The organism is Reyranella sp., from assembly GCF_004296935.1.
GTDB lineage: Bacteria > Pseudomonadota > Alphaproteobacteria > Reyranellales > Reyranellaceae > Reyranella.
Window position 1 is genome coordinate 1 of record NZ_SCVH01000149.1, and the last position, 46,305, is coordinate 46,305.

Genomic DNA, 46,305 nt, shown 5'->3' on the forward strand with positions numbered 1-46,305 from the left:
TGCTTGCCAGTGCTCGCCTGCCTTCTTGCGAAGGCGCACGAAACTCATGTCTTGGTTAACCGCGTATGCCGCTTTAATGCGATTAAGCGTTCTCTTTGCTACAGCTGGCGGTCTTGTTACCGAAACTGCTTTCGGAAGCGCCGTCGCAAACGTTGTCTGGCTTTGGACGGTATAAAGATCTAATTGATTCTGCTGTGGCAAGGTCGAGCGGGTATATGGCGTTACTACTGCAATCGCCGCCTGTTGTAGAGCTGTAGTCCAAATAGAAGGGCTGTGGGCGCCTTCCGAACCATGGTGAGGAATTTTAAACATGCTCGCCGGAGTATTGCGGATCGGAGCCGCCAGCACTGACTTCCATCCTGATTGCGGATGATTGTTGTGCTCTAAATCACTACCCAGAAGCAAAACTTGATCGCCTATCTTGATGTATAGGACCACGCACTCTGTATTTTCTTTGATTGCGGCCGTTGGCGCAGCGCTGGGATCGTACAGATTTTGGAACTCCAGCTTCGATCGCGCCAGATCAGCAGGAGAGGGAGAAAGGGCCCAAATCTCGACATTCAATTCCGGCGCAAGCCGCTTGTTTAATCCCGCATGAATCGCCACCGGATGAAGTGGGTCCGCCTTAAATCGATTCACGATAGTGCGGAATACTTGTCTTATCTCCCGATGTGCACTCTTTAACACATCGGTGTTAACGATTGGCAATTGAAGGATTTGCTTGAACTCAGCAACCGTGACTGCTTCCGAGCAAACGAATTGAACGCCCGGACATGCTTCAACTATTTGGCTAAGACCATCGACATGATCAGCGTGCCAATGCGTAGCGACGATAAGTTTGATGCATTTTGCTGGGTCTAAACCGAGTTCGCTTAGATAAACTAAAGGCCAAGCCGTATGTTTGCTTTTGGCCGAATCAATGCAAAGCCATTGGCTATTGCCAATATGAACTAAGATAGATTCACCGATGCCCGGACCGTAGATACATACTTCAAGTTCATCTGCTTGAGGCGGGGTCGACCATTTTTTCATTGTCCCATCCGAACGTACGCCACATTTCGTCCACTTCCGCGATATCTTCGGGAGTTGGCGCTGCTGCTCTCCGGCCCCTCTTGAACCATAAGAGCGACGTACTTTCACGACGTGGCCCAACATCTTCGACGTAAATGTACCAATAGAATCGCGCACCTAGCTTTAGTGCGGATCTGTCATCAACACTTACCTCTGAATCAATCTCAAATTCCGCCACTTCCATTACGTTGGGGTACTTTGAGTCATAGAGATGAGCGGTGAAATTGCCGTCTGCAATTTTGACGACTTCGCCTTCCCATTTGCTAAGCAATTGAGCTGTTTCAGTTCTGGGCAAACGACGCGATGCCCACATTCGTCTCGCCGTTCGATTCTGAAGGGCAGGCACCCAAACTTCCTCAATTCGTGGCGTGGGCGCCGCCCTAAGTGCGGGCTTCTCAGAAATGTTGGGAGAGGTGACGACCTCACCGGACTCCAAGGCTGGCCCTCCAGCGTTCCAGTGACCAAACGTATGGTCGCGCCACTGCTCGGAATGCCCCATCCCCCAGGCGAGAAACTCCAGCGGAGGCCTTGATACACGGGGCGCGATACGGCCGTCTGACACTGCGGACTCTTGGATCGACACGTTAGCAGTCGGTCGAAATTCGTCGTCGGCAGGGCTTCCTGCGGTATTAGATTGATCGAAAGGGCTCATGCTCCAGCTTCAGCCTTTAACGAATTAATCAATCCATCCGCGAAAGAAATGCGTTCTTTCCATTGGTCGGACAGAACTTCTATTGCGGAAAGGGCAGCTTTGTCAGCATCAGGACGCAACGCGAAATGGTCGTTGATTGACATATATATGCCTTTCTCGACCTTTTTTGAGGGCTCGATTTTAATATCAATATAGCCGGGCAGACCATCTGTCCGTGTGTGTCGAACCACAACAGATTGTGTCGCGGCGCCTGATAGCCCCAATTTTTGGCTAAAATTCAATGCTTTCCCAGCAAGGTTTGTCAGGAACGCGGACCGGCGTTGGTCATCAAAGACCTGAAAATGAAAATCCGTGTTGATTCCCAGCGCTCGGTATTTCGGGTCGCGCATCTCAGAGAGCATTCCAACGGCGAAGTCTCGAACTGGTTCACCGAGCGGCTTTTTCACCCTTGTAACCAGTGCAATGCGCTCTTTCTCGGCTACTACCGCCATCCATGGCAAATCGAACGCTATCATATCGTCGAAGACAGCCGTCATATTGAGTTCAGCAAGGTCAGAAGCAACTAGCTGACCGCTCTCAATTAGCTTTGGAAGCCGAAACGCCGACAGATCGAAAGTTCCGACGAGAATAATCGATGTACCCTTAAGCTCTTCTTGGGGCCCGAGCATTATGTGCTCGTCTGCAGATAGCAGCAGTCGATCACGGTCAATTAATCTCTCCCTCAATCCGGCTGGCCATTTTGGCCATCTGAGCAGTGGCTCGGCAAGTGACAGTTCGCAATGCCGCCAAGTTCGTCATATGAAAAAATGCGGTAACGAGCTTCGATACCAAAGCAACATGGAATCGGCTCGCGCGTGTCCCCCCCGTGTCCCCACAGCGGAAAAGTATTTTGGCACGCGTGCCTAAAAGCTTGATTTTAATGGTGCCCCGAGACGGAATCGAACCGCCGACCCCATCATTACGAATGACGTGCTCTACCAGCTGAGCTATCGGGGCACGGCGGCGGGTTTAAGGGAAAGGCGGCGGCGGCGCAAGATGGCGTTTGGCCCCTGATTCACTGGCGCACTTCGGCCGCTGCCGAAGCATGTGCGGCGACGGTGGGCTATAGAAGCCCGCCATGACGACAACGCTTGCCCTCCTGCCCCTGTTCCTGGTGCTTGGCCTCCTCGCCTCGGGCCGCGCCAGCGCCCTGGCGGCAGGCCTCGCCGGCCTCTCGGCCACGCTTGCCGCTTCGGCAATTATCGTCACGCAGCAGCAGGGCGCCGCCGCCCTGGTCGGCCTCTTCCTGCACGAGACTTCGGCCGGGCTTTGGCTCTCCTGGCACGTCATCGCCATCATCGCCGCCGGCATGTTCTTCCACCGCTGCCAGCAGGCGCGCGGCGCGCACGCCAACGGCGGCATCCTCGAGGCCAATCCGCGGCGGCTGTGGTCGGTGTGCTTCCTGTTGGCGCCCTTCGCCGAATCGGTCACGGGTTTTGGCGTGGGCTACATCATCGCCCTGGCGGCGCTCCGCCGGCTGGGGCTGGGCGGCATGTCGGCCCTGCTGCTCGGCCTCTACAGCCAGTCGCTGGTGCCGTGGGGCGCGCTCGCCACCGGCACGACGGTGGGCGCCACCCTGGCCGGCCTCACGCCCAACCAGCTGGGCCTGAGTTCCGCCCTGCTGCAGATTCCCATCCACGTCCTCTATCTCGCACTCTACTGGCGCTTCGCCCGCGACGCGGGTTTTGCCACGTCGCTCGCCCAGAAGCTCGACGATGCGCTGTGGACCACGCTGCTGCTGGCACTGGTCTGGCTGTTCAATTTCTATAGCGACGTCGAGATCGCGGGCGCCGCGCCCACCGCGCTGCTGCTGGCCGTACGATTCTGGCGCGACGAGCGGCCGGACGCGGCGCGGCTCAGATCGGCGCTGCATGCCAACGCGCCCTATGTCGCGCTGACCCTGGCGCTTTGCGCCACGCGGCTGGTCCCGCCGCTGCGCGATTTCCTGAAACCCCTGTGGGCGATGCGGCCGTTCGACAACCAGCCGGCCTTCGCGCCGCTCTATGCCCCCGGTTTCTGGCTGGTCTCGATCGGCGTGGTCGTGGTGTTTCTCGCCCGCGCGTCGATTGGCCGGGTGCTGGCCGAGACCGGCCGCGGCGCCTGGCGCTCCTGCGCCGTCACGCTCGTGTTCGTGGTGATGGCCGAGTTTTACGTCGGCTCGGGCATGGCGACGCAGGTCGCCGAAGCGCTGCGCTCCGTGGCCGGCCGCGACGCGGCGGCCAGCGTACCGTTGTTCGCCGCCGTCGGCGGTTTCCTGACCGGCGGCGGCTCGGCCGCCAACGCCATGCTGATGCCCATGGTCACGGCGCTGGCGCAAGCCATCGCCGTCGACCCAGCCTGGATCGCCGCGGTCCAGAACAGCGTCTGCACCAACCTCACCATGCTGTCGCCAATCCGGGTGTCCATGGGGGCGGCCATCCTGGCGCTGCCGGTGTCCGATGCGGTGCTCTACCGCCGCGCCTGGCCGCTCGCCCTGCCGCCACTTCTTGCCGGCTTCGCCGCCATTCTGGTCCTGCTGGCGCGCGCCTGATTTGGCCGTATGATCCCGCCCGCAACGCAGGAATTGTGGGAGAGAACAATGGCCAAGGTGGCATTTCTGGGTCTGGGCGTGATGGGCTTTCCGATGGCGGGGCATCTCGCCGCCAAGGGTCATGACGTGACCGTGTACAACCGTACTTTCGCCAAGGCCGAAGCCTGGACCAAGAAGCACAAGGGCAAGGCCGCCAAGACTCCGAAAGAGGCGGCGGCCGGCCAGGAAATCGTGTTCTCCTGCGTGGGCGACGACAACCATCTCCGCGCGGTGATGCTGGGCGAAAGCGGTGCCCTTGCCGGCATGGCGAAGGGCGCGATCCTGTTCGACAACACCACGGCCTCGGCCGACATCGCCCGCGAACTCCACGCAGCGGCGAAGAAGATCGGCGTCGACTTCATCGATGCGCCTGTTTCGGGCGGCCAGGCGGGCGCGGAGAACGGCCAGCTCACCGTGATGTGCGGCGGCGAGCAGGCGCCGTTCGACAGGGCCAAGCCGGTGGCCGACGCCTTCTCCAAGGCGGTGACGCTGATCGGCCCCCCGGGCTCCGGCCAGATCACCAAGATGATGAACCAGATGTGCATTGCCGGCCTCGTCCAGGGCCTGGCCGAAGCGCTGAACCTCGGCCAGCGCGCCGGCCTCGACATGGACAAGGTGATGAGTGCCATCTCCAAAGGCGCGGCGCAAAGCTGGCAGATGGACAATCGCTGGCAGAACATGATCGCCGGCAAGTTCGACTACGGCTTCGCCGTCGACTGGATGCGCAAGGACCTCGGCATCGCCATGGCCGAAGGCAAGCGCTGGAAGGCGCAGATGCCGGTGGTGGCGCTGGTCGACCAGTTCTACCAGCGCGTCCAGGAGCGCGGCGGCGGACGTTGGGACACGTCGAGCCTGATCCAGCCGTTGCAGAAGCCGTGACGGTGACGCCATGAGCTACAAGCTCTACGGCCGCCCCGGCTGGGGCTCGGCGATCGTCGAGGCCCAGCTCGTCTGGTACGGGCTGCCCTACACCTACGAAGCGGTCGACGATCTCTTCAAGTCGCCGGACGCGCGCGCCAAGCTCGAGAAGGTCAATCCGCTGGCCCAGGTGCCGACCCTGGTGATGCCGGACGGCAGCATCATGAGCGAGAGTGCCGCCATCACGCTCCTGCTGGCCGACATCACGGGCAAGGACCAGCTGGTGCCGGCGGCGGGCGCGCCGGAACGCGCGAAATTCCTGCGCTGGCTGATCTACATCGTCGCCAACATCTACCCCACCTTCACCTATGCCGACGATCCGTCGCGCTTCGTCTCGGTCAATGCAGCGCGCGATCCGTTCCGCGCCGCCACCGACGCCTATGCCCAGAAACTGTGGCGCCAGATCGACGGTGAAGCCGGCAAGCCATGGTTCCTGGGTGAGCGCTTCTCGGCGCTCGACATCTACCTCGACGTCATGACCCGCTGGCGGCCCAAGCGCGGCTGGTTCGAGGGCGAGACGCCCCGCCTCTTCGCCATCGCCCACCGCACCGACCAGGCGCCGCAACTCGCTTCCGTGTGGGCGCGCAACTTTCCGTCGAGGTGACATGGCGTGCGTCGGAATCGTCGGCGGGTTGGGCGTCGGCGCCACCGTCCACTACTACGAAAAGATCGCGGCGGCCTGCAAAGCCCGCGGCACCGTGCCCGATCTGGTGATTGCCCACGCCGATGTCGACACCGGACAAGGCCTGGTGCGCGCCGGCAAGCTCGACGAGCTGGCCGATTATCTCAGCGGCTTCATCGAGCGCATGGCCCGCGCCGGCGCCGAGGTGGCGGTGATCCCGGCCGTCACGCCGCACATCTGCATCGCACAACTTCTGAAACGCACGCGCCTGCCCCTGATCAACATCGTCGATCCGATCGGTGCCGAACTCCGCGCCCGCAAGATCAAGCGCGTCGCGCTGTTCGGCACGGTGTTCACCGTCGAGGGTGGTCTGTGGGGTCAGCTCACGGGCGTCGAGATCGTGAAGCCGCGGCCCCACGAGATCGAGTTCATCGGCAAGGCCTATCAACGCATCCTGGACACGCAGGACGGCAACGAGGCCGACACCGCGGGATTGCGCCGTATCGCCGCCGAGCTGCAGCGGCGCGACGGTGTCGAGGCGATATTGCTGGCTGGCACCGATCTCGCTGTGATTTTCGACGAGGCAACGGCCGGCTTCCCTGCGATCGACGTTGCGCGCCTGCACATCGACGCCATCGTCGAACGCCTGGCCAGCTAGAATGTCTGCCTCACGCCCACGATCTGGCTGAGGCAGAGGCCGACATGCTCGGCGGTGTCGGGGGACAAGCCCTCGACCTCGATCTCGACCGAGAGCTGATCGTCGGCGGCTTGGGCGAAGACACGTGCCGGCACGAGGCCGCGCTTGGCCAGAAGCTCGAGTGCGCGCGGCAGCACACCCGGCTCGGCGTCGGCTTCAAAACAATATCGGACGGTGGAATTGCTACGCTTGAGGGCGAGAACGCCAAGGGACGTGGTGGACATCGGACGATTCCCTGGATGGATAGAGAGCGAACACAGCTACGCAGCGGTTTGCAGTGCAAACCGTGGTGCTAATTCGCCGTCCAAGGAGGTCCGTGCGGGCCATGTTGCCACTATAGCGCCGGGACAGGGCGGCGGGCTACCCTCCCGCCAACGGCTCACCGGGAAGGAAACAATAATGCGTTCGACGCCTATCTACGAGGTTCATGCTGTCAAATACGCCCACCTGCCGCGCAAGGCGTGGGAAGTGCAGATCACCCCCGACCCGCATGACGCCGATTTCCCGATGGACTATTTCGTCTGGGTGGCGATCCCGCTGGACGAGAGTGGCCACCGCACCATCGGCGGCAAGCCGATCGTGATCGACACCGGCTTCAACGCCACCATCGGCAAGCAGCGCGGCCGCGAGGTGAAGAAGAATCCCGCCGACCTGCTGACCGAAGTAGGCGTCGACGCCAAGACGGTCGAGGACGTCATCATCACCCACCTGCACTACGACCACGTCGGCAACTGGGACCGCTTTCCCAAGGCGCGGTTTCATCTGCAGGACAAGGAGATGAACTTCGCCACCGGCCGGCACATGTGCAAGGACCCGTTCCGACACGCCTACGAGGTCGAGGATGTCGTCGGCATGGTGCGAGCCGTCTACGGCAAGCGCGTGGTCTTCCATGACGGCGACGAGGAGATCCAGCCCGGCATCTCGGTGCACCTGATCGGCGGCCACACCGCCGGCATCCAGTCGGTGCGGGTCATGACGCGCAACGGCTGGCTCGTGCTGGCCTCCGACGCCAGCCACTATTTCTGGGGCATCAACAACGACAAGCTGTTCGCCATCGTCTACTCCGTGGCCGACATGCTGGCGGGCTACGACAAATTGAAGAAGCTGGCCGACGGCCGCGTCGAGATGGTGATCCCCGGCCATGACGCCGAGGTCATGAAGCGCTACCCGGCGTCGAGGAAAGGCCTCGAGGGCGTGAGCGTACGGCTGGACTGACCCCCTCCGGCCTGCGGCCACCTCCCCCGCGGAGCGGGGGAGGAGAATGATTTTGCCTCCTCCTCCCCCGTCATCGGGGGAGGTGCCCCGAAGGGGCGGAGGGGGTCAGAAGATCGCGGTCACTTCTTCTGGATGTTCCACAGCGCCAGCGACGGTGTCTGCAACAGGCCGTCGAGGTTGGTGCGGATCGCCGTCGGCGTCGTGAACTGGCCGAGCGGCACGTGCGTGGGATACTCCAGCACGCGCAGTTGCACGGCCTCGGCGATCTGCTTCTGCTTGGCCGGATCGGTCTCCTTGGCATAGGCGTCGCGCAGCTTCTCCAGCTCGGCATCGCACGGCCAGCCGAACGTCGCCTTGTCGCACGAGGCGTTGAGGAAGGCCGCCGACACCGGGTTCAACACGTCGGTGGCGCCCCATGAGGTGAAGAAGGCGCCCCAGCCGCCCTTGTCCGGCGCGTCCTTCTTGGCACGCCGCGTCACCAAGGTCTGCCAATCCATCGGCTGCAGGTCGATCTTGAGGCCGGTCTTCTCGAGCTCGGCCTTGGCGACGGTGGCGAGGTTGTTGTGTCCCGACGTGTCGGTCTGATGCAGGAACACCACCGGCGTGCCGTCGTAGCCCGCCTCGGCCAGCAGCGCCTTGGCCTTGGCGATGTTGCCCGAGATCTTGTCGTCCCAGCCCTTGGTCGATTCCAGCGGCGAGCCGCAGGGGAACAGCGACTTGCACTCCTTGTAGTAGGCCGGGTTGCCGACATTGGCCTCGAGGAACTCCTTCTGTGACAGCGCGTAGAGCACGGCCTGGCGCACCTTGGGATTGTCGAACGGCTTGAACATCACGTTGAAGCGCATGGCGTATTGCCGGCCCGCCGTGTTGACGACCATGACCTTGATGTTCTTGTCCTTGGCCAGGAGTGGCAGCAGGTCGGGCGGCACGATCTCGACCAGGTCGACCTCGCCGTTGATCAGGGCATTCACCTGGGTCTGGGTGTCGGGCAACGTCAGCCACTCGACCCGGTCGACCTTGGCGACCTTGCCGCCAGCGAGGCCCGAGGCCAGCTCGTTGCGCGGCTTGTACTTGGGGTTCCTGACGTAGACCGCCCTCTCACCCGCTCTCCACTCGTCCTTCTTGAAGATGAAGGGCCCGGAGCCGATCGAGTCGGTGATCTGCGCGTTGGGGTCGGTGGAGGCCACCGCCTTGGGCATCATGAAGGGCACGTTCGAGCTCGACTTGCCGAGCGATTGGAGCACCAGCCCATAGGGCTCCTTCAGCACCATCTTGATGGTCTTGGCGTCGGGCGCGCTGAGATCGGCCACAACCCCCATCAGCTTCTGGCCCATCGAATCCTTGGCGCCCCAGCGCTTGATCGAGGCGACGCAGTCCTCGGCGGTCACCGGCTTGCCGTCGTGCCATTCCAGGCCATCGCGCAAGGTGAAGGTCCAGGTGAGCTTGTCGTCAGAGACGGTCCACTTGTCGACCATCTGCGGCTTGACCTCGAGCTTGCCGTCGAGCGCGAACAGCGTGTCGTAGATCATGTAGCCGTGATGGGTGGAGATCAGCGCCGTCGTCCAGACCGGATCGACGATCTTGAGATCGGAGTGCAGCGCCACTTTGAGAGTGGTTTGCGCCGCGGCGGGCGCCGCGAACACGGCGACAGCGGCAAATGCGCAGACGACCCGACGACCGATCTTCAACATGGCAATCCCTCCTGGCTTCCCCGCCGGCAAGCAACATATGCAACAATAGGGCCGTCAGCCGCCCTGTGCGACGTCCAACAGCGCCTGCCACTCGGTCAACTTGACGCGAGGCCGGCCCTGGGCCGCGCCGGCCGCGGTCTCGGCCTTGTCGATGCGGTGCCAGCCGTCGGCGTCGATGCAGATGGGCAGCGGATCGGGACCGCTCTTCGGATCGCGCGGTTTCAGCCAGGCCGCGACCTGCTGTGCCACGGCATGGCTGTCGGCACGGTTGGTCGGGATCGTGCCGCTGGGACCGCGTTTTGCCCAACCGACCGCAAACACGCCCTCGGCCTTCGGATAGTCCTCGCCGCGATAGCCGATGCAGGTGATCGCCAGATCGACCGGCAGCTTGCCGGTCGTGAGCTCCAGCTCACCGGGACGAAAGGCCACTGGCGCGGCATTGAACAGGAAGTGCACGGTGACGGACTTGCTGCCCGCTTTGTTGCCGGCAAAGCCCTTCAGGATCTCAAGGTTCTTGGCCTTGCGCAGCCGTTCCGGCGTCGGATCCGAGGCCGGTGGATGGCCCTCGAGCGCCTTGGCGTCCGTGACGGCCACGGCACGGGCAAGACGGCCCATCTCGGCCAACTCGTTGCTGGTGAAGGAGGCATGCTCGGGTCCACGCCGGCCGATCACATAGATGTCGGTGAGCGGCGCGGCGGCGATCGCCGCCGCCGCCTCCGGCACGATGTCGCTCTTGGCCATTTCCTCGGCGCTCTTGGCCAATAGGCGGGCGACGTCGAGCGCCACGTTGCCGTTTCCGATCACCGCCACGCGCTTCACCCGGGAAAGATCAGGCCCCTGGCGGAAGTCGGGATGGCCGTTCAGCCAGGCCACGAACCGCCACGAGCCCCAGACCAACGGCTGCTCCTCGCCCGGGATGCCGAGCTTGCGGTCGATCACCATGCCGGTGGCCACGATCACCGCATCGTATCCCGTCCGAACCTCGTCCCAGGAGAGGTCGCGGCCGATCTCGATATTGCCGGCAAATCTGACGTCAGGCTGGGCCAAAAGCCGGTCGAACTGGCGCGAGACCGCTTTGGTCCCCTGGTGATCCGGTGCGACACCGGCCCGTACCAACCCATGGGGCGTCGGCAGCCGGTCGATCAGGTCGATGTGGAGATCGGGATTGGCGCGCAACAGCCCGTCGGCGGCATAGAAGCCGGAGGGGCCGGCGCCCACGATGGCAACCCTGTGAGTCATGGCGGCCCGCTTAGCATATGATGGCGGTGGAGTTGAAGGTGAGGCTGATGGCAAAGAAGTACGGACATCTGACGCAACTGGGCCGCCCGGCGGCGCTGCCGGCCTCGCCCGACAAGGCGGTGCTGGAGACGGTGCCCAATGCCAACCCGCGCGATCTCTATCTCGTGCGCTTCACGGCGCCGGAATTCACCACCCTCTGCCCGATGACCGGCCAGCCCGACTTCGCCCATCTGGTGATCGACTACGCGCCCAAGGCGAAGCTGATCGAAAGCAAGTCGCTGAAACTGTTTCTCGGCAGCTTCCGCAACCATGCCGATTTCCACGAGGCCTGCACGCTCGCCATCGGTCAGCGCCTGGCCAAGGTGCTGGCGCCGCGCTGGCTCCGGATCGGCGGCTACTGGTATCCGCGCGGCGGCATGCCGATCGACGTCTTCTGGCAGACCGGCCAGCCGCCCAAGGGCCTGTGGCTGCCCGACCCGGGCGTCGCGCCTTATCGCGGCCGGGGATAACGGAGCGACGATGGCGCGGCTGCCACCGACGCCGAAGCGACCGCCGCGGCAGGCGACGCCGCTCGAACTGCGCAATGCCATCCGCGACGAGGCGCTCAAGCTGGGCTTCGATGCCGTGGGCTTTGCCGCCGCGACCTTGAAGCCCAAGGCGCGGGCCGAACGGCTGGCGCAACTGACGCAATTCGTCGAGCTGGGCTTCCAGGGTGACATGGGCTGGCTGGGCGAGCGCACGCCGGAGCGCGTCGATCCCGCAACGCTGTGGCCGGGCGCAAGAACCGTCGTCTCGGTGGCGATGAACTATGGTCCGACGCATGATCCGCGCACGCTTCAGGGCGAACCCGCGCGCGGTGCGATCTCGGTCTATGCCCAGGGCCGCGACTATCACGATGTAATGAAGACCAAACTGAAGGCGCTGGGCCGCTTCATCTGGGACAATTACCGCCACTCCATAAAGGTCTTCGTCGACACCGCGCCGCTGATGGAAAAACCCTCGGCCCAGGCGGCCGGCCATGGCTGGCAGGGCAAGCACACCAACCTGGTGTCGCGCCGCTTCGGCTCCTGGTTGTTCCTGGGCGAACTGCTGCTGTCGGCCGAACTGCCGGTCGACGCGGGCGAGAGCGACCATTGCGGCCAGTGCCGGGCCTGCCTCGACGCCTGCCCGACGGCGGCCTTCCCCGCGCCCTACAAGCTCGACGCGCGGCGCTGCATTTCCTACCTCACGATCGAGCATGAAGGCGCCATCGACCGGGAATTCCGCGCAGCCCTCGGCAACCGCATCTATGGCTGCGACGACTGCCTGGCCGCCTGTCCGTGGAACAAGTTTGCGAAGACCGCCCAGGAAGCAGCCTTCCTGCCGCGCCCCGAACTCACCGCGCCGATGCTGGTTGAGTTGGCCGCCCTCGACGATGCCGCCTTCCGCCAGCGCTTTGCCGGCACTGCCATCAAGCGCATCGGCCGCGACCGCTTTGTGCGCAACGTCGCCTATGCGCTGGGCAACAGCGGCGCCCCAAGAACGGCACTCCCCGCCATCGAGCAGTTGCTCGCCGATCCTTCACCACTGGTCCGCGGTGCCGCAGTCTGGGCATTATCACAACTGGCGCCGGCCGAGTTCGAACACCGGCGCGGATCGACAAAGGAAATCGACGACGGCGTACGCGCCGAATGGGAGGCCATGACATGACACGATTGAGTCTGGTGCTCGTGATATTGATCGGCTGGACGCTGCCGGCGCTGGCCGACGGCTGCTACATCTGCACCTCGGGCAGCGGCTGCGGCCAGTACTGCCGCTACAGCGGCGCCGACAATGCCGACAACCGCAAGAAATGCGCCGCCGCCAACTGCAAGATCGGCGGCACGGCCTCCTGCCCGACCGGCGTCAACATCAAGACCTGTTCGGCCGCGCGCCCGCTGGATCGCCTGCACCAGCTAGCGACGTTCGCGGAAGAACGCCCGCAGTAACTCCGCCGCCTCGACCTCGCCCACGCCCGGATAGAGCTCGGGTCGGTGGTGGCAGGTCGGCTGGTCGAAGATGCGCGGTCCGTGCTCGACGCCGCCGCCCTTGGGGTCCGACGCGCCCCAGTAGACGCGCCGCAGCCGCGCGAAGGAAATCGCCTGGGCACACATCGGGCAGGGCTCCAGGGTGACGTAGAGATCGCAACCGACCAGCCGCGGCGAGCCGGATTTTTGGGCCGCCGCGCGGATCGCCAGCAGTTCGGCATGGGCCGTGGGATCGCGATCAGCTTCTGTGCGGTTGCCCGCTTCGGCCAGCACCGCGCCATCCGGTCCGACGATCACGCAGCCGATCGGAACCTCGCCCCGCTCTGCGGCTGCGCGCGCAACGCCCAGCGCGCGTTCCATGGGGGAGGTTCTTGCCGGGCCGCTCATAAGGGGGAAAATAGCGGTAAGAAGAGCGTCGCGATATGGGGAGGAGTAGCCATGCGGTTCAGCTTCACGCCGGAGCAGGACGAATTTCGCACCAGCCTGCGGCGCGCGCTGGAGGCGCGGTCGCCAACCAAGGAAGTGCGGCGTCTGATGGCGACCGAGCAAGGCTTCGACCGCGAGGGCTGGAAGAAGCTCAACCAGGAAATGGGGCTCACCGCCGTGCACATTCCCGAGGCCTATGGCGGTGCCGGCTTCGGCTGCGGCGAACTCGGCATCGTGCTGGAGGAAATGGGCCGCAGCCTCTTGTGCGCGCCGTTTTTCTCGACCGCCGTGCTGGCCGCCACGGCGATCCTGAACGCCGGCACGGAGGAGCAGAAAAAGGCGCTGCTGCCGAAGATCGCCTCGGGCGACGTGACCGCCACCTTCGCTTTCTCCGAGGACAGCGGCCTGAACGATGCCGCCAGCGTCGCCACGACCGCGATCGCGTCGGGCGGCAGCTACAAGCTCGACGGCACCAAGAGCTTCGTGCTCGACGGCCACACCGCCGATCTCATCGTGGTGCTGGCGCGCAAGCCCGGCAGCAAGGGCGAGGAAGGTCTCTCCTTCTTCACCGTCGACGGCACGGCCGCGGGGCTGGAGCGCCGGCTGCTCAAGACCATGGACGAGACCCGAAAGCTCGCCCGCCTCACCTTCAAGGGCGTCGAGGCCAAGCTGCTCGGCGCCGAGGGCAAGGCCGCCGCGCCCTTCGCCAAGACGCTGCAACAGGTGATCGTCTGCCTCGCCAACGAGATGGTGGGCGGCGCCGAACGGCTGCGCGAGGATGCGCTCGCCTACGTGCAGATGCGCATGCAGTTTGGCAGGGCACTCGCCTCCTTCCAGACGATGAAGCACAAGGCGGCCGACATGCTGGTCGATGTCGAGCTCGCCAAGTCGGCGGCCTACTACGCCGCCGCGGCGCTCGATGAGAGCGATCCCGAAGTGCCGATGCTTGCCTCGCTCGCCAAGGCCTCGGCCTCGGAGGCCTACCTGCAGACGGCGATCCATGCCGTGCAGATGCATGGCGGCATCGGCTTCACCTGGGACAACGACACGCATCTCTGGTTCAAGCGCGCCAAGTCGAGCGAGATCCTGTTCGGCGATGCCAACCAGCATCGCGAGACGATGATGCAGAATTGGGGAGCCGGCACATGAGCGACATCATGGAAAGCGACCTCACCGAGGAGCAAGCCCGCGCCGACGTCCGCGCCTGGCTCAAAGCCAACTGGGATCCCGAGCTCTCGTTGCTTGAGTGGCGCAACAAGCTGGTCGAGTCGGGCTGGGGTGCGCCGCACTACCCGAAGGAGTGGCACGGTCGCGGCTTGCCGGTGAAGTTCAACACGCCGATCGACGACGAGTTCGCCAAGGTGGGCGCCATTACGGTGGCGCGCGCGGGCATTCGCACGCTTGCCGCCGCGACCATCCTCGACCACGGCACGGACTTCCATAAGCAGAAGTTCCTGCGCCGCATCCTCACCGGCGAGGACACCTGGTGCCAGCTCTTCAGCGAGCCGGGCTCGGGCTCCGACATGGCGGGCGCGGTCACGCGCGCCGACAAGAAGGGCAACAAGTGGGTGATCAACGGCCAGAAGGTATGGACCACGAGCGCCCACAAGGCGCATTGGGGTCTGCTGCTGGCCCGCGCCAACTGGGACGCGGTCAAGCACAAGGGCCTCGCCTACTTCGTGCTGGATATGAAGCAGCCCGGCGTGCAAGTGCATCCGCTGCGCCAGATGAACGGCCATGCCTCGTTCAACCAGGTGTTCTTCACCGACGCCGAGGTCGAGCCCGAGATGATGATCTGCGACGTGGGCGACGGCTGGACGGTGGCGACCACGACCCTGATGCACGAGCGGCGCGGCGCCGACGGCCTGCGGACGTGGGCACAGGCCTCCAACCGCAAGGGCCGCATCTACGAAGAAGAGAAGGCCGAGATCGCCACCACGATGGAGCCCTACAAGTGGTATCCGCAGCGCGCCGGCCGCGTCGACCTCGTGATGAAGCGGGCGAAGGAGACCGGCAAGATCGCCGACCCGGTGGTGCGCCAGGAGATCGCCAAGCTCCTGATCATGTCCAAGTCGGCCGAATGGACGGCGCGGCGGGCGCGGGCGGCGCAGAACCAGGGCAAGCCTCAGGGCCCGGAAGGCTCGCTCGGCAAGCTGGCGTCGAGCCACGTCGCGCGGCAGGCGGCGCGTGTGCACACCTATATCACCGGCGCGGATGCGCTGCTGAGCGGCGCCGACAGTCCGATGGAGGGCGTGATCGCCGAGATCCTGGTGTCGGTGCCAGCGACCTCGATCGCCGGCGGCACCGACGAGATCCAGCGCAACATCATCTCCGAACGCGTCCTCAAGATGCCCAAGGAGCCAAGCGTCGATACCACCAAACCCTTCAAGGACGTGCCGAGGAACATCACGGCCAAGGCGTGAGTCTTGTGCTAAAGTAGCGCCATGCCCCGTCCCCTGATCGGCGTGACCCTGGATGCTGAAAAGCCCGGCGGTTACTCCAAGTTCCCCTGGTATGCGCTCCGGCAGAACTACCTCGCCGCAATCGACGCGGCGGGTGGGCTGGCCGTCGCCCTGCCGCACGAGCCCGACCGGGTCGCCGACTATCTCGAGCGCATCGATGCGCTGGTGGTGACCGGCGGCGCCTTTGACGTCGACCCCTCCTACTATGGCGGCGGCGCGCGCCACGCCACGGTGATCACCAAGGACCGCCGCACCGCCTTCGAGTTTGCCGTGACGCAAGGCGCGCTTGACCAGAACAAGCCGGTCCTGGGCATCTGCGGCGGCCAGCAGCTGCTGCACGTCGTGCTGGGCGGCAAGCTGATCCAGCACATTCCCGATTCGATCGCTGACCCTCTTGCCCACGAGCAGCCCAACCCGCGCGACGAAGCGGGTCACCTGGTCAAGGTGGCGCGCGGCACGCAACTGCACGGCATCGTGGGCGCCGACGAGCTGCCGGTGAACAGCGCCCATCACCAGGCGGCGGCCGATGCGCCCGACGGCGTGGTGGTGAATGCCACCGCCCCCGACGGCGTCATCGAAGGCATCGAGGCGCCGCGCTACCGCTTCTGCATCGGCGTGCAGTGGCATCCGGAGTTCCTGATCTCCGAGGGCGACGCGAAGCTCTTCCGCGCCTTCCTGGGAGCGGCGGCCACCAAGTGAGCGAACAGGAGAGAATTGCCAAGCGGCTGGCGCGGGCCGGCCTCTGCTCGCGCCGCGATGCCGAGCGCTGGATCGAGGCCGGCCGCGTCAAAGTCGACGGCCAGGTCCTGGCCTCGCCCGCCTTGAATGTCACCGACCAGAGTGTGATCGAGGTCGACGGCAAGCCCCTGCCCCAGGCCGACCGAGCCCGGCTGTGGCGCTATCACAAGCCTCCCAGCGAGATGGTGACGGCACGCGATCCCGAGGGCCGGCGCACGATCTTCGACTCGCTGCCCAAGGGCATGCCGCGCGTCGTCACCGTCGGCCGGCTCGATTTCATGTCGGAAGGGCTGCTGCTGCTCACCAACGACGGCGGCCTCGCCCGCCGCCTCGAATTGCCGGCCAATGGCTGGACCCGGCGCTACCGGGCGCGCGTGCATGGCACGGTCGACGAGGCGCGCCTGGCCGCGCTGGCCAACGGCGTCACCATCGAGGGCGTGCGCTACGGCGCCATCGAGGCCAGCATGGACCGCCAGCAGCGTTCCAACGCCTGGCTCGACATCGCGCTGGCCGAAGGCAAGAACCGCGAGGTCCGCCGCGTGCTGGCCCATCTCGACCTCCCGGTCGTGCGCCTGATCCGCGTGGCCTTCGGGCCGTTTCATCTTGGCGAGCTGGAACGCGGTCACGTCGAGGAAATTCCGACGCAAGCGCTGGAAAGCCTGCTGGGCGTCAAGCGGCAGCCGCGCAAGCAGGGCTGGGCGAAACCCAAACCGCGTGGCCGCTGATGCTGAAGATCATCGGCGGCAAGCACCGCGGCCGGGCGCTCGAGGCGCCCGAGGGCCAGAACGTGCGCCCGACATCGAGCCGGGCCCGCGAGGCGCTGTTCAACATCCTGGCCCACGCGAGCTGGCACGAGGATGGCACCTCGCCGCTGATCGACGCCCACGTACTCGACGCCTTTGCCGGCTCTGGCGCACTGGGGCTGGAGGCGCTGTCGCGCGGCGCCGCCCATGCGACATTCCTCGACAACGATGCGCGGTCGATCAAGCTGATCGGCGAGAACCTGCGCCTGTTGGGCGAAGTGGCCGCGGCCAAGGTGGTGCGCGCCGACGCCACCCGCCCGCCGCCAGCCCGCGAGTTCTGCGATCTCGTCTTCCTCGATCCGCCCTACCGCAGCGGCCTGGCGGCGCCGGCGCTGGCGGCGCTGGCCGAGGCCGGTTGGCTGGCGGCCGGCGCGATCGTCACGGTCGAGCTCGCCCACAACGAGGACATCGTGCCGCCACAGGGCTTCGAGCAGATCGACGAGCGCCGCTATGGCGCGGCCAAGATCGTGATCCTGCGCCGGACATGACGGCGACGCCCGGCCTCGTCGTCCCGCTCTACATGCTGCGCCACGGCGAGACGGCATGGAACACCGAGCGGCGCATGCAGGGCACCAAGAACTCCGATCTCACCGAGCGCGGCCGTGCACAAGCGCGCGCCATGGGCCGTGCGCTCAAGGCCGAACTCGCCCGCGAGGCTGGCTCGACGATTTTCCTGCGCAGCCCGCTTGGCCGAGTGCGCGAGACCTCCGAAATCGTCGGTCACGAACTGGGACTCGATCCCTCGCGGTGGCGCGACGATCCGCGGCTGGCCGAACTCGGCTATGGCGAGTGGGAAGGATTCAGCTGGAAAGAAATCGAGGTCACGCATCCGACGGCATTGGCTGACTGGCGTGCCGACCCCCATGGCTTCAGCCCGCCCGGCGGCGAGACGCATTTCGAATTGCGCCGGCGCTCGGCCGGGGTACTGGCCGACATCGTGGCGTCGCAGACGCGGACTGTGATTGTGGGCCACGGCGTCAGCGGTGCGGTGGTGCGCGGCCTCAACCTCGGCCTCGATGCGCGCGCCATGTTCGTACTGGAAAAGCCGCAGGACGCTTTCTTCCGCTTGCTTGCCGGCCGCGAGGAGCGAATCGAGGCGGTGTTCGACTAGGCCTCAGCCGCGCGCCAGGCGGGCCGTGCGGCGGCACCCGCCGTTCTCCGTGACAACGAGGCCCCCGCCGTCGCTGCGGGCGGTGAGCTGTATGCGGCGATGCTCGGTGCCCTTGACCGACGCGACGCTCAGAAGAGTGAAGGTGCCGCCGCTCCTAGCCACGCCGTGGATCTGCCACAGGCCCGGGCCGGGCGGCGGCGGGGCGGCCTTGCTCGGATTGGGCACCGGCCCGCGCGCGGTGGTGTCATAGGCCGAGCCGTCGACGAAGCCGGATTCGATGGTGAGCTGGTATTCGAGCGGCGCGTTGCACGAGCCGCCGTCGCTGGTGCCCTTCCATTCGCCGTCCAGCGGCGAGGCCTGTGCCGGCGTGGGGTTGGCCGGCGGCGCGGCCGAAGCAGGCGCCGGGGCGCGGGTCTGGGCGCTCGCCGACGCGGCGGCGCCCAGGAAAAGCAGCAGGATCAGGAACTTGTTCATCGCCTTCCGAACAGCCGCTCGATGTCGGCCAGCTTGAGTTCGACATAGGTCGGGCGGCCATGGTTGCACTGTCCGGAGTGCGGCGTCGCTTCCATCTGGCGCAGGAGCGCGTTCATTTCCTCAACGGTGAGGCGGCGACCGGCCCGCACCGAGGTGTGGCAGGCGAGCGTGCCGCAGACCTGCTCGACCTTTTCCTTGAGCGCGAGATGATCGCCCATCTCGGCCAACTCGTCGGCCAGGTCACGCACGAGTCCCTGGAGGTCGACCTCGCCCAACACCGCCGGCGTCTCGCGCACCACGACGGCGCCGAGGCCAAACGGTTCGAGCACCAGGCCCATCTCGGCCAGTTCGGCGGCGCGGGCGGCCAGCCGTCGTGCACCGTCCTCGCCCAGTTCGACCACTTCGGGCAGCAGAAGCGCCTGGCGCTTCACGCCGTCAGCCTCGAGCTGGTTTTTCAGCTTCTCATGCAGCAGGCGCTCGTGGGCGGCGTGCTGGTCGACGATCACCACGCCCTGGTCGGTCTGGGCCACGATGTAGGTTTCATGCAACTGGGCCCGCGCCACGCCCAGCGGATAGTTGCCGTTGGCGATCTCCCCGGTCGGCATTTCGACCCGCGCCGAGAGACCATCGAGGGGGGCCATGAATTGCGCCGCCGCCTCGGCGAGACCGCGCGGAATGAACGAACCACCGCCACTGTGGCCCAGCGGCAGGGCGTTGGAATAGCCGGTGTGCGGCCGGAAGGCGCCCAGCGCCGCATCCGACACGGTCGTGCTGGCGCGGTGGCCGGCGGCGGCGAGCGCGGTGCGGAGCGCGCCCACGATCAGGCCGCGCACGATGCCGGCGTCGCGGAAGCGGACCTCGGTCTTGGCGGGGTGGACGTTGACGTCGACCATCTCGGGCGGCGCCTCGAGGAACAGCGCCACCATCGGATGGCGGTCGCGCGCCAGGAAATCCTGGTAGGCGCCGCGCACGGCGCCGGCCAGCAGCTTGTCGCGCACCGGCCGGCCGTTGACGAAAAGATACTGATGCTGGCCGGTCGGACGGTTGAGCGTCGGAAGGCCGGCGAAGCCGCTCAAGCGAAACCCCTCGCGGTTGGCATCGATGGCGAGCGCATTGTCGGCGAACTCGCGGCCCATGATGGCGCCCAGCCGCGCCAGACGCGCGGCGTCGCCGTCTTCGAGCAGCGACGGCGGGGCCGCTGCCAAATCGATCAGGGCACGCTCCTCGCTTTCGAGGCGAAAGGCGATCACGGGGTGGGCCATCGCGAGGCGCCGCATCGCATCGGCGACATGGCCCGACTCGGTGCGCGGCTCCTTCAGGAATTTGAGGCGCGCGGGCGTGGCAAAGAAGAGATCACGCACCTCGACCCGCGTGCCCGCCGGATGCGCGGCGGGCCGCGGCTCGGCCTTGGCGCCGCCGTCTATTTCGAGGCTCCAGGCTGACTCGGCGCCCGCCGGCCGCGACGTAATGGTAAAGCGGCTCACCGAGGCGATCGAGGGCAGCGCTTCGCCGCGGAAGCCCAGCGTGTTGATGTGCGTGAGATCGTCGTCCGGCAGCTTGGACGTGCAGTGGCGCTCGACGGCGAGCTGCAGTTCCTCCGCGCTCATGCCGACGCCGTCGTCGACCACGGAAATGAAGGTGCGGCCACCTTCCTTCAGGGTGACGGCGATGCGGTGCGCGCCGGCGTCGATCGCGTTCTCGACCAGTTCCTTAACGGCGCTCGCCGGACGCTCGACGACCTCGCCCGCGGCGATGCGATTCACCAGGGTTGTGGGAAGACGACGGAGGAGAGGCGCGCTCATGGCGCTGCTAGCTTACGTCCGCCGCCGTGAGGAAAGATACTGGCGGGTCAGAACCTTGGCGTCCTCGACGGCGGGCTGGTCGAAGGCGTCGATCTTCCAGAGATGGGCGGCAAAAATCGTCTCTAGGATGAAATGCATCATCAGTGCGCCGATCGTGCGCTCATCGACCTCGGCGACGCGGATGACGCGCGTCGGCCGGCCGGCCTTGGTGGCCGCCGTCGCCGTGGCGTCGGCTTCGGCCAGCAGCAGATCGCCCATGGTCTGGCCGGCCAGATAGTCGAGGGCCTTGTCGCGGCCCGGCTGCAACACCGACCCCTGGCCCGCCGTATCCTGGATCAGGAAGGTGAAGAGCTTGTCGGCCGGACCGCCGAGATAGAGCTGAACCTGGCTGTGCTGGTCGACGGTGCCCAGCGCCACGGCCGGCGTCGTGCCGTTGCCGTCCTTGCCGAGACTCTCGGCCCAGATTTGCCGGTACCAGTAGGCAAAGGTGTTGAGCCGGTCGACATAGGGCATCAGCACCGTGATGTTGATGCCGCGCTCGCGTGCCAACCCGACGGAGAGCGCGGCGCCGATCGCCGGCGCAATACCGGCGACGTCGTTGGCCGCCAACACCGGATCGAGCACGCTGGCCGCCCCCTCGCGCACCGCGGCGCAATCGAGGCCGGCGATCATCGCCGGCAGCATGCCGACCAGCGACAGCGACGCGTAGCGCCCGCCGATCTTCGGATCGTGCTCGATGATGGTGCAGCCCATGGCGGTGGCAAGCCGGCGCAGCGGATTGTCGGTCGCTTCAGTGATCGCCATCACATTGGAGGCCAGGACCGCCTTGCCGGCCTTGGCTTCGAGCGCCGCCGAGAGCGTCAGGAAGGCCGCGATCGTCTCCGGCGTGCCGCCCGACTTGGAGATCGGGATGAACCCTGTGCGCTCGAGCGGCAGCCGCTCGATCAACGCGGCAAAGGTGGCCGGATCGACATTATCCATGAACCAGAGCTTGGGCCGCCCCTTCGCGGGGCCGAAGCCCTGGTCCTTCAACGCCACCAGCGTCTTGCCACTCAAGCTCGAGCCGCCTGAACCGATGACCACGACGTGCTCGAAGCCGGCGAAGCGTTCGGCGTGGGATTTTAGCGCCACGAGGTCGTCGCGACGCGCCGGCAGCTTGAGCAACGGCAGCTCGTTGCTGTCGTGCCAATGGCGGATCTTGTCGAGCGCCGGCCGCAGCTCGGCCATCGCGCGGTCGAGACTGGCACGGGAAAGACCCTTGGCGCCGACTGAAGTGTCGAGGGCATCGTCGATCGAGTGGCGATAATAGCTGGTCATTCTTTGGAATCCGAAACGACACCGACGGGTTTGCCGACGACGACGGTCGTCATCGTCTCGTCGCGCAGCAGGCGGCGGGCGACCCGGCGCACGCTGTCGAGCTTGACGGCGGCGATCAGCGCCTCGCGCCGGACCAGGTGATCGGGCGACAGGCCGTCGACCTGCAGGGAATGCATCAGGCTCGCGACCGAACTCGACGAATCGAGCGACAGCGCCAGCGCGCCGCTGAGATAGGTCTTGGCGTCGGCAAGCTCCTGCTCGGTGACACCCTCGGTGCGCATGCGCGCAAGCTCGGCGCGGATGATGCGGATGGCTTCGGCGACGCGTTCGTTGGCGCTCGCCGTCGAGACAACCAGCAGGGCCGCCCGCTTGTAGGTGCGCAGGCCGCTCGACACGCCGTAGGCCAGGCCGCGCTTCTCGCGCACCTCGTTGAACAGTCTGGACTGCTGCCCGCCGCCACCCAGGACATGGTTCATCACCACGGCCGAGTACCAGTCGGGATCGTCGCGGGCGATGCCGGGCAAGGCCATCAGCGCGGTGCTTTGCGGCACCGGCCGCTCGACGACGATGGTGCGCGGCTTGGTCGGCGGCTTCCATTCCGGCGGCAGCGGTGGCACCGTGCCGACAACGAGGCCGCCGAAGGTGCGATCGAGTTGGCGGGCGAGTTCGGCCTCGCCGATGTCGCCGACCGCCGACACGATCAGGCCGCTGCGCACCAGCAGCGTGGCGGCGCGCTGCTTGAGCCGCGCCGGTGTCAGCGTTTTCAGATCCTCGCGCGTGCCTTCGGGATCGTTGGCATAGGGATGGCCCGCGAACAGGGTGGTCATCAGCGTGCGGCCCGCCACCGATTGCGGCCGCTGCTCCGCCTGATTGAGGCGCGCGATGGTCTGGGCGCGACGCTGTTCGACCATGTCGGCATCGAAGCGCGGCTGGACGAGCGCCAGCCGCAAGAGCTCGAAGCCTTCGTCTCGATTGGCCGAGAGTACACGCAGCGTTCCGCTCAGCCGGTCGAGCGAGGCGCCGAAGCCCAGCGAGGCGGCGGCATCCTCCTGGCGGCGGCGGAAGGCCTGGGCGTCGAGTGGGCCGGCGCCGTCGGTCAGCAGCCTCGCCATGAGATTGGTCACACCCGACTGCCCGTTCGGATCCGAAGCCGTGCCACCGGCGAAGGAAAAGGACAGCGCCACGACAGGCGCGCTCTTGTCTTCGACCAGCCAGACCTTGATGCCGAGCGGCGTGGTCACTTCCTTGATGTCGATGGCCTCAGCAACAGCCGCCGGCAGCCAGGCCAGCACGGCAGCGAGCATCGCCAAGGCGCCACGGCGGAGGCTGTGGGTCATCGGTTGCCTTCCGCCGGGCTCAGCAGCGAGATCACCGCGCCTGAGTCGCGCCACACCAGCTGGGCAGCGGCGACCACGTCGGCCGGCGTCACGGCGGCGATGCGATCGGGCCAGGCATCGATATCGGCCATGGTGCCGCCGGTGCTCAGCATCGCGCCATAGAGGCGCGGGCCACTGGCCAGGGAATCCTGGGCGTAGATCGCCCCGGCGAGCAGCTGGTTCTGTGCCCGCTCGACCTCGTCCGCGGTCACGCCGCCATCGGTCAGCTTCTTCATCTCGCGGTTCACCGCCGTCTCGATCTCGGCCACGCTGCGCGAGGGCGCCGGATGAACGCCGATCTCGAACGAGGTAAGGCCGAGGCTGGCGGGGCTGTAGCCGGCCGACGCCGAGAGGGCGAGCTTGGAGTCGATCACCAGCGACCGCCACAGCCGGCTGGTCTCGCTGCCGCCGAACAGCCGCGCCAACACCTGGAGTGCGTGGGCGTATTTCGTTTCGCCGACGCGGTAGGACGGCGCCAGCCAGTCGCACGACCAGCTGGGCTCGACGACCCGGGCGTCGGCGCGGCTCACGCGCTGCGGCAGGTCCGCGCCGCCCTGCGTCGGCCTGCGCCGCGCCTCGACCTTGCGGGCGGGGATCGGGCCATAATGCTTCTCGGCAAGCTTGCGGACGGCCTCGGGCGTGGCGTCGCCGGCCACGATCAGCACCGCGTTGCCGGGGATATAGAAGCGGCGATAGAAGGCCATCAGTTCGGTGATGTTCAGCTTCTTGATGTCGTCGGCATAGCCGATGACCGGCATGCCGTAGGGCTTGTGCCGTCCGAACAGCTGCTCGCGCGCTGCCTCGTCGAGCAATGCAGCCGGCACGTTGTCGGTCCGGGAGCGGCGCTCCTCGAGCACGACCTGGCGCTCCGAGATCAGCTCCCTCTCGGTAATGCGCAGGCCGGTCATACGATCGGCTTCCATGCGCATCACCAGCTCGAGGCGGTCGGGCGCCACGGTCTGGTGGTAGCCGGTCGAATCGAAGGTGGTGTAGGCGTTGTCGCGCCCGCCGTTGCGCGACACGATGCGCGAGAACTCGCCCGAGGCGACCCGGTCGGTGCCCTTGAACATCATGTGTTCGAGGAAATGCGCGACGCCGGTGTGCCCGAATACCTCGTCGGCGCTGCCAACCTTGTAGACCAGCACCTGGGTCACGATCGGCGCACGGCGGGACGGCAGCACGACGACCTGCAGGCCGTTGGCCAAAGTGAAGCTCTCGGCCGGACGGCGCCCGACAGTGAACAGCTTCGCCAGGGCCGGGACCGCCGGCGCCAGGACCGCGCCCGCAGCGAGGCCGCCAAGCAGGGCGCGGCGGCGGGGCGTCAGCGCACTCAGAAGATGCCTTCGAGAAGGCCGCGCTTGCGTCGCGTGATCGTGGGCGTGGCGCCCGTCGGGGTCTGGCCGGCCGCCTGGGCGTCACGCAACCGCTGCTGCTCCTTGGCCGGATCGAGCACGACACCCGACGGTGGCTTGTCCTGCCAGAAGATCAGGGCATCGACGAAGCTCTTGTCGCTGTCGTTGATCGTGCGCGTGTCGGTGTTCACGCGGCTGCGGATGTTGGGATCGATCCCGCCCTGGCCGGCCTTGGCCACCAGCGCCTGCTCCGAGGCGCCGCCGGGACTCGGCGGCGCATTGCCGCCGGCACCGCGCTGCGCGCGCCCGGCGGTCTGCGGCGCCAAGGCCTCGCGGGCCTGCTCGGCCGGCGTCACTTCCTGCGGCCTGGGCTCACCGGGTCGCGGCGGGCGCAACTCGGCGTTCGGCGGCATGGTCAGCGGCGAATGGGAAACGATCTTGAACTCGTCGGGCGAAATCTTCTTGCCGCCGCCCAGGTTCTCGAAGGCGCTGCAGCCGCCCATCGCCAGGGCGCCGAGCGCCAGGAGGGTTATCGGGAATATGCTGGTCCGTTGCATCGTCCGTCCTTCGAAGGTCCGCTTCTGTCCGCTGATCATGGCCGCATCAGGGCGCGCGTTGTTTTTGGCCAACGAGAGAATCGATGAGCATCAGCCCGACGCCGACAACGATCGCCGAATCGGCGACGTTGAACGCCGGCCAATGCCAGCGGCCTATGTGGAAATCGGCGAAATCAAACACCGCTCCCCAACGGGCGCGGTCGATAACATTGCCGATAGCGCCTCCGATGACAAGACCGATGCCCCAGCCGCCGAGCCGCCGGTCGGTTCGTCGCAGCCAGACGAACAGGCCGATGCAGACCGCCACGGCGACCGCCGAAAGGACCCAGGGCGGCAGGGCGCGATCGCCGCCCAGCATGCCGAAGCTCACGCCCTTGTTCCACACGACGACCAGGCGGAAGAAGCCGTCGAACACCGACACCACTGCGCCGGCTTTCAACAGGTAGCCGAGCAGAAGCTCCTTGGAGATCTGGTCGACCACCACGGTCACGACGACCAGGGCCATCGCCTGCAGTTCGAGGCGTCTCATCGGGAAAGCCTCATGCCGTCACCGCCCCTTCGCAGCGCTGGCAGAGCAGCGGATGAGCCGCCGACTTGCCGACCTCTTCCAACACCTGCCAGCAGCGGGCGCATTTCTCGCCGGCGGCCGGCGCCGGCACGACGGCCACTCCCGCCACCTCGGGAAGCATGAAGGCGCCCGCCGGCAGCACACCGCCGTCGGGCACCTCGATCAGGTCGCCGCCCGAGGTGATACAGATCTCGGTGAGATCGAGGCCCTTCAGCGCGTCGATGAAGGCCGAACCGGCATGGACATGCGGGGCGGCCTGCAGGCTGGAGCCGATGCGCTTCTCGGCGCGCTCCAACTCCAACGCGCCGGTGACGACGCGACGGAGCGCACGCACGGTCTTCCACTTCTCGCCGAGGCCCGGATCGAGCCAGACGGCCGGGATCGTCGGATAGACGCGCAGATGCACCGAATCGGCCTTGCCGTCCGGCACGTCCTGCGGCCGGGCGAGCCAGGCCTCTTCCGCCGTGAAGCAGGTGATGGGGGCCAGCCAGACGGTCAGGAACGAGAAGATCTCGGCCATGACTGTCCGCGCTGCGCGCCGGCGCGGCGAGGTGGCAGCGTCGCAGTAGATCGCATCCTTGCGGATGTCGAAATAGAACGCCGACAGATCGACGGCGCAGAAATTGTGCAACTCGGTCGCGATGGTGTGGAAGTCGAAATCGTCGACCGCGCGCCGCATCAGCCCATCGAGTTCGGCCAGGCGATGGAGCACCCAGCGCTCGAGTTCGGGCATGTCGGCGTAGGCCGCCGTTTCGGCGGCGCTGTAACCGTCGAGACTGCCGAGCAGGTAGCGGAGCGTGTTGCGCAGCCGGCGATAGGCCTCGGCCTGGTGCTTCAGGATCTCCGGGCCGATGCGCTGGTCCTCGGTATAGTCGGTACCGACCACCCACAGGCGCAGGATATCGGCGCCGTACTGGTCGCAGACCGACTGCGGGGCGGTGATGTTGCCCAGCGACTTCGACATCTTGCGGCCCTGCTCGTCGAGCGTGAAGCCGTGCGTCAGCACGCCGTCGTAGGGCGCGCGGCCCCTCGTGCCGCAGCTTTCCAGCAGCGAGGAATGGAACCAGCCGCGATGCTGGTCGGAGCCCTCGAGATAGAGGTCGGCCGGCCACTTGAGATCGGGATTGCCTTCGAGCGTGAAGGCATGGGTGCAACCGGAGTCGAACCAGACGTCGAGGATGTCGGTGACCTGCTCGAAATCCTGGGCATTGTACTTGTTGCCGAGGAAGCGCTCGGGCGGGCTCGCGAACCAGGCATCGGCGCCCTCGGCCTTGAAGGCTTCGACGATGCGTCCCATCACCTCGGGATCGCGCAGCGGCTCGCCGGTCGCCTTGTTCACATAGACCGCGATCGGCACGCCCCAGGCGCGCTGGCGCGACACGCACCAGTCAGGCCGCGTCTCGATCATGCTGCGTAGCCGGTTGTAGCCGGCCGGCGGCACGAAACGTGTCGCATCGATCGCCGCCAGGGCCTTCTCGCGCAAGGTGCCACCGATCTCGGCGATCGGCTTGTCCATGGCGATGAACCACTGCGGCGCATTGCGGAAGATCACCGGTGCCTTGGACCGCCAGGAATGCGGATACGAATGCGTGATGCGACCCGAGGCCAGAAGCTTGGCGGCGGCATCGAGGGCCGCGATCACCGTACGGTTGGCGTCGCCTTTCTTGCCCTCGGGCGTGTAGACGCGCTTGCCGGCGAACAGCGGCACGTGCGGATAGTAGGAGCCGTCCTCCGAAACCGTGTCCGGCACTTCGACGCCGTTGGCCACGCCCAGCTCATAGTCGTCGGCGCCGTGGCCCGGCGCGATGTGCACGAAGCCGGTGCCGGCATCGGCGGTGACGAAGCTGCCGGCCAGAAGACGCACGTCGAACTCGTAGCCCTGGCCGCGCAACGGGTGAGCGGCGACCAGGCCCTCGAGATCGGCCGCGGTCACATCGGCCAGAACCTTGGCCGTGAACTTGCCCGCTTCGGCGGTTGCGGCGACCAGATCCTTGGCCAGCACCATCTTGTCGCCGACCCGGGCCTTGCTGCCCTCGGCCACGGCGTCGACCTCGACCAGGGCGTAGGCGATCTCGGGCCCGTAGGCGAGCGCGCGGTTGCCCGGGATGGTCCAGGGCGTCGTCGTCCAGATCATGATCGAGCTGCCGTCGAGCTTGCCGCCGGCTGATTTCAGCACCGGGAAGCCGACGTGGATCGTGTCGGAGACATGGTCGTGATACTCGATCTCGGCCTCGGCCAGCGCGGTCTTCTCGACGACCGACCACAGCACCGCCTTGGAACCCTTGTAGAGCCCGCCATTCATGACGAACTTGCCGAGCTCGGCCACGATGGTGGCCTCGGACTCGTACTTCATCGTCGAGTAGTAGTTGTCCCAGTCGCCATCGACACCCAGGCGCTTGAACTCCTCGCGCTGCACGCCGATCCAGTGATCGGCGAAGGCGCGGCACTGACGGCGGAACTCGACCACCGGCACCTGGTCCTTGTCCTGCTTCTTGGCGCGGTACTCCTCCTCGATCTTCCATTCGATCGGCAGGCCATGGCAGTCCCAGCCCGGCACGTAGTGGCTGTCCTTGCCCAGCATCTGCTGGGTGCGGCTCACCAGGTCCTTCAGGATCTTGTTGAGCGCGTGGCCGATATGGAGGTTGCCGTTGGCGTAGGGCGGGCCGTCGTGCAGGACGAACTTGGGCCGGCCCTTGCTCTCGGCGCGCAGGCGGTCCCACAGCTTCATGTCGGCCCAGCGCTTCAGCAGCTCCGGCTCCTTCTTGGGAAGGCCGCCGCGCATGGGGAAGTCGGTCTTGGGCAGGAAAACGCTGGATTTATAGTCAGTTGTCACAAGAAACTCGGTGCGAAAGGAGCGATGGGTGGCGGCCAGAACGGCAGCCAAACAGACGGGACGACCCGGCCGCGGTCAGCGGACCGGGCGGATAATTCGCTCCTGGGGGGCCCCGATAAACATAGGGCCGGCAATCTAGGGACGGGGGTCGGGGGGGTCAAGGAGCCGCTAGAATGGCCTTTGCTGCCTGCCCATCGGCCGCAATCTGCGCCTTGAGCTGGTCGAGGCCGGCGAACTTCATCTCCGGCCGGATGAAGTCGACCAGCGCCACGCGCAAAACCTTGCCGTAGAGGTCGCCCGCGAAATCGAACAGGTGGACCTCGAAATTCTCCTTGAGCTTGCCGAAGGTTGGACGCCGGCCAAGGTTGGCGACAGCCTCGCGCCATTCGCCATCGACCAGGGCGCGCACGGCATAGACGCCGAAGCGTGGCCGGAGATGCTCGCCCAGCGCCACATTGGCGGTCGGAAAGCCGATCGTGCGACCGCGCTGGTCGCCCAATTCCACCACGCCCTCGATCTCCCAGGCATGACCCAGCAGCTCGGCCGCCTCCTTCGCCATGCCGGCGCGCAGCGCCTCGCGAATGCGGGTCGAGGAATAGATCTCGCCCTCGCGCATGACAGGCTCGAGCACGGTGACGCCGAAGCGGCGCGCCTTGCCCTCGGTCCGCAGGCGCTCGACGTTGCCGCCGCGGCGCGCCCCGAAGGTGAAGTCGTAGCCGCACACGACATGGCGTGCGCCCAGCCCCTTCAGAAGCACGTCCTCGATGAAGGCATCGGCCGAGAGAGCGGCAAACCCCGCGTCGAAGCGTTGCGCGAGCACGGCCTGCACGCCGTACTGCGCCAGCAACCGGAGCTTGGCCGGCGGCAGAGTGAGGCGGAACGGCCCGGTGTCAGGCACGAAGAAGCCGCGCGGATGCGGCTCGAAGGTGAGCGCCACCAGCGGCGCGCCGAGCGTCTTCGCGTGCTTGCCGGCGTCGGCCAGCAGCGCCTGGTGCCCGCGATGCACACCGTCGAAATTGCCGAGCGCCACCGCGCCGCCCTTCCAGGCAACAGGTGCCTGCCGCCAATCGTCGAAGACCGGAATCGAATTCATGTGCAGGGTCACGCCACGTCGCGCCGCGGCACCAGTACCGTCGCCTCGCCGTCGATCACGACCTTCTCGCCATTGAAGCACTGGGTCTGCAGCGTGACGCGCCGGCGCTTCTCGTCGATGGCGGTGATGGTGGCAACGGCGGTGATGGTCTCGCCGATCAGCACCGGCGCCAGGAAGTTCATGGTCTGGGAGATATAGACCGCGCCGGGGCCCGGTAGCTTGGTGCCGATCACCGTCGAGATGAAGCTGCCGCTCAGCATGCCGTGGGCGATGCGCTGGCCGAAGCGCGTGGTGCGGGCGAAGCCGTCATGGAGATGGATCGGGTTGGTGTCTCCCGAGACGCCGGCAAAGCCCGCGATGTCGGCCTCGGTCACGGTCTTGCCGAACATCGCCGACATGCCGACCTTGAGGTCTTCGAGATAGAGGCCGTTCATGGCCGAAAGGGACTGCGCCAAAGTCTTGATTCTCCCCGCGTGAGGGTCGCCCTCTTACCACGCTGCGGGGCCTGTGCCACAGTCCGGTAAATGACCGTTCACACGTCTGACGAAGCAGAAAATGTCGCCTCAGTCCTGGCCCGGGCGGCCAGCCGTCATTTCGGCGGCACGGCGACCATCGAGAAGCTCGGCCGAGAATCAGGCGGCGCCTCGCGCCAGACCTGGAGCTTCGACGCCATCGTCGGTGACACCCGCCACGAGTTGATCCTGCGCCGCGATCCGCCGACCTTGGGCGCGCCCCGAAGCAAGGCCGAGAGTGACCGTTCGGTCTCGATCGACCGCGCCACCGAGTTTCGCGTCCTCGGCGCCGCCTTCCAGGCCGGCGTCCGCGCCCCGGAAGTGCTGTTCGAGCTCGCGCCCGGTGACGGCCTGGGCGAGGCCTATGTCATGCGCCGGATCGGTGGCACGGCGATCGCCCGCAAGCTGCTCCGCGACGCCCCCTACGAAGGCGCGCGGAAAAAGATCGCGGGCCAGCTCGGCGAGATCCTGGCGCGCATCCATGCCGTGCCGCCGGGCGGCCTGCCGCCGCTCGTGCATCGCGAGGCGGCCGACCACATCGCAGGCCAGCGCCGCGCCCTCGACCTGCTCGACCGGCCGCAGCCGGTGTTCGAGCTGGCGCTCGCCTGGCTCGATCGGCGCAAGCCCGCGCCGACCGCCAAGCCGGTGCTCGTCCACGGCGACTATCGCACCGGCAATTATCTCGCCGACGAAACCGGCGTGACCGCGATCCTCGACTGGGAAGGTGCGCATCTCGGCGATCCCATCGAAGACCTGGGCTGGCTCTGTGTAAAAAGCTGGCGCTTCGGCGCCGTCGACAAGCCGGCGGGCGGCTTCGGCAGCCGCGAGGAACTGTGGCAGGCCTACGAACGGGCGGGCGGCATCAAAATCGATCCGGCGCGCGCGCATTGGTGGGAGGTGTTCGGCACGGTGCGCTGGGGCATCATCTGCCACAATCAGGCGTGGCGGCATCTCTCTGGCGCGATCAAGTCGATGGAATTGGCCTCGATCGGCCGCCGCGCCGTCGAGACCGAAGTCGATCTGCTGCAACTGTTGAAGGCCTGATATGGCACAGGATCGTCCCACTGCCTCGGAACTGCTGGCCGCCATCGCCGACTTCCTGCGCGAGGAGGCAACCCCCGCCCTCGACAAGGCCGAACCGCGGCTCGGTTTCCAGATGCGCGTGGCGGTGAATTCGCTGGCCATCCTCGAGCGCGAGGCGCGCCTCGGCCCCGACGCCGATGCCGCCGAGCAGGCGCGGCTCGCAAAACTGTTGGGCCGCGACGGCACGCTCGACGAACTCAACCGCGAGCTCGCCCGCCAGCTCCGCACCGGCCAGCGCGACGAACGCGACGCCACCCTGATGACCCATCTCGACGCCACCATCGCCGACAAGATCGCCATCGCCAACCCGAAGTGGCGCTGACCCCCCTCCGCCCCTTCGGGGCACCTCCCCCGTTTCGGGGGAGGTGGCCGCAGGCCGGAGGGGGTCATAGTTCGGCCTTCGCCGAACCATTGACCGTAGAAGCCGCCGCGGGGCGGGCGTAAATTCCCGCCATGACCACCGTGAACGCCCTTTCCGAAGTCGCCGCCCTGATGGGCGACCCGGCGCGCGCCGCCATGTTGTCGCTCTTGATGGATGGCCGCGCCCATACCGCCTCAGATTTGGCACTGGCCGCTGGCGTCACCGCCCAGACGGCGTCGGGCCATCTCGGCCGCATGACCGAGGCCAATCTGCTGGCCGCCCGCGCCCAGGGCCGCAACCGCTTCTATCGCCTGGCATCGGGCGACGTGGCGCACGCCATCGAATCGCTGATGGCGCTGGCCGGCACGCGTGCCCCGCCCGCTTCCCAATCGGCGGCGTGGCGGCGCGATCCCGACCTCCGCTTCTGCCGCACCTGCTACGACCATCTCGCGGGCCAGGTCGGCATCGCGGTGACCGATTCGCTCACGCAACACGGCCATCTCGAACCCAAGGGATCGCACGACTGGAAGCTGACACCATCGGGCGAGCTTTTCTGCGCCCGGGTCGGCGTCGATCTCGGCAGCGCGCGCCAGGCGACCACGCGCCACTTCGCGCGCCAGTGCCTCGACTGGAGCGAACGCCGGCCGCACATCTCCGGTGCGCTGGGCTCGGCCATCGCCGACACTTTCTTCAAGAAGGGTTGGGCCGAGAAACTGCGCCGCGGCCGCACCGTGCGCCTCACCGACTCTGGCCGTCGCGCGCTCGCGCGCGACTTCGGCGCAGCGGTCTAGGGCGCTTTACCAACCATGGAAGCGCGGCCATACAAAGGTCGCGCCCTTGGCCGTCACGAGATGATAGTCGGGATATTGCGCGCCGGTGGCGCAGGCATGGTTGGGGAGCACGCGCAGCTTCGTGCCGATCGGGAAGCGTTCGACGAGGCCTGGGTCCGCCTTGCCGTCGCGGCGCGAGATGATGCCGTGCTCCTGGTTGGCCGCGGTGACAAGGAGCCCCTCGATCGCGCGACCTTCGGCATCGCAGACGATGCCGTAGCCGTAGTCGGTCGTCTGGCGCTGCGTGCCGCGGTCACGGCTCATCGCCATCCAGCCGGCGTCGACGATCACCCAGCCCTTTTCGGGCTGGTGGCCGATCACCGTCGTCAGTACCGAGAGCGCCACGTTCTCGGGCGTGCAGACGCCGATGTTGGCCATCACCAGATCGAAGAAGACATAGACGCCAGCCCGCACCTCTGTGACACCGTCGAGGCCTTGCGCCGAGAGCGCCGTGGGCGTGGAGCCGACGCTCACCTCGGGACAGGGCAAGCCGGCTGCCCGCAGGCACTCCGCCGCGCGCACCGAAAGACGGCGCTCCTGCTCGGCGAGTTTCTGCAGCGCTTCGGGCGTGTCGAGGTCGTAGGAGCTGCCGGCATGCGTCAACACGCCTTTTAGCTTCGCGCCGCCCTCGTGCAGCACCTTGCCGATGTCGATCAGCACCGCGTCCTCGGGCTGCACGCCGGAGCGATGCCCGTCGGAATCGATTTCGATCATCACCTCGAAAGGGTGCCCCTTGGCGACGACGGCTTGCGCCGCGGCGACCGAGTCGACCAGCAGCGTGAGCGCACAGCCCTGCCGGCAGAGTGCCAGCGCACGGTCGAGCTTGTCGGGCGAGATGCAGACGGCATAGAGAATGTCGGCGAAGCCCGCGGCAAAGAACTGCTCCGCCTCCTTCAGGGTCGAGACCGTGATGCCGCTGGCCCCCGCTTCCTGCTGCCGTCGCGCGACCTCGATGCACTTCGATGTCTTCACATGGGGACGCAGACGCACGCCTAGGGCAGTCATGCGCTCCTGCATGCGGCGGATGTTGGCCTCCATGCGCCTCTCGTCGATCAGCGCAGCAGGAGTCTCGATGTCCGTCAGCTTCACGTCGGATGTCCTTCGAGCCAGGGCAGAAGACCTCCCAAGGTCGGCCGTTCGAGGGCGGCCTGGGGCGCACCGTCGGGACGCGCAAGACCGACCCTGTTGTGCCAGTAGGTGCGCAGCCCAACGGCTGATGTGCCGAAAAGATCGTAGCCGGAGCCCGCCACGAACGCAGCGTCCCGGGCCTCGATTCCAAGCTTCGCCAGCGCCAGGCGATAGGGCCGCGGGTCGGGCTTGTAGAAACCCGCCTCTTCGGCCGTGACGACACAGTCCCAACGCATTTTCAAACGCTCCGACGCCTGTATGCCCAGCCGAACCGAGCAGTTGGTCACCACGGCAAGCTTCGTCCGGCCTTTTAGCGCATCGAGCGCGGCCTGTGCGCCGTTCCACACCGGCAGCTCGTGCCATCGCGTTTCCAGCGCGTCGGCGACCTTCTCCGGCAGTCCCGTCGTGCGCGCCGCCGTACGCACGAGATCCTCATAGGGCACGTAGGCGCCGCAGCCGTAGGTCAGCCGCAGATACTCGGCACGCCAGACGCGACCGGCAGCCTCGGAGCCGGCCACCCTGGTCCACAGACTCCAGGAATCGAGGAGCGCCGTCAGCAGGTCGAACAGCACGGCTTTTGGCGGGGCGGGCGGGTTAGGGCTTGGCATCCTCGCGCACCAGCTTGGCCTTGCCGAAGGCGAGACCGTCGCCCGACGGGATCTTGCAGATCGAAGAGGCGCGCAGGATCTTCTCCTCGCCCACCGTCAGGTAGATGTTGGTGAACAGCAGCGAGCGGGTAGCGCGCACCAACTCAGGCCTTCCCTCGACCCAGTCGCCGACCTTGGCCGGCGCCACGAAGTCGAAGGTCATGTTCACGGTCGGCAGGAACTTGCGCAGGCCGGCCAGCGTGCCGCCGCCCATGGCGCCCACCAGATCGGCCACCGTCATCATCATGCCGCCATGCAGCCCACCGGCGGGGTTGCACATGTGTTGATGCACGCGAAAGCCCATGACGAACTCGTCGCGCGTGCCCTTCTCGCCGCGCTTCACATACAGATTGCCGATATGGCTGTTGAAGGTCGGCTCGGGACGGTCGCGGTCGAAATCGACCTTGCGGAAGCCGGTTGGCGGATCATCACTCGGCAAGCGCTAGCTCCGGGCTTTTAGTTGTCGATGGCGGCTCAGCAGCGAGAAGACGCCCAGCCCCGCCAGCACGTCGTGGCGCGGACCATAGAGCCGGCCCCTCACCTGCACCATATGTTCGTCGTGACCGACGACTTCGCCTTCGGCCTGAAGCCAGTCGCCGATCCGGCCCGGCCCGAGATAGTCGATCGAGAGGCGGAGTGTGACGGCGCGGCGCTGCAACGTGTGCCACACCGCCGTGCCCATGGCCGAATCGAGGAAGGCCGCCAGCATGCCGCCGTGTACGATGCCGAGCGCATTGGCGTGCTGCGGCCCGGGCAGGAAGCCGCGAATGGCGCGGCCGTTGTCGATCCTCTCGAACCACGGCCCATTGGCCGCGGCAAAGCCTGACGCTTCAGTGAGTTCTCGAAAGCCCGAGGGAATGCGCGAGGGGGGAATGGGCACGCGCCATCTTAGGCAATCCGCGTGAGAAGGACGAGGCCGTAGCCGACATAGTAGGTGGCAATCGTCGTGATCAGCCGGTTCGACCACAGACGGAACTGCTTGTCGGTCAGCTTCTCGAGCAGGAGCTTGCCCAACGAGGTGCCGATCATCGACGAGGCGATGGCGACGGCCAGGAACCACGGTTCGACCTGGCCGACCTCGGCGATCAGCACGCCGAAGTAGAGCAACTTGAAGCCGTGGCCGAAGACCTGGCACACCGCCTTGGTCGCGATGATCTGCCGCCGGTCGAGGGCCGAGCGCAGGAACATGGTGTCGAGCAGCGGACCGGTGACGCCGGTCAGCAGCATCAGCATCATCGAGAAGAGGCCGGTCATCGCCACCTGCAGGGGGCCGAAAGTGCGCGGCAGGATGCTTTCGGGAATGGCGCGGATGATGAAGGGCGAGAGACCCAGCAACAGGAGCGCCACCGCCTTGTCGGGCACGTAGAGCGTGATCGACCACAGCCCGACCGAGACCAGGCAGCCGGCGACGTAGAAAACAGTGCTCTTCCAGACGATGTGGCGCCACCACAGCAGCGCACGCCAGCCGTTGGACGCCATCTGCGTGACGGCGTGCAGTACCATGGCGGTGGGCAGCGGGAAGATGAACAGCAGGACGCCGATCAGGATCAGCCCGCCCGCCATGCCGAAAATGCCCGACAAAAAGGCCGTGCCGATCATCAGCAGGCTGAGCGAAGCCGCCATCAACGCCGTCATGCTTACCCCCGCGAAATCTCGGCAGACGCTAGGGCCGGCTGTCGCAGTGTTCAAATATATGTTAAATAGCTTTGCCATATTCATTACATATGTCGTATGGAACTGCGCCACCTCCGCTACTTCGTCGCCGTGGCCCACGAAGGCCACATCACGCGCGCGGCCGAGAAGCTCCACATGCAGCAGCCGCCGCTCAGCCAGCAGATCCGCGCCCTGGAGAGCGAGATCGACGCCGCCCTGTTCGTCCGCCATCCGCGCGGCGTGGCGCTGACAGATGCCGGCCGCTCGTTCCTGGTCGACGCCGAGGCGGTGCTGGCCGCGGTCGATCGCGCCGCGGCGCGGGCCCGGCGCACGGCACGCGGCGAGACCGGCCGCATCGCCGTGGGCTTCACCACCTCGGCGCCGTTCCATCCGCTGGTGGCGCGCGCCATCCGCGAGTTCCGGCTCACGCGGCCGGACGTCTCCTTCGTGCTCGAGGAAAGCAGCTCGGGCGATCTCCTGGGCGGCCTGCGCGAGGAGCGGCTCGACGTCGCCTTCATCCGCTCCGGCCTGGTCGATCCCGAAGGCCTCACCGTCCACGCCCTGCTGCAGGAGGACATGGCGGCAGCCCTTCCCTCGCGCCACAAGCTCGCGCACCGGCGCGATCTCACGCTGAAGGATCTCGCCAACGAGACCTTCATCCTCTACCGCCGGCCGGACGGGCGCGGCCTCTACGATGTCATCATCGCGGCCTGCGCCCAGGCGGGTTTCAGCCCGCATGTCGGCCAGGAGGCGCCGCGCATCGTCTCGACCCTCAACCTCGTGGCGGCGGGCCTCGGCATCACCATCGTGCCGGCGTCCTTGAGCCGGTTGCCGCTGGAAGGTGTCACCTACCGCATGCTGAAGGGGCGGCCGGCGCTGAAAGTACCGCTCAACCTCGCCTGCCGCCGCGATGAGCGCTCAGCGGCAACTCTCGCCTTCATCAATCTCGTGCGCCGGCTGCCGTCATGAACCCGATCAAGACCATCGGCCATTCAAACCATCCGATCGAACGCTTCGTCGATCTGCTGCGCGCGGGTGGCGTAAAAGTGCTGGTCGATGTCCGGTCCACGCCCTGGTCGCGCCGCTTCCCGCAGTTTGGCAAGGACCGGCTGGCGAAGGTGCTGGCCGAGGCGGGCATCGACTATCTGCACGAGGGCGCGGCGCTGGGTGGCAAACCCCGGAGCGGCGGCAGCTACGACGATCTCGCCGCCCGACCCGACTTCGCCGACGCCCTTGCCCGCCTGACGGCGCGTGCCGGCGGCTCCACCGTTTGCCTGATGTGCGCCGAGAAGGAACCGCTTGACTGTCACCGCACCGTGCTGGTGTCGCGGCGCCTGGCCGAGCGCGGCGTGCCGATAGAGCACCTGCTGGCCGACGGTGGCACCCGCACGCACACCGAACTCGAGGAGACGCTGCTGGCCCGGGCCGGGCGCGGCGGCCCCGATCTGTTCACCCGGGACGAAGACCGCGCGACGCGGCTGGCCCGCGCCTGGGGGCTGCGCGAACGGGCGATGCGCCGGGCCTGACAAGCCGTGCTAGGCTCGCCCCGAAGCCCGGGGGGGATACGATCGATGCGGATGATCTCGTTACTGTTGATATTCTTTGTCGCCCTGATCCATGTCGGCTTCCTGGTCCTGGAGATGTTCTACTGGAACCACCCGATCGGCCGGGAAATCTTCAGCATGACGCCCGAAGTGTCGGCCTCCTCCGCCATCCTCGCCGCCAACCAGGGCCTGTATAACGGCTTCCTCGCCGCCGGCCTGCTCTGGGGGCTGGTGAGCGGCCGCCGCGACGTAAAAGTGTTCTTCCTTGGCTGCGTGATCGTTGCCGGTGTCTACGGTGGCCTCACCGCCAAGATGTCGATCCTCTACATCCAGGGCCTGCCCGCCCTGCTTGCACTGCTCGCGGTGCTGTCGGCCCGTCCCGTCCGCACGAGACCGCACCTCTGAAGCGCTGGCCCGACCTCATCCTCGTCAACGGCCCGTCGAGCGCCGGCAAGACGACGCTTTGCCGGGCGCTGCAGGCGAAGACCCCGCAGCCCTATCTCGTCGCCGGCTTCGACGATTTCATCTTCATGGCGGCGCCCCGCTACTACCGCGGCGCCGATACCGGCCGACAGGCGGAGCGCGATCGCTTCACCGCGCTCGGCGTCGAGATGGTCACGACATCGCCGCCGGGGGCGCCGGTCGCGGTCTTCGCAAAGTTCGGCCCGGTGTTCCGCCGGCTGATCGACTCGATGGCGCCGGCCGTGCGCGCCCTGGTCGACAGCGGCAATGCCGTCATCTTCGACCACGTGCTGCATGACCCTGCGATGTACGACAGCTGGCGCCGCGCCGCCTCGGGACTGGATGTCTTCACGGTCGGCGTCACCTGCCCGCTCGATGTCCTGGAGGCCCGCGAGCGCGCCCGCGGCGACCGCGTACTGGGCCGCGCGCGGGGGCTGGTCGATGTCGTCCATACGTTTTGCGACTACGACGTCACGGTCGACACCGGCGCCATGGATACGAGCGCCTGCGTGGTCGAGGTGCTCGAGGCCTTGGCCGCGCGTTCCGGCGTCTCGTGAAAAGGCCTGGCTGTGGAAGCAGTCATGGTCGAACCAGTCTTCGCGCGGGCGGAGGGCTTTTGCGTGCAAGAACAGGGAATTTTCTGCGAATTTGGACGATAACAGGCCTGGAAAGGGTCAGATCGCGACAATCCGTCCAGATAAGCGCGCCAATTCAAGGGAGTAACGCGTGCGCCTGTTATTCGGCACAACAGGCCGTCTGGCCGGCCTGATCAGGCGCTACCGTGGGCCGAACAGGAGCCATACGGCCAAGGAACAGGCCTTCTTGGCGCCGCCAAGCTGCCTAGCCTCGCGCACCGAATGGCGGGCGGGAATAGCGCCCCTTGGGTTTATCTCGGCGATCATGGCATTCGATTCGAGAAGTTGAGGCCGGGCGAGCAGATGAACTATACCGAATAGCTTCGAGGGGCGAGGGTGTGACATGGGAGACAATGACACCGCGCACGCAATCAGACGCGCTGCGCGCACCATGAGCAAGGCCGCTAGCGTCATGCGCAAAGGGGCCAAGCCAGGCGGTGACACCGCCGCCCTTGCCGCCATCCTTCGGTCATGCCCCACGTTCGATCATGACGACTGGGAGATGCTCGCGCAGCTGGTCGAAGGCAAGCTTTGCCGCGCTAACGGGGACCGCTCCGCGTCGTACAAGCCGACGATGATGCACGAGGCCGAAGCGGTTGTGCGGGCGTGGAAGAAACAGAACGGGTCGACGCTGAAGGCCGCCTGCGCAGCGGCGGCGCCGGGCTTCGCAGGCTTGGATGAATCGACACTCTTCAACTACGTCCGCCGCAGCCAAAAAGACAAATAGCGCGCAACAAAAGCTGCGCACCTGTTGTTGGCGACGAAAGGCGACCGTTCATTTTAATTTGCTTCATGCCGTTGGGCACAAATGGAGCAAATCAAATGGCCGACGAACCGCTTGAACAAACTGTCCAGGATGCGCGACCCGCAGCCGGTGGTCGGATGCGCGACCTACCGGCGCGAGAAACCCTCCCGATGGTGGCAAATCCATACACTTTGGCGCCGCTTGCGGTAATTTACCGATCAGTCGATAGCCTTACTCCCAACCGTCGTAATGCCCGGACCCATCCCAAACGACAGCTGGACCAGATCGCAGCTTCGATCGGCGAGTTCGGGTTCACCAACCCTATTCTGATCGATCCGACCGGTACGATTATTGCCGGGCATGGCCGCCTTTTGGCAGCAAAGGCAATCGGCCTTTCCGAAGTGCCGACCATCGCGCTCACAGGCCTTTCCGAAACGCAGAAGCGTGCCCTCCAACTCGCCGATAACAAGATCGCCCTCGGCGCGGGATGGGATCCAGATCTCCTGAAGGTAGAGCTGTCGGAACTCGATCTCGGCGATCTGTCACTGACTGGCTTCTCGGTTGGCGAAATCGACGTCCTCCTAAAGGGGACATCCGATCCAGCCGATGAAGTTATTCCGTCGGTTCCGGTCGAGCCGCGAACGCGACCGGGCGACATCTGGATTGCGGGGGAGCATCGGATCGGCTGCGGCGATGGACGAGACCTGGCGTTTCTCGAGGAAGTGATGGGCCCGGGGACGCGAGCCGACGTCGCGTTTCTGGACCCGCCGTACAACGTTCGCATCAATGGCCACGCCAATGCAAAGGGCCGGCATCGCGAGTTCGCCATGGCTTCCGGAGAGATGAACGACGAAGCGTTTCGTAAATTCCTCACCGACACACTCTCGACGTGCGCACGCCTGTCACGGGAAGGGGCGGTCAATTTCATCTGTATCGACTGGCGTCACATGGACGACGTCTCGATCGTTGGAAAAGGTATCTATGGAGATCTGCTGAACCTTTGTGTCTGGAACAAAAGCAACGCCGGCATGGGATCCCTATACCGCTCCAAGCACGAACTTGTATTCGTCTACCGTGTTGGTAAAGCGCCTCACTTCAATGCCGTCGAGCTCGGTAGGCACGGTCGAAACCGCACCAACGTCTGGGACTATGCTTCGGTGAACTCCATGGCGGGCAGCCGCCGCGAGGACCTCACCTTGCATCCGACCGTCAAGCCGACGGCACTCGTAGCCGACGCTGTTCAAGACGTGACTAGGCGAGGAGAGGTCGTCCTCGACATTTTTCTCGGCTCGGGAACGACGCTGATTGCGGCTGAACGGACAGGCCGTCGTTTTCGCGGGGTGGAGTTGGATCCAACCTACGTCGACGTTGCGCTCGCGAGATGGAGCGCAATGACCGGTCATGAGCCGCATTTGGCCAAGCAAGGGTCCGCGTGAAAAGATGACCGAGTCAGAAAAGCCGTCCAGCATTGGCCGATTCCAAAAAGGGCAAAGTGGCAACCTGAAGGGTCGGCCAAGGGCCGCAAGGGAGAGGCAAGCCTCGGCGTTCGACATCGTCGTCCGGAAGACACTCACTGTGACGCAAAACGGCGTGCCACGGCTGGCGACAATCGAAGAGACATTGCAGCAAAAGACCTACCTCGCGGCCATAGGCGGCAATCGCCCGGCTCAGCGAGAGATTTTCAAGATGATCGAGAAGCGCGAACAATGGCTAGCAGCTAAAGGCGGCCGGAAATTGCCACCCGTGATACGGCGCCTGGAGCCGGTCGATCCCGATAATGCCGATGAAGCTCTTAAGATCCTCGGCATCGCAACTCATGACGAAAGCCGGGACGGATGGGGGGACGAGCGTGACCCGCTGCTTCTCGAGCCGTGGGGTGTACAGGCCGCATTGTCACGGCGGCGCGGCGGCGAACGTCTCCGCAACGAGGAGGCTGCGGACATCAAGCGCAGCACACGCAGTGCTGACAGGCTGCGCTGGCCACGTGGAAATGCAGAATGACCGTGGGAGGAGGAGAAAGCAAAACCGGTTACCGTAGGCCGCCTGCCGCGACGCGCTTCCGCAAGGGCGAGAGCGGAAACTTGCGCGGGCGTCCCCAGGGACGAAAAAGCCAGCCGCCCTTTGAGGCCGTGCTTGGGCAGATCGTGACCATCCGCGATGGCGGTGTCGAACGTCGCGTTACAGCAGCTGAGGCGTTCCTTTTGTATATGGCGAATGAAGGTCTCAAGGGCGACGGTGCCGCCGGCCGAGCGATAATGACGGCGATCGAGCGAGCGAAAGCCTTTGGTTTGACTGAGAACAAGGACATCATACGCGTAATAGTGAGAGTAATTGTGACGCCGGGCAGCGTCACCAGGGCGCTCGAACTGCTGCGCATGGCGACGAAACTCGACCGTTATCGTGACACCGCAAAAATGATGCTCGAACCATGGTTAGTCGAAATTGCGTTGGCGCGGCTTGGCGGTCAGCGCCTCACTATCGATCAGCAGAAGGAGGTCGCTCGCGTAACACGGGCCCTGGGGAAGGTGCGATGGCCGGAGTGGTGGGAAGGACAAGGAACACGACCAGGACGTTTTGGCTAAAGTTTAAGGCGACGGCATTCAGCTCGCCATGATTAGACTCGTATCGAAGGTGCAATGGCTCAGGGCCGTGGTGGACCGATTCCGACAAACCGGCTCCGCGGTTGAAGGACTTCCTAGCGAGACCTGATTTCGGCGAGTTGTATCTATCGACAAAGGCGGTCCGGGGCCTCATGCACCACGCGTTGCAAGGGGACAAGACTGCAGCGAAGTCTGTAACGTTGCCTCAACCCTTCGCGCTTGCTGAGTAGATTGCGGATCTGCAGGCCTCGGCCAACCTGGTCACGCACCGTCGCGAATGTCCTCCAGCAAGGCTTGAAGCTGTTTCTTCCAATGGATCCCGTATATCGGAGGTTCAGTTGAAAGCTTGTGCGCCTCGGCTTCTATGCGTTCCACGTGCTCCGCCGATGCTCCTTGGCTCGCCCGGGGGTCATGGGCACTGACCAGCCCGACCCGGCCATAGGGGCCGGCGAGCGCGACCCGGTATTCGGCCAGGGTTCGAATTGTTCGAGGACTCACCCGCTCCAGATCGCTCTTGGCTCCGCGCGACCAGGCGCCGGATTTGCATTCGATAATGTGCAACTGGCTACGGTGCATTATCGCAACATCGATATCCCGGTGAGCGGCTGGGCCTGTTGTCGGGCTCAAATCGACGCCAACATGTACCCTCGCACCGGTGCCGGCAAAGAAGCGATCTGCGATGAGAAAGACATGTTCCTCAAACCAGCCGCCAGCCAGGTAGCTTGCAGCACCTGGTTCAAGACGCCACCCGCCGTCTGTACCAACAATCAACTCTGGCGCCCTTTGTCCAAGCTGGACAAGCGTTGCAGAGATCCACTCGAAGCTTGCGGCTGCCATTCTCCGCGGCAGGTTGAATGAGCCAACCTTAGCCGAGAGCCTATCGGCGGAAAGCATATAGGGCACATTCTCGTTCTGCTTGATCAATCCGACGAAGGCCTGATTGAGATTGAAAAGGTTGATGTTAGCCATCGACCCCTTCGGACCCCGCGAGAATATCCGAGACGCCAGGCCAGCCGTCGCCGCCTCGCGCTGGCGCGCGACGGCGTCACGCGTTGCAGCGATCTCGTAGCCCATCAAGCGGCACCACGCATCGAGCGGCAAGGTCCAATCGCCATCGATGTTCAACACCCTCAGGACAGGCTTGATCTGGCGCACCTGTGCCGGGTGCCTCGGGCGCGGCGGGACGTAGGTCAGGATCGCACTGTCGAAGTTGTCGCCGGGCTCGAGGGCGAAGATACCGCCGAGAAGCGTTGCGCGGGTGCCGCCCGCATAGTTGTAGATGACGAACGGCGGCACCCTTTGCGAGAGAAATCGCTCGAGCGGCTCCTCCCAGCTCGTTTCGTCGTGTGGGTCACCGGATATTTCAATTATAGGTAGCCTCGTGTGCCCCGCTTCGGCAGCAAGGCCACGAACGGCAGCGGCAAAGCGATGTCCCGGCTCGATCGATTGCGTACGATCGGTCTCGGTCGGGGGATTGGCAGAGCGGCCGACGAGGACTGCAACGCCCGCACATCGTGCAATTCCGAGTGCGAGCAATGGAATCGCATTGGCGATCTGGAACTGGCTGGCGTTGCAGACATACCAAAATCCGTCCGGCGCGATTTCGTCTGCCTGATCGGTCATCGAAGCCTCCTCGGTGGCGAGTACTTGCAGCGGCGGCAAACGCCAACCTTTGGTCGACCAGCCTACCGCGGCTTCAACTCAGAAACGGGAAGCGTATCCGGCGAGCCGTTATCCTCGAAGTGGCCACGGACTTTCGCCTGACCTGTCCGGACTTCCTCGTCGAGAACGAACAGATCTCCATCGCGCGTGATCATACGGTCACCCCGCTGCCACGGACGTGCGGTTGCCAGGCCAGATGCGGCCGCCTTAGCACCAGTGCCACTTTGAGGCGCCGCCACCACGGGTGAGCGTGGAAACGCCGCCGTCTCGCGCCTCGTGACAGGTTTGCCCACCAGGTCAGGATACGGCGCAAGCACAAGGGGCGGTTTGGCCTGCTTCGCTCTTGCGTAGGCTTGAGCTCCCACCATGTGCTCGAGCTGATCGGGCGTGTCCGCGAGTCGCGCTCCCATTTCAGGATCGGCCATCGCCAACAAGCTGACGATCTGTTCGCTCGCCGCCCAGCCGACGCCGGCCTTTGCCGCGGCGAAGGCGCTCTCCATGTGCTTCTCGAACAGGGCGACCAGATCGGCCTTGCGGTACGCCGCGGCCGTTGCCTGCCCGCCCGGATCATTCGCGATCACGCAGGTCCGCGGCCGGCCATTTGCATCGCTGTCGCCGATTTCCGCGGCCCGCACGGCGATCTGCCCCATGCCAAAGGGGCGTCCCGTCCCCAGCGCGTGACGCAATCCGGCCTCGCCCCCCCACTCGAGCGTCCAGAGAAGAGCACCCAGCTCTATGGGCTTCAGGTTGTGGAAGTGCACGCGCCCCGAGAACACCTTGCCTTTCGGCACGGCGTGCAATGACGACTGGACACTGAAACTGTTCGCGACGTTGTCGGGCACCGGTGGCGCCCCGCCGAACGGCCGGGCCGGATATCGCTTCCAGCCCGAAATCTCCGGTTTGGCAACGGCGCGGCCACGCCCCGGCAGCGGCGTGTAGGTGGCATACGTCGCCCCATCGAGACGACGCGGCGCCCCCGCTTTCGCCGGCTGGCGGACATAGGCCGGAAAGTACGACCCCTTGGCGCCCAACAGGATGGTCGGCCCCAGGGGCACTTCGTCGGTTCCGCCGTCGGCGCGCATCGCAGGCTCGAAGGTCACCCGCCCACGCAAACCCGGCGGACTTTCCACGTCGTCCTTCGACCGGCCTTCAACGCCGAACAGGGCCGTCGCGAAATCCACGGTGGCCCCTTGGAGGTGCGGTGCTTTCGCATCGCCGTCGCGGGTCGTGTGACCCAGCATCTGGTGCACGGACAGCTCGTGCGCTAGCTTGAACATCTGCGCGAGCCCGAACGATGCGACACCCTGTGTCGCCGGATCGGCAATAAAGAATACAGGGATCGGCTGGCCCTGCTTCAGCACGGGCTCCCAGTGCTTCCAGGCCGGATTCTTTCCTGCCGAATTGTCGACAGGGTCGTGAATGGTCCTGAACCCGCGGAATACTTCCGGGGAAACGTCAAGCGGCGGTGGCGCCGGCCGCGCGTCGAAGAAAAAGAACTCCTGCTTCTTGTCACCAGGCCCCGAACCGCTCTTCGTCTTGCCGGTAAATACAAGCGTGCCTTTGGTCAGGGCGGCTTCCCCGCCCGTGGGCGCAGACGCGCGCGCATAATGAATTTCAATGCTGCCGCCCTGGTGGCGGTGAGGTTGCACCTGTCCGACGACCATCTCGACGACGCGCGGCCGGTTCCCCCATTTCCGATACCGCTCGTCGGCCTGTTCACGCTGCTCCCAGGCACTCTTGGCAATGGGGGAAAGACCGTCGCTGCGGCTTAGCTTTTCAAGCTCGGAGAAATACACGCGGGCGACATCGCAAGGCTGGATCGTGTATCCGCCACCGGCATTGGCCGACAGCCAGCCAGCCCGTACGCGGTGCTTTACCTGAATAGGAGGACTGGCGCCCCACGACTCGGTCAGCCGGTCGCGGTAATAGGGTTTTGCAGATTCATTGAGATCCCGGATGCCGAAGCGCCTGTCATCGAGTAATTTCATGCGGCCGAAGCCCGCGATCTCCAGGACATTGCGGACCATACCGCGCAGCGACGACGCCGGAATGGCATGACGGTCGCCCAGCCTGAAGGCGTGGACGACCCGCCTGCCCCTTTCATCCTTGGTCTGGCGACCGCCTACCAGCAAGGGCGCATGGGTTTCGATCGAGAGGTCGAACCAGCCGCTCAGCCCGTCCTTGAAGGGCCAGTCATGGCTGATCTGGTCGGCCCACGGCACGGCATGCACAAAGGCGGAGAGCGGCACGAAATTGTAGGGTGCGTGCAGGACTGCGCCGGCCGCCTGCTCCCCTGCTCCGCCGCCACCCTGTGGTCGGTAGCCCTGGTTCTGCCGGCCACCCTGAGCGTCGCCGGGGCGACGGTTGTTGCGATGATGTGGAGCCTGGGCCATCAGCTTACCTTCCTGCCGTAACCCACGAAGCGCTGGAACAGCCTGCACACGCCTGCCGGGTCCGTATCGCGCGTGCCCCAATAGACGCGGTAGCAGAGGACGCGACCGTCGCGCGCCAGGCTCTCGCAATCCTGCGCAAGAACCGCGCGCGCATCTCCCCCCGCAGCGAGCACCTCGCGATAGGTCCAGAAGGTCCAGCCATCCGGCATCTGGCGCAGCAGCACGCTCTCGCTCGGTGACACGGCCCATTCGCCGGCAACGGGCGCGCCGCCTTTCTCGAATGCGCCGGCAAGGGCGGGCGTCGCAAGAACATCCGATTGCAGACGCAACCACCCTTCGGCGCTGAGCAGGCCATTGACCCGCTCGACGACGCGCCCGAGGTCGCGCGGACCGAACGCTTCGTGCGACACATGCACGGC

Annotated in this window: 50 protein-coding genes and 1 tRNA gene; 25 read left to right on the plus strand and 26 right to left on the minus strand. The window is 65.8% G+C overall.

The features are described 5' to 3' along the window. From EPO55_RS21355 to EPO55_RS21370, 4 genes are all read right to left on the minus strand, one after another. Window positions 1-1,032 (minus strand): hypothetical protein (locus tag EPO55_RS21355; RefSeq protein WP_296339299.1); only part of this gene is annotated, 1,032 nt, incomplete at its 3' end. After that, window positions 998-1,723, minus strand: coding sequence for a hypothetical protein (locus EPO55_RS21360; protein ID WP_296339300.1), 726 nt, complete (start codon window positions 1,721-1,723; stop codon window positions 998-1,000). The genes EPO55_RS21355 and EPO55_RS21360, both read right to left, overlap by 35 nt. Further along, complete coding sequence (locus EPO55_RS21365; protein WP_296339301.1) at window positions 1,720-2,391, minus strand: hypothetical protein; 672 nt, start codon at window positions 2,389-2,391, stop codon at window positions 1,720-1,722. Before EPO55_RS21365 ends, EPO55_RS21360 begins: the two co-directional genes overlap by 4 nt. 252 nt (window positions 2,392-2,643) lie before the next feature. After that, window positions 2,644-2,719 (minus strand) — tRNA-Thr (locus EPO55_RS21370). A gap of 121 nt (window positions 2,720-2,840) precedes the next feature. Between EPO55_RS21370 and EPO55_RS21375 the strand changes: the two genes are divergently transcribed. The 4 genes from EPO55_RS21375 to EPO55_RS21390 are packed head-to-tail and all read left to right on the plus strand — an operon-like array spanning window position 2,841 to window position 6,529. Further along, window positions 2,841-4,292 (plus strand): L-lactate permease, encoded by a 1,452-nt coding sequence (locus EPO55_RS21375; protein ID WP_296339302.1) that lies wholly within the window; start codon window positions 2,841-2,843, stop codon window positions 4,290-4,292. 48 nt (window positions 4,293-4,340) lie between these two features. Next, window positions 4,341-5,210, plus strand: a complete 870-nt coding sequence (locus EPO55_RS21380) for an NAD(P)-dependent oxidoreductase (protein WP_296339303.1) — start codon at window positions 4,341-4,343, stop codon at window positions 5,208-5,210. Between the two features lie 10 nt (window positions 5,211-5,220). Continuing rightward, window positions 5,221-5,853, plus strand: coding sequence for a glutathione S-transferase (locus tag EPO55_RS21385; RefSeq protein WP_296339304.1), 633 nt, complete (start codon window positions 5,221-5,223; stop codon window positions 5,851-5,853). Between the two features lies 1 nt (window position 5,854). After that, window positions 5,855-6,529, plus strand: a complete 675-nt coding sequence (locus tag EPO55_RS21390) for an amino acid racemase (RefSeq protein WP_296339305.1) — start codon at window positions 5,855-5,857, stop codon at window positions 6,527-6,529. Here the strand turns inward: EPO55_RS21390 and EPO55_RS21395 are convergent. Then, window positions 6,526-6,792 carry a hypothetical protein gene (locus EPO55_RS21395; RefSeq protein ID WP_296339306.1) on the minus strand — a complete coding sequence of 89 codons (267 nt, stop codon included), beginning with the start codon at window positions 6,790-6,792 and terminating at the stop codon, window positions 6,526-6,528. The two genes, EPO55_RS21390 and EPO55_RS21395, sit on opposite strands and share 4 nt — an antisense overlap. 175 nt (window positions 6,793-6,967) lie before the next feature. Here EPO55_RS21395 and EPO55_RS21400 point away from each other — a divergent pair, with 175 nt between their 5' ends. Next, on the plus strand, window positions 6,968-7,783 hold the full coding sequence (locus EPO55_RS21400; protein WP_296339307.1) for an N-acyl homoserine lactonase family protein: 816 nt from the start codon (window positions 6,968-6,970) through the stop codon (window positions 7,781-7,783). A 119-nt stretch (window positions 7,784-7,902) separates the two neighbouring features. On the opposite strand, the gene EPO55_RS21405 is transcribed toward EPO55_RS21400, so the two are convergent. Further along, a complete protein-coding gene (locus EPO55_RS21405; RefSeq protein ID WP_296339309.1) occupies window positions 7,903-9,474 on the minus strand; it encodes an ABC transporter substrate-binding protein in 1,572 nt (523 codons plus the stop codon). Window positions 9,475-9,528: 54 nt separating this feature from the next. After that, entirely contained in the window at window positions 9,529-10,713 is a 1,185-nt protein-coding gene (locus tag EPO55_RS21410) for an FAD-dependent oxidoreductase (protein ID WP_296339310.1), read from the minus strand. A 47-nt stretch (window positions 10,714-10,760) separates the two neighbouring features. Here EPO55_RS21410 and queF point away from each other — a divergent pair, with 47 nt between their 5' ends. Genes queF through EPO55_RS21425 form a run of 3 tightly spaced genes read left to right on the plus strand, consistent with a single transcriptional unit; the run spans window position 10,761 to window position 12,680 of the window. Next, a complete protein-coding gene (gene queF, locus EPO55_RS21415) occupies window positions 10,761-11,222 on the plus strand; it encodes a preQ(1) synthase (protein WP_296339311.1) in 462 nt (153 codons plus the stop codon). Window positions 11,223-11,232: 10 nt separating this feature from the next. Beyond that, complete coding sequence (gene queG, locus EPO55_RS21420; protein WP_296339312.1) at window positions 11,233-12,402, plus strand: tRNA epoxyqueuosine(34) reductase QueG; 1,170 nt, start codon at window positions 11,233-11,235, stop codon at window positions 12,400-12,402. Continuing rightward, on the plus strand, window positions 12,399-12,680 hold the full coding sequence (locus tag EPO55_RS21425) for a hypothetical protein (RefSeq protein WP_296339313.1): 282 nt from the start codon (window positions 12,399-12,401) through the stop codon (window positions 12,678-12,680). Before queG ends, EPO55_RS21425 begins: the two co-directional genes overlap by 4 nt. Here EPO55_RS21425 and EPO55_RS21430 read toward each other — a convergent pair. Then, window positions 12,648-13,079 (minus strand): nucleoside deaminase, encoded by a 432-nt coding sequence (locus tag EPO55_RS21430; protein WP_296339314.1) that lies wholly within the window; start codon window positions 13,077-13,079, stop codon window positions 12,648-12,650. The genes EPO55_RS21425 and EPO55_RS21430 overlap by 33 nt on opposite strands. A gap of 78 nt (window positions 13,080-13,157) precedes the next feature. On the opposite strand from EPO55_RS21430, the gene EPO55_RS21435 reads away from it, so the two are divergent. Genes EPO55_RS21435 through EPO55_RS21460 form a run of 6 tightly spaced genes read left to right on the plus strand, consistent with a single transcriptional unit; the run spans window position 13,158 to window position 18,259 of the window. Further along, a complete protein-coding gene (locus tag EPO55_RS21435; RefSeq protein ID WP_296339315.1) occupies window positions 13,158-14,294 on the plus strand; it encodes an acyl-CoA dehydrogenase family protein in 1,137 nt (378 codons plus the stop codon). Next, on the plus strand, window positions 14,291-15,568 hold the full coding sequence (locus EPO55_RS21440) for an acyl-CoA dehydrogenase family protein (RefSeq protein WP_296339316.1): 1,278 nt from the start codon (window positions 14,291-14,293) through the stop codon (window positions 15,566-15,568). The genes EPO55_RS21435 and EPO55_RS21440 overlap by 4 nt, the downstream gene beginning before the upstream one ends. Window positions 15,569-15,589: 21 nt before the next feature. Further along, complete coding sequence (locus tag EPO55_RS21445; protein ID WP_296339317.1) at window positions 15,590-16,306, plus strand: gamma-glutamyl-gamma-aminobutyrate hydrolase family protein; 717 nt, start codon at window positions 15,590-15,592, stop codon at window positions 16,304-16,306. Then, window positions 16,303-17,070: a pseudouridine synthase gene (locus EPO55_RS21450; protein WP_296339318.1), complete on the plus strand. Its 768-nt coding sequence runs from the start codon at window positions 16,303-16,305 to the stop codon at window positions 17,068-17,070. Before EPO55_RS21445 ends, EPO55_RS21450 begins: the two co-directional genes overlap by 4 nt. Beyond that, entirely contained in the window at window positions 17,070-17,636 is a 567-nt protein-coding gene (rsmD, locus tag EPO55_RS21455) for a 16S rRNA (guanine(966)-N(2))-methyltransferase RsmD (protein ID WP_296339319.1), read from the plus strand. The genes EPO55_RS21450 and rsmD overlap by 1 nt, the downstream gene beginning before the upstream one ends. Next, window positions 17,633-18,259 (plus strand): histidine phosphatase family protein, encoded by a 627-nt coding sequence (locus EPO55_RS21460; RefSeq protein ID WP_296339320.1) that lies wholly within the window; start codon window positions 17,633-17,635, stop codon window positions 18,257-18,259. Before rsmD ends, EPO55_RS21460 begins: the two co-directional genes overlap by 4 nt. A 3-nt stretch (window positions 18,260-18,262) precedes the next feature. On the opposite strand, the gene EPO55_RS21465 is transcribed toward EPO55_RS21460, so the two are convergent. The 10 genes from EPO55_RS21465 to EPO55_RS21510 all read right to left on the minus strand — a co-directional run bounded on the left by EPO55_RS21465 (window position 18,263) and on the right by EPO55_RS21510 (window position 30,086). Beyond that, on the minus strand, window positions 18,263-18,733 hold the full coding sequence (locus tag EPO55_RS21465) for a hypothetical protein (protein WP_296339321.1): 471 nt from the start codon (window positions 18,731-18,733) through the stop codon (window positions 18,263-18,265). Next, entirely contained in the window at window positions 18,730-20,535 is a 1,806-nt protein-coding gene (gene mutL / locus EPO55_RS21470; protein ID WP_296339322.1) for a DNA mismatch repair endonuclease MutL, read from the minus strand. Before mutL ends, EPO55_RS21465 begins: the two co-directional genes overlap by 4 nt. 12 nt (window positions 20,536-20,547) lie before the next feature. After that, window positions 20,548-21,852 (minus strand): glucose-6-phosphate isomerase, encoded by a 1,305-nt coding sequence (locus tag EPO55_RS21475; RefSeq protein ID WP_296339323.1) that lies wholly within the window; start codon window positions 21,850-21,852, stop codon window positions 20,548-20,550. Further along, a complete protein-coding gene (locus EPO55_RS21480) occupies window positions 21,849-23,189 on the minus strand; it encodes a pitrilysin family protein (protein ID WP_296339324.1) in 1,341 nt (446 codons plus the stop codon). The genes EPO55_RS21475 and EPO55_RS21480 overlap by 4 nt, the downstream gene beginning before the upstream one ends. Beyond that, the gene (locus EPO55_RS21485; RefSeq protein ID WP_296339325.1) at window positions 23,186-24,433 is read right to left on the minus strand and encodes a pitrilysin family protein; all 1,248 of its coding nucleotides are present in this window, start codon (window positions 24,431-24,433) and stop codon (window positions 23,186-23,188) included. Before EPO55_RS21485 ends, EPO55_RS21480 begins: the two co-directional genes overlap by 4 nt. Window positions 24,434-24,558: 125 nt before the next feature. Then, complete coding sequence (locus EPO55_RS21490; protein ID WP_296339326.1) at window positions 24,559-25,176, minus strand: DUF3035 domain-containing protein; 618 nt, start codon at window positions 25,174-25,176, stop codon at window positions 24,559-24,561. Between the two features lie 7 nt (window positions 25,177-25,183). Continuing rightward, complete coding sequence (gene lspA, locus EPO55_RS21495; protein WP_296339327.1) at window positions 25,184-25,666, minus strand: signal peptidase II; 483 nt, start codon at window positions 25,664-25,666, stop codon at window positions 25,184-25,186. Window positions 25,667-25,676: 10 nt separating this feature from the next. Further along, window positions 25,677-28,487 carry an isoleucine--tRNA ligase gene (gene ileS / locus EPO55_RS21500; protein ID WP_296339359.1) on the minus strand — a complete coding sequence of 937 codons (2,811 nt, stop codon included), beginning with the start codon at window positions 28,485-28,487 and terminating at the stop codon, window positions 25,677-25,679. Between the two features lie 208 nt (window positions 28,488-28,695). Beyond that, window positions 28,696-29,631, minus strand: a complete 936-nt coding sequence (locus EPO55_RS21505; protein WP_296339329.1) for a bifunctional riboflavin kinase/FAD synthetase — start codon at window positions 29,629-29,631, stop codon at window positions 28,696-28,698. Window positions 29,632-29,639: 8 nt separating this feature from the next. Beyond that, on the minus strand, window positions 29,640-30,086 hold the full coding sequence (locus tag EPO55_RS21510) for a MaoC family dehydratase (RefSeq protein ID WP_363719570.1): 447 nt from the start codon (window positions 30,084-30,086) through the stop codon (window positions 29,640-29,642). Between the two features lie 69 nt (window positions 30,087-30,155). Here EPO55_RS21510 and EPO55_RS21515 point away from each other — a divergent pair, with 69 nt between their 5' ends. The 3 genes from EPO55_RS21515 to EPO55_RS21525 all read left to right on the plus strand — a co-directional run bounded on the left by EPO55_RS21515 (window position 30,156) and on the right by EPO55_RS21525 (window position 32,378). Then, window positions 30,156-31,187, plus strand: coding sequence for a phosphotransferase family protein (locus EPO55_RS21515; protein ID WP_296339331.1), 1,032 nt, complete (start codon window positions 30,156-30,158; stop codon window positions 31,185-31,187). A gap of 1 nt (window position 31,188) precedes the next feature. Continuing rightward, window positions 31,189-31,548, plus strand: coding sequence for a DUF6285 domain-containing protein (locus tag EPO55_RS21520; protein WP_296339332.1), 360 nt, complete (start codon window positions 31,189-31,191; stop codon window positions 31,546-31,548). 131 nt (window positions 31,549-31,679) lie between these two features. Beyond that, window positions 31,680-32,378, plus strand: a complete 699-nt coding sequence (locus tag EPO55_RS21525) for a helix-turn-helix transcriptional regulator (RefSeq protein ID WP_296339336.1) — start codon at window positions 31,680-31,682, stop codon at window positions 32,376-32,378. 6 nt (window positions 32,379-32,384) lie between these two features. Here the strand turns inward: EPO55_RS21525 and EPO55_RS21530 are convergent, their stop codons facing one another. The 5 genes from EPO55_RS21530 to EPO55_RS21550 are packed head-to-tail and all read right to left on the minus strand — an operon-like array spanning window position 32,385 to window position 35,827. Further along, window positions 32,385-33,506 (minus strand): DSD1 family PLP-dependent enzyme, encoded by a 1,122-nt coding sequence (locus EPO55_RS21530; protein WP_296339338.1) that lies wholly within the window; start codon window positions 33,504-33,506, stop codon window positions 32,385-32,387. Continuing rightward, a complete protein-coding gene (locus tag EPO55_RS21535; protein ID WP_296339339.1) occupies window positions 33,503-34,153 on the minus strand; it encodes an HAD-IA family hydrolase in 651 nt (216 codons plus the stop codon). Before EPO55_RS21535 ends, EPO55_RS21530 begins: the two co-directional genes overlap by 4 nt. Further along, window positions 34,140-34,631 carry a PaaI family thioesterase gene (locus tag EPO55_RS21540; RefSeq protein ID WP_296339340.1) on the minus strand — a complete coding sequence of 164 codons (492 nt, stop codon included), beginning with the start codon at window positions 34,629-34,631 and terminating at the stop codon, window positions 34,140-34,142. The genes EPO55_RS21535 and EPO55_RS21540 overlap by 14 nt, the downstream gene beginning before the upstream one ends. Before the next feature lie 3 nt (window positions 34,632-34,634). Further along, window positions 34,635-35,072, minus strand: a complete 438-nt coding sequence (locus tag EPO55_RS21545; protein WP_296339341.1) for a PaaI family thioesterase — start codon at window positions 35,070-35,072, stop codon at window positions 34,635-34,637. Window positions 35,073-35,080: 8 nt separating this feature from the next. Next, entirely contained in the window at window positions 35,081-35,827 is a 747-nt protein-coding gene (locus tag EPO55_RS21550) for a sulfite exporter TauE/SafE family protein (protein ID WP_296339342.1), read from the minus strand. Between the two features lie 96 nt (window positions 35,828-35,923). Here EPO55_RS21550 and EPO55_RS21555 point away from each other — a divergent pair, with 96 nt between their 5' ends. From EPO55_RS21555 to EPO55_RS21590, 8 genes are all read left to right on the plus strand, one after another. After that, complete coding sequence (locus EPO55_RS21555; protein WP_296339343.1) at window positions 35,924-36,814, plus strand: LysR family transcriptional regulator; 891 nt, start codon at window positions 35,924-35,926, stop codon at window positions 36,812-36,814. Beyond that, the gene (locus EPO55_RS21560) at window positions 36,811-37,371 is read left to right on the plus strand and encodes a DUF488 domain-containing protein (protein ID WP_296339345.1); all 561 of its coding nucleotides are present in this window, start codon (window positions 36,811-36,813) and stop codon (window positions 37,369-37,371) included. The genes EPO55_RS21555 and EPO55_RS21560 overlap by 4 nt, the downstream gene beginning before the upstream one ends. 45 nt (window positions 37,372-37,416) lie before the next feature. Further along, the gene (locus EPO55_RS21565; RefSeq protein WP_296339347.1) at window positions 37,417-37,794 is read left to right on the plus strand and encodes a DUF1304 domain-containing protein; all 378 of its coding nucleotides are present in this window, start codon (window positions 37,417-37,419) and stop codon (window positions 37,792-37,794) included. A 17-nt stretch (window positions 37,795-37,811) separates the two neighbouring features. Beyond that, window positions 37,812-38,408, plus strand: coding sequence for an AAA family ATPase (locus tag EPO55_RS21570; RefSeq protein ID WP_296339361.1), 597 nt, complete (start codon window positions 37,812-37,814; stop codon window positions 38,406-38,408). A 421-nt stretch (window positions 38,409-38,829) separates the two neighbouring features. Beyond that, window positions 38,830-39,213 carry a hypothetical protein gene (locus EPO55_RS21575; RefSeq protein ID WP_296339349.1) on the plus strand — a complete coding sequence of 128 codons (384 nt, stop codon included), beginning with the start codon at window positions 38,830-38,832 and terminating at the stop codon, window positions 39,211-39,213. A 95-nt stretch (window positions 39,214-39,308) separates the two neighbouring features. Beyond that, entirely contained in the window at window positions 39,309-40,667 is a 1,359-nt protein-coding gene (locus EPO55_RS21580) for a DNA methyltransferase (RefSeq protein ID WP_296339351.1), read from the plus strand. After that, entirely contained in the window at window positions 40,633-41,232 is a 600-nt protein-coding gene (locus EPO55_RS21585) for a DUF5681 domain-containing protein (RefSeq protein WP_296339352.1), read from the plus strand. The genes EPO55_RS21580 and EPO55_RS21585 overlap by 35 nt, the downstream gene beginning before the upstream one ends. Continuing rightward, window positions 41,229-41,813 (plus strand): DUF5681 domain-containing protein, encoded by a 585-nt coding sequence (locus EPO55_RS21590; protein WP_296339353.1) that lies wholly within the window; start codon window positions 41,229-41,231, stop codon window positions 41,811-41,813. The genes EPO55_RS21585 and EPO55_RS21590 overlap by 4 nt, the downstream gene beginning before the upstream one ends. A gap of 279 nt (window positions 41,814-42,092) precedes the next feature. On the opposite strand, the gene EPO55_RS21595 is transcribed toward EPO55_RS21590, so the two are convergent. The 3 genes from EPO55_RS21595 to EPO55_RS21605 form a co-directional block, all read right to left on the minus strand. Further along, window positions 42,093-43,454, minus strand: coding sequence for a DUF1887 family CARF protein (locus EPO55_RS21595; RefSeq protein ID WP_296339356.1), 1,362 nt, complete (start codon window positions 43,452-43,454; stop codon window positions 42,093-42,095). A 62-nt stretch (window positions 43,455-43,516) separates the two neighbouring features. Then, complete coding sequence (locus EPO55_RS21600) at window positions 43,517-45,886, minus strand: TIGR03986 family CRISPR-associated RAMP protein (RefSeq protein WP_296339357.1); 2,370 nt, start codon at window positions 45,884-45,886, stop codon at window positions 43,517-43,519. Further along, window positions 45,886-46,305 (minus strand): hypothetical protein (locus tag EPO55_RS21605; protein WP_296339358.1); only part of this gene is annotated, 420 nt, incomplete at its 5' end. The genes EPO55_RS21605 and EPO55_RS21600, both read right to left, overlap by 1 nt.

Excerpts from the sequence above, each read along its gene's own strand:
- EPO55_RS21435 (WP_296339315.1), top strand. The coding sequence starts at position 13,158 with ATGCGGTTCAGCTTCACGCCGGAGCAGGACGAATTTCGCACCAGCCTG.
- queF (WP_296339311.1), top strand. The coding sequence starts at position 10,761 with ATGGCAAAGAAGTACGGACATCTGACGCAACTGGGCCGCCCGGCGGCG.
- EPO55_RS21395 (WP_296339306.1), bottom strand. The coding sequence starts at position 6,792 with ATGTCCACCACGTCCCTTGGCGTTCTCGCCCTCAAGCGTAGCAATTCC.
- EPO55_RS21410 (WP_296339310.1), bottom strand. The coding sequence starts at position 10,713 with ATGACTCACAGGGTTGCCATCGTGGGCGCCGGCCCCTCCGGCTTCTAT.
- EPO55_RS21390 (WP_296339305.1), top strand. The coding sequence starts at position 5,855 with ATGGCGTGCGTCGGAATCGTCGGCGGGTTGGGCGTCGGCGCCACCGTC.
- mutL (WP_296339322.1), bottom strand. The coding sequence starts at position 20,535 with ATGAGCGCGCCTCTCCTCCGTCGTCTTCCCACAACCCTGGTGAATCGC.
- EPO55_RS21550 (WP_296339342.1), bottom strand. The coding sequence starts at position 35,827 with ATGACGGCGTTGATGGCGGCTTCGCTCAGCCTGCTGATGATCGGCACG.
- EPO55_RS21375 (WP_296339302.1), top strand. The coding sequence starts at position 2,841 with ATGACGACAACGCTTGCCCTCCTGCCCCTGTTCCTGGTGCTTGGCCTC.
- EPO55_RS21585 (WP_296339352.1), top strand. The coding sequence starts at position 40,633 with ATGAGCCGCATTTGGCCAAGCAAGGGTCCGCGTGAAAAGATGACCGAG.
- EPO55_RS21515 (WP_296339331.1), top strand. The coding sequence starts at position 30,156 with ATGACCGTTCACACGTCTGACGAAGCAGAAAATGTCGCCTCAGTCCTG.
- EPO55_RS21535 (WP_296339339.1), bottom strand. The coding sequence starts at position 34,153 with ATGCCAAGCCCTAACCCGCCCGCCCCGCCAAAAGCCGTGCTGTTCGAC.
- EPO55_RS21565 (WP_296339347.1), top strand. The coding sequence starts at position 37,417 with ATGCGGATGATCTCGTTACTGTTGATATTCTTTGTCGCCCTGATCCAT.
- EPO55_RS21465 (WP_296339321.1), bottom strand. The coding sequence starts at position 18,733 with ATGAACAAGTTCCTGATCCTGCTGCTTTTCCTGGGCGCCGCCGCGTCG.
- EPO55_RS21490 (WP_296339326.1), bottom strand. The coding sequence starts at position 25,176 with ATGATCAGCGGACAGAAGCGGACCTTCGAAGGACGGACGATGCAACGG.
- EPO55_RS21460 (WP_296339320.1), top strand. The coding sequence starts at position 17,633 with ATGACGGCGACGCCCGGCCTCGTCGTCCCGCTCTACATGCTGCGCCAC.
- EPO55_RS21385 (WP_296339304.1), top strand. The coding sequence starts at position 5,221 with ATGAGCTACAAGCTCTACGGCCGCCCCGGCTGGGGCTCGGCGATCGTC.
- EPO55_RS21505 (WP_296339329.1), bottom strand. The coding sequence starts at position 29,631 with ATGAATTCGATTCCGGTCTTCGACGATTGGCGGCAGGCACCTGTTGCC.
- EPO55_RS21560 (WP_296339345.1), top strand. The coding sequence starts at position 36,811 with ATGAACCCGATCAAGACCATCGGCCATTCAAACCATCCGATCGAACGC.
- EPO55_RS21520 (WP_296339332.1), top strand. The coding sequence starts at position 31,189 with ATGGCACAGGATCGTCCCACTGCCTCGGAACTGCTGGCCGCCATCGCC.
- EPO55_RS21595 (WP_296339356.1), bottom strand. The coding sequence starts at position 43,454 with ATGACCGATCAGGCAGACGAAATCGCGCCGGACGGATTTTGGTATGTC.
- EPO55_RS21525 (WP_296339336.1), top strand. The coding sequence starts at position 31,680 with ATGACCACCGTGAACGCCCTTTCCGAAGTCGCCGCCCTGATGGGCGAC.
- EPO55_RS21380 (WP_296339303.1), top strand. The coding sequence starts at position 4,341 with ATGGCCAAGGTGGCATTTCTGGGTCTGGGCGTGATGGGCTTTCCGATG.
- EPO55_RS21425 (WP_296339313.1), top strand. The coding sequence starts at position 12,399 with ATGACACGATTGAGTCTGGTGCTCGTGATATTGATCGGCTGGACGCTG.
- EPO55_RS21575 (WP_296339349.1), top strand. The coding sequence starts at position 38,830 with ATGGGAGACAATGACACCGCGCACGCAATCAGACGCGCTGCGCGCACC.
- EPO55_RS21555 (WP_296339343.1), top strand. The coding sequence starts at position 35,924 with ATGGAACTGCGCCACCTCCGCTACTTCGTCGCCGTGGCCCACGAAGGC.
- lspA (WP_296339327.1), bottom strand. The coding sequence starts at position 25,666 with ATGAGACGCCTCGAACTGCAGGCGATGGCCCTGGTCGTCGTGACCGTG.
- EPO55_RS21580 (WP_296339351.1), top strand. The coding sequence starts at position 39,309 with ATGGCCGACGAACCGCTTGAACAAACTGTCCAGGATGCGCGACCCGCA.
- EPO55_RS21400 (WP_296339307.1), top strand. The coding sequence starts at position 6,968 with ATGCGTTCGACGCCTATCTACGAGGTTCATGCTGTCAAATACGCCCAC.
- EPO55_RS21590 (WP_296339353.1), top strand. The coding sequence starts at position 41,229 with ATGACCGTGGGAGGAGGAGAAAGCAAAACCGGTTACCGTAGGCCGCCT.
- EPO55_RS21440 (WP_296339316.1), top strand. The coding sequence starts at position 14,291 with ATGAGCGACATCATGGAAAGCGACCTCACCGAGGAGCAAGCCCGCGCC.
- EPO55_RS21405 (WP_296339309.1), bottom strand. The coding sequence starts at position 9,474 with ATGTTGAAGATCGGTCGTCGGGTCGTCTGCGCATTTGCCGCTGTCGCC.
- EPO55_RS21445 (WP_296339317.1), top strand. The coding sequence starts at position 15,590 with ATGCCCCGTCCCCTGATCGGCGTGACCCTGGATGCTGAAAAGCCCGGC.
- EPO55_RS21475 (WP_296339323.1), bottom strand. The coding sequence starts at position 21,852 with ATGACCAGCTATTATCGCCACTCGATCGACGATGCCCTCGACACTTCA.
- ileS (WP_296339359.1), bottom strand. The coding sequence starts at position 28,487 with ATGCGCGGCGGCCTTCCCAAGAAGGAGCCGGAGCTGCTGAAGCGCTGG.
- EPO55_RS21365 (WP_296339301.1), bottom strand. The coding sequence starts at position 2,391 with ATGCTCGGGCCCCAAGAAGAGCTTAAGGGTACATCGATTATTCTCGTC.
- EPO55_RS21360 (WP_296339300.1), bottom strand. The coding sequence starts at position 1,723 with ATGAGCCCTTTCGATCAATCTAATACCGCAGGAAGCCCTGCCGACGAC.
- rsmD (WP_296339319.1), top strand. The coding sequence starts at position 17,070 with ATGCTGAAGATCATCGGCGGCAAGCACCGCGGCCGGGCGCTCGAGGCG.
- queG (WP_296339312.1), top strand. The coding sequence starts at position 11,233 with ATGGCGCGGCTGCCACCGACGCCGAAGCGACCGCCGCGGCAGGCGACG.
- EPO55_RS21600 (WP_296339357.1), bottom strand. The coding sequence starts at position 45,886 with ATGGCCCAGGCTCCACATCATCGCAACAACCGTCGCCCCGGCGACGCT.
- EPO55_RS21480 (WP_296339324.1), bottom strand. The coding sequence starts at position 23,189 with ATGACCCACAGCCTCCGCCGTGGCGCCTTGGCGATGCTCGCTGCCGTG.
- EPO55_RS21430 (WP_296339314.1), bottom strand. The coding sequence starts at position 13,079 with ATGGAACGCGCGCTGGGCGTTGCGCGCGCAGCCGCAGAGCGGGGCGAG.